Annotated in this window: 56 protein-coding genes and 4 pseudogenes; 35 read left to right on the top strand and 25 right to left on the bottom strand. The window is 47.3% G+C overall.

Translation table 11 applies throughout. The features are described from left to right. A pseudogene (locus tag NDI33_RS23430) lies at positions 1-100 on the top strand (IS982 family transposase); the annotation flags it as partial. A gap of 181 nt (positions 101-281) precedes the next feature. On the opposite strand, the gene NDI33_RS23425 reads toward NDI33_RS23430, so the two are convergent. Further along, the gene (locus tag NDI33_RS23425; RefSeq protein WP_190672106.1) at positions 282-3,035 is read right to left on the bottom strand and encodes a cation-transporting P-type ATPase; all 2,754 of its coding nucleotides are present in this window, start codon (positions 3,033-3,035) and stop codon (positions 282-284) included. Between the two features lie 228 nt (positions 3,036-3,263). Between NDI33_RS23425 and NDI33_RS23420 the strand changes: the two genes are divergently transcribed. The 3 genes from NDI33_RS23420 to NDI33_RS23410 all read left to right on the top strand — a co-directional run bounded on the left by NDI33_RS23420 (position 3,264) and on the right by NDI33_RS23410 (position 5,279). After that, positions 3,264-3,938 (top strand): CAP domain-containing protein, encoded by a 675-nt coding sequence (locus NDI33_RS23420; protein ID WP_348245676.1) that lies wholly within the window; start codon positions 3,264-3,266, stop codon positions 3,936-3,938. Between the two features lie 254 nt (positions 3,939-4,192). Beyond that, on the top strand, positions 4,193-4,381 hold the full coding sequence (locus tag NDI33_RS23415; protein ID WP_190416070.1) for a hypothetical protein: 189 nt from the start codon (positions 4,193-4,195) through the stop codon (positions 4,379-4,381). 184 nt (positions 4,382-4,565) lie between these two features. Continuing rightward, entirely contained in the window at positions 4,566-5,279 is a 714-nt protein-coding gene (locus tag NDI33_RS23410; protein WP_190416069.1) for a pentapeptide repeat-containing protein, read from the top strand. Between the two features lie 146 nt (positions 5,280-5,425). Here NDI33_RS23410 and NDI33_RS23405 read toward each other — a convergent pair whose 3' ends face one another. The 3 genes and pseudogenes from NDI33_RS23405 to NDI33_RS23395 all read right to left on the bottom strand — a co-directional run bounded on the left by NDI33_RS23405 (position 5,426) and on the right by NDI33_RS23395 (position 7,502). Then, positions 5,426-5,884 (bottom strand): GNAT family N-acetyltransferase, encoded by a 459-nt coding sequence (locus tag NDI33_RS23405; RefSeq protein WP_190672103.1) that lies wholly within the window; start codon positions 5,882-5,884, stop codon positions 5,426-5,428. A gap of 689 nt (positions 5,885-6,573) precedes the next feature. Continuing rightward, positions 6,574-7,115 (bottom strand): annotated as a pseudogene (locus NDI33_RS23400) (adenylate kinase). A 198-nt stretch (positions 7,116-7,313) separates the two neighbouring features. Beyond that, a complete protein-coding gene (locus NDI33_RS23395) occupies positions 7,314-7,502 on the bottom strand; it encodes a hypothetical protein (RefSeq protein ID WP_190672113.1) in 189 nt (62 codons plus the stop codon). Here NDI33_RS23395 and NDI33_RS23390 point away from each other — a divergent pair. Together NDI33_RS23390 and NDI33_RS23385 are read left to right on the top strand one after the other, a co-directional pair. Beyond that, positions 7,471-8,031, top strand: coding sequence for a methanogen output domain 1-containing protein (locus NDI33_RS23390; protein ID WP_190672100.1), 561 nt, complete (start codon positions 7,471-7,473; stop codon positions 8,029-8,031). The genes NDI33_RS23395 and NDI33_RS23390 overlap by 32 nt on opposite strands. Next, complete coding sequence (locus NDI33_RS23385) at positions 8,028-9,674, top strand: ATP-binding protein (RefSeq protein WP_190672097.1); 1,647 nt, start codon at positions 8,028-8,030, stop codon at positions 9,672-9,674. The genes NDI33_RS23390 and NDI33_RS23385 overlap by 4 nt, the downstream gene beginning before the upstream one ends. Before the next feature lie 108 nt (positions 9,675-9,782). Here the strand turns inward: NDI33_RS23385 and NDI33_RS23380 are convergent, their stop codons facing one another. Then, positions 9,783-10,016 carry a hypothetical protein gene (locus tag NDI33_RS23380; protein ID WP_190672095.1) on the bottom strand — a complete coding sequence of 78 codons (234 nt, stop codon included), beginning with the start codon at positions 10,014-10,016 and terminating at the stop codon, positions 9,783-9,785. A 283-nt stretch (positions 10,017-10,299) separates the two neighbouring features. Here NDI33_RS23380 and NDI33_RS23375 point away from each other — a divergent pair. Beyond that, positions 10,300-10,661, top strand: a pseudogene (locus NDI33_RS23375) (phage holin family protein). Positions 10,662-10,739: 78 nt separating this feature from the next. On the opposite strand, the gene NDI33_RS23370 reads toward NDI33_RS23375, so the two are convergent. Then, on the bottom strand, positions 10,740-11,138 hold the full coding sequence (locus tag NDI33_RS23370) for a hypothetical protein (protein WP_190434782.1): 399 nt from the start codon (positions 11,136-11,138) through the stop codon (positions 10,740-10,742). Positions 11,139-11,381: 243 nt separating this feature from the next. On the opposite strand from NDI33_RS23370, the gene rppA reads away from it, so the two are divergent. The 5 genes from rppA (at position 11,382) to NDI33_RS23345 (ending at position 16,898) form a co-directional block, all read left to right on the top strand. Then, positions 11,382-12,065 (top strand): two-component system response regulator RppA, encoded by a 684-nt coding sequence (rppA, locus tag NDI33_RS23365; protein WP_190672091.1) that lies wholly within the window; start codon positions 11,382-11,384, stop codon positions 12,063-12,065. 139 nt (positions 12,066-12,204) lie between these two features. Next, entirely contained in the window at positions 12,205-13,464 is a 1,260-nt protein-coding gene (locus tag NDI33_RS23360; protein ID WP_190672088.1) for an ATP-binding protein, read from the top strand. Positions 13,465-14,172: 708 nt separating this feature from the next. After that, on the top strand, positions 14,173-14,751 hold the full coding sequence (locus NDI33_RS23355) for a hypothetical protein (RefSeq protein WP_347275833.1): 579 nt from the start codon (positions 14,173-14,175) through the stop codon (positions 14,749-14,751). Between the two features lie 70 nt (positions 14,752-14,821). After that, on the top strand, positions 14,822-16,186 hold the full coding sequence (locus NDI33_RS23350) for an amino acid permease (RefSeq protein WP_190672085.1): 1,365 nt from the start codon (positions 14,822-14,824) through the stop codon (positions 16,184-16,186). A 34-nt stretch (positions 16,187-16,220) separates the two neighbouring features. Then, complete coding sequence (locus tag NDI33_RS23345) at positions 16,221-16,898, top strand: class I SAM-dependent methyltransferase (RefSeq protein ID WP_190414561.1); 678 nt, start codon at positions 16,221-16,223, stop codon at positions 16,896-16,898. A gap of 253 nt (positions 16,899-17,151) precedes the next feature. Here NDI33_RS23345 and NDI33_RS23340 read toward each other — a convergent pair whose 3' ends face one another. Continuing rightward, positions 17,152-17,448, bottom strand: a complete 297-nt coding sequence (locus tag NDI33_RS23340; RefSeq protein WP_190672082.1) for a hypothetical protein — start codon at positions 17,446-17,448, stop codon at positions 17,152-17,154. A 50-nt stretch (positions 17,449-17,498) separates the two neighbouring features. On the opposite strand from NDI33_RS23340, the gene NDI33_RS23335 reads away from it, so the two are divergent. Then, entirely contained in the window at positions 17,499-18,044 is a 546-nt protein-coding gene (locus tag NDI33_RS23335; RefSeq protein ID WP_190414559.1) for a pentapeptide repeat-containing protein, read from the top strand. A 49-nt stretch (positions 18,045-18,093) separates the two neighbouring features. On the opposite strand, the gene NDI33_RS23330 is transcribed toward NDI33_RS23335, so the two are convergent. Then, positions 18,094-18,456 (bottom strand): metalloregulator ArsR/SmtB family transcription factor, encoded by a 363-nt coding sequence (locus tag NDI33_RS23330; RefSeq protein WP_190434771.1) that lies wholly within the window; start codon positions 18,454-18,456, stop codon positions 18,094-18,096. A 397-nt stretch (positions 18,457-18,853) separates the two neighbouring features. On the opposite strand from NDI33_RS23330, the gene trxA reads away from it, so the two are divergent. Beyond that, positions 18,854-19,225, top strand: coding sequence for a thioredoxin (gene trxA, locus NDI33_RS23325; protein ID WP_190414557.1), 372 nt, complete (start codon positions 18,854-18,856; stop codon positions 19,223-19,225). A gap of 125 nt (positions 19,226-19,350) precedes the next feature. Next, positions 19,351-20,457: an alkene reductase gene (locus NDI33_RS23320; RefSeq protein ID WP_190672079.1), complete on the top strand. Its 1,107-nt coding sequence runs from the start codon at positions 19,351-19,353 to the stop codon at positions 20,455-20,457. Between the two features lie 157 nt (positions 20,458-20,614). Here NDI33_RS23320 and NDI33_RS23315 read toward each other — a convergent pair. The 4 genes and pseudogenes from NDI33_RS23315 to NDI33_RS23300 form a co-directional block, all read right to left on the bottom strand. Next, positions 20,615-20,995 (bottom strand): annotated as a pseudogene (locus NDI33_RS23315) (SDR family oxidoreductase); the annotation flags it as partial. Positions 20,996-21,094: 99 nt separating this feature from the next. Further along, positions 21,095-21,946, bottom strand: a complete 852-nt coding sequence (locus NDI33_RS23310; RefSeq protein ID WP_190414555.1) for a pentapeptide repeat-containing protein — start codon at positions 21,944-21,946, stop codon at positions 21,095-21,097. A gap of 15 nt (positions 21,947-21,961) precedes the next feature. After that, positions 21,962-22,099, bottom strand: a complete 138-nt coding sequence (locus NDI33_RS23305; RefSeq protein ID WP_190672072.1) for a hypothetical protein — start codon at positions 22,097-22,099, stop codon at positions 21,962-21,964. Continuing rightward, positions 22,084-22,725 (bottom strand): hypothetical protein, encoded by a 642-nt coding sequence (locus NDI33_RS23300; RefSeq protein WP_190414554.1) that lies wholly within the window; start codon positions 22,723-22,725, stop codon positions 22,084-22,086. The genes NDI33_RS23305 and NDI33_RS23300 overlap by 16 nt, the downstream gene beginning before the upstream one ends. 276 nt (positions 22,726-23,001) lie before the next feature. On the opposite strand from NDI33_RS23300, the gene NDI33_RS23295 reads away from it, so the two are divergent. The 4 genes from NDI33_RS23295 to NDI33_RS23280 all read left to right on the top strand — a co-directional run bounded on the left by NDI33_RS23295 (position 23,002) and on the right by NDI33_RS23280 (position 25,208). Next, positions 23,002-23,268, top strand: a complete 267-nt coding sequence (locus NDI33_RS23295; protein WP_190414553.1) for a hypothetical protein — start codon at positions 23,002-23,004, stop codon at positions 23,266-23,268. 29 nt (positions 23,269-23,297) lie between these two features. Continuing rightward, positions 23,298-23,420 carry a hypothetical protein gene (locus NDI33_RS23290; RefSeq protein WP_277877640.1) on the top strand — a complete coding sequence of 41 codons (123 nt, stop codon included), beginning with the start codon at positions 23,298-23,300 and terminating at the stop codon, positions 23,418-23,420. Positions 23,421-23,978: 558 nt separating this feature from the next. After that, positions 23,979-24,719 carry a DUF2993 domain-containing protein gene (locus tag NDI33_RS23285; RefSeq protein ID WP_190672069.1) on the top strand — a complete coding sequence of 247 codons (741 nt, stop codon included), beginning with the start codon at positions 23,979-23,981 and terminating at the stop codon, positions 24,717-24,719. Positions 24,720-24,860: 141 nt separating this feature from the next. Continuing rightward, on the top strand, positions 24,861-25,208 hold the full coding sequence (locus NDI33_RS23280) for an antibiotic biosynthesis monooxygenase (RefSeq protein ID WP_190414550.1): 348 nt from the start codon (positions 24,861-24,863) through the stop codon (positions 25,206-25,208). On the opposite strand, the gene NDI33_RS23275 is transcribed toward NDI33_RS23280, so the two are convergent. Both NDI33_RS23275 and NDI33_RS23270 read right to left on the bottom strand, forming a co-directional pair. Continuing rightward, complete coding sequence (locus NDI33_RS23275) at positions 25,169-25,540, bottom strand: hypothetical protein (RefSeq protein ID WP_190672066.1); 372 nt, start codon at positions 25,538-25,540, stop codon at positions 25,169-25,171. The genes NDI33_RS23280 and NDI33_RS23275 overlap by 40 nt on opposite strands. Positions 25,541-25,815: 275 nt before the next feature. Further along, positions 25,816-26,310, bottom strand: a complete 495-nt coding sequence (locus NDI33_RS23270; RefSeq protein WP_190525405.1) for a peptidoglycan-binding protein — start codon at positions 26,308-26,310, stop codon at positions 25,816-25,818. 227 nt (positions 26,311-26,537) lie between these two features. Here NDI33_RS23270 and NDI33_RS23265 point away from each other — a divergent pair, with 227 nt between their 5' ends. Further along, the gene (locus NDI33_RS23265) at positions 26,538-26,711 is read left to right on the top strand and encodes a hypothetical protein (protein WP_190414547.1); all 174 of its coding nucleotides are present in this window, start codon (positions 26,538-26,540) and stop codon (positions 26,709-26,711) included. Further along, entirely contained in the window at positions 26,708-27,154 is a 447-nt protein-coding gene (locus NDI33_RS23260; RefSeq protein ID WP_190672063.1) for a hypothetical protein, read from the top strand. Before NDI33_RS23265 ends, NDI33_RS23260 begins: the two co-directional genes overlap by 4 nt. A gap of 97 nt (positions 27,155-27,251) precedes the next feature. On the opposite strand, the gene NDI33_RS23255 is transcribed toward NDI33_RS23260, so the two are convergent. Further along, positions 27,252-27,476, bottom strand: a complete 225-nt coding sequence (locus NDI33_RS23255) for a hypothetical protein (protein ID WP_190414545.1) — start codon at positions 27,474-27,476, stop codon at positions 27,252-27,254. A 531-nt stretch (positions 27,477-28,007) separates the two neighbouring features. On the opposite strand from NDI33_RS23255, the gene NDI33_RS23250 reads away from it, so the two are divergent. The 5 genes from NDI33_RS23250 to NDI33_RS23230 all read left to right on the top strand — a co-directional run bounded on the left by NDI33_RS23250 (position 28,008) and on the right by NDI33_RS23230 (position 37,292). Beyond that, positions 28,008-28,595: a universal stress protein gene (locus NDI33_RS23250; protein WP_242032979.1), complete on the top strand. Its 588-nt coding sequence runs from the start codon at positions 28,008-28,010 to the stop codon at positions 28,593-28,595. Positions 28,596-29,295: 700 nt separating this feature from the next. Beyond that, positions 29,296-30,861: an adenylate/guanylate cyclase domain-containing protein gene (locus NDI33_RS23245; RefSeq protein ID WP_242032978.1), complete on the top strand. Its 1,566-nt coding sequence runs from the start codon at positions 29,296-29,298 to the stop codon at positions 30,859-30,861. A 306-nt stretch (positions 30,862-31,167) separates the two neighbouring features. Next, positions 31,168-34,302, top strand: a complete 3,135-nt coding sequence (locus tag NDI33_RS23240) for a plasmid replication protein, CyRepA1 family (protein ID WP_190672057.1) — start codon at positions 31,168-31,170, stop codon at positions 34,300-34,302. 401 nt (positions 34,303-34,703) lie between these two features. Then, on the top strand, positions 34,704-35,657 hold the full coding sequence (locus NDI33_RS23235; protein ID WP_190672054.1) for an isoaspartyl peptidase/L-asparaginase family protein: 954 nt from the start codon (positions 34,704-34,706) through the stop codon (positions 35,655-35,657). A 339-nt stretch (positions 35,658-35,996) separates the two neighbouring features. Then, a complete protein-coding gene (locus NDI33_RS23230) occupies positions 35,997-37,292 on the top strand; it encodes an ATP-grasp domain-containing protein (protein ID WP_190525104.1) in 1,296 nt (431 codons plus the stop codon). Between the two features lie 197 nt (positions 37,293-37,489). Here NDI33_RS23230 and NDI33_RS23225 read toward each other — a convergent pair whose 3' ends face one another. Continuing rightward, positions 37,490-38,020 (bottom strand): DUF2243 domain-containing protein, encoded by a 531-nt coding sequence (locus tag NDI33_RS23225; RefSeq protein WP_190672051.1) that lies wholly within the window; start codon positions 38,018-38,020, stop codon positions 37,490-37,492. A gap of 496 nt (positions 38,021-38,516) precedes the next feature. On the opposite strand from NDI33_RS23225, the gene NDI33_RS23220 reads away from it, so the two are divergent. Beyond that, positions 38,517-39,350, top strand: a complete 834-nt coding sequence (locus tag NDI33_RS23220) for an SGNH/GDSL hydrolase family protein (protein ID WP_190429049.1) — start codon at positions 38,517-38,519, stop codon at positions 39,348-39,350. Here the strand turns inward: NDI33_RS23220 and NDI33_RS23215 are convergent. Both NDI33_RS23215 and NDI33_RS23210 read right to left on the bottom strand, forming a co-directional pair. Continuing rightward, the gene (locus NDI33_RS23215; protein WP_190672047.1) at positions 39,322-40,032 is read right to left on the bottom strand and encodes an alpha/beta hydrolase-fold protein; all 711 of its coding nucleotides are present in this window, start codon (positions 40,030-40,032) and stop codon (positions 39,322-39,324) included. The two genes, NDI33_RS23220 and NDI33_RS23215, sit on opposite strands and share 29 nt — an antisense overlap. Positions 40,033-40,057: 25 nt before the next feature. Further along, positions 40,058-40,195 (bottom strand): hypothetical protein, encoded by a 138-nt coding sequence (locus tag NDI33_RS23210; RefSeq protein WP_190433945.1) that lies wholly within the window; start codon positions 40,193-40,195, stop codon positions 40,058-40,060. 194 nt (positions 40,196-40,389) lie between these two features. On the opposite strand from NDI33_RS23210, the gene NDI33_RS23205 reads away from it, so the two are divergent. Then, a complete protein-coding gene (locus NDI33_RS23205) occupies positions 40,390-41,247 on the top strand; it encodes a hypothetical protein (RefSeq protein ID WP_190672044.1) in 858 nt (285 codons plus the stop codon). Between the two features lie 216 nt (positions 41,248-41,463). Here NDI33_RS23205 and NDI33_RS23200 read toward each other — a convergent pair whose 3' ends face one another. Continuing rightward, positions 41,464-42,009 (bottom strand): hypothetical protein, encoded by a 546-nt coding sequence (locus NDI33_RS23200; RefSeq protein WP_190672042.1) that lies wholly within the window; start codon positions 42,007-42,009, stop codon positions 41,464-41,466. 272 nt (positions 42,010-42,281) lie between these two features. Between NDI33_RS23200 and NDI33_RS23195 the strand changes: the two genes are divergently transcribed. The 7 genes from NDI33_RS23195 to NDI33_RS23165 all read left to right on the top strand — a co-directional run bounded on the left by NDI33_RS23195 (position 42,282) and on the right by NDI33_RS23165 (position 49,249). Next, positions 42,282-43,763: a cytochrome P450 gene (locus NDI33_RS23195; RefSeq protein WP_190672039.1), complete on the top strand. Its 1,482-nt coding sequence runs from the start codon at positions 42,282-42,284 to the stop codon at positions 43,761-43,763. 287 nt (positions 43,764-44,050) lie between these two features. Further along, the gene (gene psbP / locus NDI33_RS23190) at positions 44,051-44,596 is read left to right on the top strand and encodes a photosystem II reaction center PsbP (protein ID WP_190525091.1); all 546 of its coding nucleotides are present in this window, start codon (positions 44,051-44,053) and stop codon (positions 44,594-44,596) included. Between the two features lie 137 nt (positions 44,597-44,733). Further along, complete coding sequence (locus NDI33_RS23185) at positions 44,734-45,330, top strand: nucleoside triphosphate pyrophosphatase (protein ID WP_190672037.1); 597 nt, start codon at positions 44,734-44,736, stop codon at positions 45,328-45,330. A 173-nt stretch (positions 45,331-45,503) separates the two neighbouring features. Continuing rightward, positions 45,504-45,950, top strand: coding sequence for a hypothetical protein (locus NDI33_RS23180; protein WP_190430728.1), 447 nt, complete (start codon positions 45,504-45,506; stop codon positions 45,948-45,950). Between the two features lie 184 nt (positions 45,951-46,134). Then, positions 46,135-47,613 (top strand): hypothetical protein, encoded by a 1,479-nt coding sequence (locus NDI33_RS23175; RefSeq protein WP_190672034.1) that lies wholly within the window; start codon positions 46,135-46,137, stop codon positions 47,611-47,613. Positions 47,614-47,643: 30 nt separating this feature from the next. Further along, the gene (locus NDI33_RS23170; protein ID WP_190536737.1) at positions 47,644-48,462 is read left to right on the top strand and encodes a hypothetical protein; all 819 of its coding nucleotides are present in this window, start codon (positions 47,644-47,646) and stop codon (positions 48,460-48,462) included. Between the two features lie 154 nt (positions 48,463-48,616). After that, positions 48,617-49,249, top strand: a complete 633-nt coding sequence (locus NDI33_RS23165; protein ID WP_190672032.1) for a hypothetical protein — start codon at positions 48,617-48,619, stop codon at positions 49,247-49,249. Positions 49,250-49,327: 78 nt separating this feature from the next. On the opposite strand, the gene NDI33_RS23160 is transcribed toward NDI33_RS23165, so the two are convergent. From NDI33_RS23160 to NDI33_RS23135, 6 genes are all read right to left on the bottom strand, one after another. After that, positions 49,328-49,576, bottom strand: coding sequence for a hypothetical protein (locus NDI33_RS23160; protein ID WP_190430724.1), 249 nt, complete (start codon positions 49,574-49,576; stop codon positions 49,328-49,330). A 377-nt stretch (positions 49,577-49,953) separates the two neighbouring features. Then, entirely contained in the window at positions 49,954-51,075 is a 1,122-nt protein-coding gene (locus NDI33_RS23155; protein ID WP_190438344.1) for an AI-2E family transporter, read from the bottom strand. 227 nt (positions 51,076-51,302) lie between these two features. After that, positions 51,303-52,709: a CheR family methyltransferase gene (locus NDI33_RS23150; RefSeq protein ID WP_199302267.1), complete on the bottom strand. Its 1,407-nt coding sequence runs from the start codon at positions 52,707-52,709 to the stop codon at positions 51,303-51,305. A gap of 64 nt (positions 52,710-52,773) precedes the next feature. Further along, positions 52,774-52,905 carry a hypothetical protein gene (locus tag NDI33_RS23145; RefSeq protein WP_277878397.1) on the bottom strand — a complete coding sequence of 44 codons (132 nt, stop codon included), beginning with the start codon at positions 52,903-52,905 and terminating at the stop codon, positions 52,774-52,776. Positions 52,906-53,043: 138 nt separating this feature from the next. Beyond that, a complete protein-coding gene (locus NDI33_RS23140; protein WP_190414825.1) occupies positions 53,044-53,196 on the bottom strand; it encodes a hypothetical protein in 153 nt (50 codons plus the stop codon). Between the two features lie 757 nt (positions 53,197-53,953). Further along, positions 53,954-54,157: helix-turn-helix domain-containing protein (locus NDI33_RS23135; protein ID WP_190672029.1), on the bottom strand; the 204-nt coding region annotated here is incomplete at its 5' end.

Genomic DNA, 54,157 nt, shown 5'->3' with positions numbered 1-54,157 from the left:
TCCTGTCAACTTTGCCGTCAATTTGATAGCCGGCTTAATTGCCTACTGCCACCAGCCCAAGAAGCCCTCCCTGATCAACGATGCTGCCTTGCCTGCTTAACCCGAACTCACGTTAAGTAAGTTTGGATTGTTTGGAATCAGCAACCAGAAGCACAGAATTTGGACGGGTCTACGCGCTTAAACAACAAGCTATGTCTTCAGCCTTGCAGCCAGAATCGGATAGCTACTGACAACAGATGCGATAACCGCAAGTCTTCTACAACTCAAAATCTAAAATGGGATTAGTGTTGTGGATCAAAGCGATTGACGAAGGCGGCTACTGCAATCATTGGCAACCCCACCAACAGGCAAATGAGCCATTGATTTAAGTTCAGTGGTGTTGTGGAGAATAAGCCATTCATTAGGCTCCACTGACTGAAGATTACTTGCAAAAGCACAGTGCAGGCAATCCCAATTGCTAGGGCTGGAGAATTGCGAATGCGTCCGATGCCACGAATTTTGGCGATGACAGCATTTCCAAAGTGGCTAATGCTTAAAAGATAAAAGATTCTCCCGACCACTAAAGCCTGGATTGCCATTGTGCGGGCTAACTCAATATTCCCGGTTGTTTGTTTCATCCATTCAAATACGCCAAAAATTACAATCCAGTTAAAAGCAGAAATTACTAAGATCCGCTTTAACAGACTGCCAGAAAGCAAGGGTTCATTCGGGTTGCGTGGAGGCTGTTGCATCACCTGCTGAGATTTAGGCTCAAAGGCTAAGGGGACGGTCATTGCAATGGAATTAACCATATTTAGCCAGAGAACTTGTAAAGATAAGATGGGCAATTCTCTAGCGAGTAACACGCTAATCAAAATCGTCATCGATTCGCCACCATTAACGGGGAGAATGAAGGCGATCGCTTTCAGGAGATTTCGGTAAACGGTACGACCTTCCTCAACAGCCGCTTCTATTGAGGCAAAGTTATCATCGGTCAAAATCATATCGGCGGCTTCTTTTGCTACCTCAGTACCCGCACCTCCCATTGCAATCCCAATATCTGCTTGCTTGAGTGCAGGCGCATCGTTAACCCCATCCCCCGTCATCGCGACAACTTCGCCTTTAAGTTGTAAAGCTTCGACAAGACGGAGTTTTTGTTCCGGTGCGACACGGGCAAACACGACTCCATCTTCTACCGCTGTTGCCAGTTCTTGTTCATTCATTTGAGCAAGTTCTTGCCCGGTGAATGCCAGAACTTCCCCATGCTTTTTCAATTCCATGCGAGAAGCGATCGCAGCTGCGGTGACAGCATGATCGCCCGTAATCATCTTGACTTGAATCCCCGCTTCCTGACAGGCTTGCACGGCAGCGATCGCTTCTTTTCGCGGCGGATCGATCATGCCCTGCAATCCGATAAAAATCAGATTCTTTGCAATATCACCATGATCTACTGATTGTTGCTCGACTGACACAGGCTTCTTCGCCAACGCCAACACCCGTAGCCCCTGTTCTGCCATTGCATCGACTTCCCGATGCACCGTTTGTCCATCCACAGGGATCAAACTCCCATCAGCATCTAGCATCTGCTGAGAGCGCTGGAGAATTGCCTCCACCGAACCCTTCACGTAAATCGTCGTACCGGGGTTTCCCCGCCCGTCCCCATCGCTTTTACCTTCATGCAACGTTGCCATGTACTGAAATTCAGACTCAAACGGAATAACATCCAACCTAGGCATTTCTCGCTCTAAGTTTGACTGCTTTAATCCCACTTTATTGGCAACAGCAATTAAAGCTCCCTCTGTCGGATCGCCAATCACAACCCATTGCTCGTCCTTGACTTCTAGATGGGAGTCATTGCATAACAATCCGGCTTTTAAACACTCTAGAAGAACGGGGAAATTGTTCAGGTTGATCGGCTTTTCTTCTAACAGGATTTCCCCTGCCGGATTGTAGCCGCTACCGCTGGCTGTATAGTGCTGACCTCCGGCATAAATAACTTGTACCGTCATCTGGTTTTCAGTCAAGGTGCCGGTTTTGTCAGAACAAATGACTGTGGCACCACCCAGAGTTTCAACGGCTGGCAACTTACGGACAATGGCGTGACGACGCGCCATGCGGGAAACGCCAATCGCCAGCGTCACCGTCACAACGGCGGGTAATCCTTCGGGAATCGCACTCACTGCCAAGGCTACAGCAGCTTCAAACATTTTTACCCAGGAATTGCCGTACCCCCATCCCACTGCAAACGTCAGCGCGGCGACTCCTAGAATGACGTACAGCAACTTTCGACTGAATTTGTCAAATTTGCGAGTTAAGGGGGTTGTCAGGCTGCTTCCCCGATCCATTAACTGGGAGATTCGCCCGGTTTCAGTCGCTTCCCCAATTGCGACGACAACGCCCCTGGCAGTACCAAATGTCACGAAGCTGCCAGCATAAGCCATATTGGTTCGCTCCGCCAAGGGTGCGTTTAGGTGCAAAAGCGGGGCTTCTGTTTCCGCCTCTTTTTGTACTGCAACCGACTCGCCGGTGAGTGCAGATTCGTTCACTTGCAAGTTACGCACCTTCACCAGTCGCAAATCGGCGGGTACTTTGTCTCCAGAAGTGAGGAGTACGAGATCGCCCGGTACTAACTCAGTCGAAGGAACTTGTACTTTTTGACCCTCGCGCAGTACATTTGCATCTGTTTGGACAGAAGAAGCTAAGGCAGCGATCGCGCTTTCGGCTTTTGATTCTTGGACAAATCCGATAATGGCGTTAATTAGCGTCACGCCCCAAATTACCCACGCATTCACCCATTCCCCTAGAAATGCCTTGACTGCACCAGCAATTAACAAAATATACAGGAGCGGTTGGTTAAATTGCTGGAGAAATCGCACTAAGGGACTTTTTCCGGCTTTACCCTTGAGTTCGTTCGCTCCAAAACGTTCCTGTCGCTTTGTTACTTCAGCGGATGTCAAACCTGTTTCTATGTTGCTGTCTAAATTCTGAGCAACTTCTCCCACAGGTAGATGATGCCACTGATTTCCCACTGATTTCTCTTTCGCTGTTGCTGTCATTTTGTTGGCTCCTTTAGAGGCAAGAAGTCTATCTTTTGCAGACAAAAAACCAAAGGAGATTAGTTTCTTGCATAGATTCTGTTTTCTTTAGTGTTAGTAACAAATGTGACTAGAAAGTGACAGCGATCGCAAACAAAGTCGAATGTGCCGATTGTCGTCCAGCACAGCCATCTCGGTTCTCGCTAAGCTGAGAATACTAGCTCAACATGATGGCTGATGCCAGCAGCGATGAATCACAAAAGGATTTTTCGATTGATTCAAATTCAACAAACTAAAACAGCAACCAGCAGAAGCATACCCGCGCAAAATTTAAAGGCAACCATCAGGCGTCAGCGACGACCAAGGATAGCTTGGATATTCTGGATACCGATGGCTCTAGGATTGGTAGGGTGCGAACCTGCCGCAGAGTTATTGCGGCAATTGCCTGGACAGGATGTACCCGAAGCGCCGAAATTGCCTAACAGCGCCGCTCAATCCCCCACCAGTGCCCAGATGGAAGCTTCTGTCCGTCAGCGGATCAATGAAGTCCGCCAAAAGAATGGCTTAAATCCACTTCAAAACAACGAAAAATTAGCACGGGTTGCTCGCAATTACAGTCAGAAGATGGCTCGTGAGAACTTCTTCAGCCACGATAGTCCAGATGGCAGCACTTTGACTAAACGGGTTCGTGCGGGGGGAATCTCCTACTGGATGGTTGGGGAGAATTTGTTTAAAAGTGTGAATGCTCCCCAACCCGTACCGTTAGCTGTTGAGGGATGGATGAATAGTCCCGGACATCGTGCAAATATTTTGCAAGCCGAATACGCCGAGACGGGTATCGGAGTTTGGCGGCAAGGAAACACTTGTTACATTACGCAGTTATTCTTGCGATCGCAATTTTCACCCAAAGATTTATTCAAGTAATTGTGATGACAATTGCTTGACGACGATCTGGAACTGCTGTCATTAAAGAAAAAGCCCTCTTGCTGTTGAACGAGAGGGCTGTATTTTATGGTGTGAGGAGTAGAACTTTGCAGTTCTTACTATCAGCCTAGTCAGCGAATGTGACGTTTTGGTGACTATCCGATGACATTTCTTACACCATCAGCATTGGCTGCCATCCATCAATTAGAAGAGGCATCGCTGCCGCTGCATTCCCAGATTTAGAACGACAATGCATGGCTAAGTGTTTAGAAAGCTGCCTGTGTCGGGTTAGCCGAAAAACCTATTGCATCATTCAGGCACTCGCCAAGGCAGCGGATAGAGATATAGAGAACGGCTTAATCTTTTTCGGAGCATACGCCGGACGCGCAGACCGAATTATGTCTGTCGCTGAGGTGATGGCGGAGTTAACCGGAACGTGTTGAGATCGAATCGGGTGCGTACCTGCCTGTGGCGGGATCTCTTTTAGCGATCGCATTTCCTGACAAGTTCCTCAAACTGCGTTTCTATAATGAGACTGGGGAATAATACCTAGCTTGAACGGTGATGGCTGAGCGAACCTCTTTTCAAGAGAACCCCCTACAGTTGCAACACTTAAAGGCAACAGAGATGACTATTGAAGAGATCCTGAATCGGTATGCCGAAGGCAAACGAAGCTTTCAAAGGGTCAACCTGCGAGAGGTTGATTTGCAGAATGCTCACTTTCATGGTGTGAACTTCAATCAGGCAGATTTACGGCAAGCGCGATTGGGTAAAACGGACTTTAGCCGAGCCAGCTTCCGGGAGGCAGACCTCAGCGAAGCGCTCTTGTGCGGAACTGATTTGAGCGAAGCTGATTTGGATCGAGCCATTCTACGAGAGGCAGACTTGAGTGGTGCCGAGCTGAGTTACGCCAATCTGGAGCGAGCGAACTTGAGTAAAGCAACCTTAGGAGGTGCGAATTTAGTCCGCGCCAGATTATTTCGTGCCAATTTGTTTGACGCCAATTTGCGTCCTACGTCCGACCAAGCGACGGATCTGAGTCATGCGATTTTAAGCGATGCAGACCTATGCTACGCCAATTTAAGTGGAGCTGTTTTATATAGGGCAAATCTAAATGGTGCAAAGCTTTGCCGCGCTCATTTAAATCGAACGCCACAACAAGGAATGAAATCAACCGATTTGAGCGCAGCCAACTTGCGAGGAGCTGACTTGAGTTATGCCGATCTCACAGGAGCAATTTTACACAAGGCAAATTTGAGAGATGCTGATTTGACAGGCGCTGTGCTGACGGATGCAGAGTTGCAGGGAGCAATCATGCCCGATGGATCGGTGCATGAGTGAGAGCGATCGCACGCTTGAAGTTAGCAATGAACCGAGTGACGAATTCCGATGGGCGATCGTGCTTTTACTGGATTAGCGATCGCCTTACAATCCAGAGAGATGTCATTGCGAGATTTTCAAGAAATACGCCAATTTCGAGAAGCGAATCAACCGAGCTTTTTCGTCATAAATACGCTGTTCGGGTCATCAATGTAGCCAGCGAAAGGGCCTCGGTACTCAAACCCATACTGCGCGTACAATGCTCGTGCTGGAGCGAACTCAGGCATTGCCCCTGTTTCTAAATTTAGGCAATCATAAGCACGCCGTTCGGCTTCTTTGATGATGTGTTCAAGAAGCTTTGAGGCGACACCCCTACGACGGTGAGCCTTGGCGGTACGCATTGATTTGACTTCACCACTTCTTGAATTTAGTTCTTTGAGTGCCCCACATCCGAGTAATTCATCACCCTCCCAAGCCGTCCAGAAAGTAATTTCGGGCGATCGCAATGCCTCTAAATCAAGAGCATGAACGCTTTCAGGCGGCGTAATTTCATGCATATCTTCGAGATGTTCTCGGAGAAAATCAGCAATCTTTTTACCTGTCAGGTCATCTTTGCGAATCTGCAATCAACTCATCTCCTTAATTTACTAGGAAATTTTACTCTAATGAGGGTCAACAGCCTGGAGAGGTTGTTAACGCAATTGCTGAAAAGCTTCCTGTAAAGCGAATGGAGAAGCTAGAAGAGATTTCTGATGGGGTTTTATTTCTGATGGGTAACGTCTTCATGACAGGAGCTACTCTACTAATTGATGGCGGAAATGCGTTAGTTTAATGCACGCAAGTAAACGCCCTATAACAATCGTGTTGCAGCGGAACATTATCAGCCTTCTTCGTTTTTGAGAGGTGTCTGCATCTGCTGAATACAGCCATTATGATGACGGATATTGTTAGTAATTTACTCCTAACGGACGATCGCTCCCACCCTACAAAGCGATCGCGCTCCTCAATTCCCAAACCGTTCCTCGCAGAGCCTCAGCATCAATTGGTTTGAAAAGTTAATTCGCAGGTGATGACCGCGAGCGCAAGCTGGAACGGTAATTTGTTTGGTGGTTTCAACCACTTGGATTGAGATGTGCAAGAAGCCAACCAAGCGGAGCGAAGCTAGGTTGCGAGGAATTTTCTGCCTATCTCGCTGAACTAGCATCCGATTCGGAATATTTCTACCGATTCATCTGATTTGGTCTGAGATCGGGAATTCGTCAGTCTATCAATCTGATGCGAGGGTATTAGGCAGAAACTTTCAGTCTAATAATACTTAAGCTGTACCATCTTCCAAGTTGGTCTCATTTCCAATTACTTCATAAAATTGCGAAATCTGTTCGGTAGAGCTGATGTGATAAACCCTTTTAGTATTTTGCGCCTGCTCGATATACTCACGATATTTGGGGGTCAAATATTTGTAGCATAACCAAAGTACGCGGTAGCTATTAAGTGAACTCTTTAATATTGGACTTTTTTCAGGCCAGCCTTCAGGGGGTTTAAAAAAACCTGCGATCATTCGTTTAGTTACCCACCAAAAATGCACATAGATTGGTAGATCCACAAAAACCAAAGTATCCGCTTCATCAAGTCGCAGCCAGACGGTTTCCTTGCAACCAAAACCGTCAATAATCCATCGGTCAGTAACTAAAATTTGCTGATGGGCGTGCTTATAGACTTCATGGGGAACTGGCGTGCCCCCGCTTGATATTGAATCTTGTCCAAGACGTGAAGTGGCAAACCCGTGATTTCGGATAGTCTCTTGCTTAGAGTTGATTTACCGCCTCCAGCATTGCCAAATACTGCTACTTTTTTCATCGCCATTCTCCTTTTAGTCCTTTTCTGTCACCTCGTAGACTAGATTGAGTTATGAAAGCGAGCAATTCCCGTCCTTTGAATATCTAACAAAAAACGCTTGCACCGGACGGTCGGTATATACTTGTGCTGAATTATATTTTACTTGCCGCCTGTGAAGCGCAAGCCGTTATGAGGATGAAGATTGGTAGTAGTCCATTACTAGCGGACGAGCGATCGCCCTCTCGCCACAGAGCGCTCGTCTGACCATGTAGTATCAGTATAGACATCTATCTTTAGATGTATTAAAGTGCCACTTCGCCGGGTGGCATTATAGCCTTGAGTAAGGGCTGCCGATCCCCATTCACGAGATATTGCTATGAATAGTTCTCTTAAGTCTGAAACATCCATGAAGCGACTCGAAATTCCTTTAGAGCGGGATATATTTTTACGTACCTTAATTCGAGAGTTGGCAGGTACATTACAGGATGTCGTGGGCTTAGAGGAAGCCTCCGGGTTTATTAGTGTCGTGGGTCAAAACATGGGGAGGCAAATCGACCGGGACTATAAAGCGGCTCTAGAGGTATCCCATCTAACGCGAGAGCAAGTTGCTGATGTTTTGGTAGATTTGAAGAAGCGAATCCAAGGTGACTTTTATATTATTGAACAAACGGATGAAAAGATTGTCTTAGGGAACCGGGCGTGCCCGTTTGCCGAAAAAGTCATCGATCGCCCCGCTATGTGTATGATGACCTCCAATGTTTTTGGCTCCATTGCAGCGGACAATCTGGGGTACGCCAAAGTAGAACTGCAAGAGACGATCGCAATGGGTGCGCCTGGATGCCGTGTGGTTGTTTATTTGAAACCCACCCCAGAGGCAGAAGAAAGTCACGGCAGAGAATACTTCAAAGGAGAGAGTGAGGGAGATAACGAGGGGTGACGCCCGAACAGTTTCTCGAATTCGCTAGACCTTTACCCGAACCCATGCTCCTAATTGCCGGAAATGGTCAGCTTCTGGCTGCCAATCCGCCATTTTCCAAGATGCTGGGGCTACCCCGTCAGCTCCTGCAAGAGAAAATGCTCTTTGAGATGGTCGTCGATCCTGCTGATAAGGTTAAACAGTATCTGCGTGCTTGTTCCAGCAGTCGAGAAATGGTGATTGGCTCATTAACCTTCAATGCCAACAATGGAGAGACTTGCTTGTGTCGCTGTGAAGGAGCTGTCATCCGACCGCGATCGCCTGAATCCCCGGCACTTATTCTCTTACGCTTGAAAAACAAGGAATCTGCCAGTAGCCGATTCACCCTGCTGAACAAGAAGATCGATGAATTAGCCAAAGAGATTCGGCAGCGTCAACGAGCGGAAGAAGAGCGAGCTAAACTTCTGGTGCAGGAACAGAAAGCACGAGTAGAAGCTGAGAAGCTGAATCGATTGAAGGATGAATTTCTATCCACCGTATCCCACGAACTGCGAACCCCTCTCAACGCCATCCTTGGCTGGTCTAATATCCTGAGAACTAGCAAGGTAGACGCAGCCAAGATGCATCGGGCGCTGGAAACGATAGAGCGCAATGCCAGATCCCAGGCACAGTTGGTTGACGATCTCCTGGATATTTCCCGCATCATTACAGGCAAGATTCGCCTCAATGTGCAAACAGTTGACCTATTGCCCGCGATTCAGGCAGCAATCGATACGGTGCGTCCTGCCGCTGATGCCAAGAACATTCGCTTGCAGTCGGTGCTCGATCCAGCAGCAGGCCCTGTTTTAGGAGACTCCGAGCGATTACAACAGATTGTCTGGAATTTGCTCAGCAATTCGATCAAGTTCACACCGAAACAGGGGCGGGTTCAGATTGGCCTGCAACGGATTAATTCTCATATTGAGATTGTGGTGGCAGATACGGGTCAAGGCATCAGTGCAGAATTCCTCCCCTACGTCTTTGAGCGCTTTCGTCAGGCAGATGGTTCCATCACTCGTTCCTTTGGCGGATTGGGGCTGGGTTTAGCGATCGTTCGCCAATTGGTAGAACTGCATGGCGGAACGGTGCATGCTCAAAGCCCCGGAGAAGGACAAGGTGCAACATTTACCGTCAAACTACCCCTGCTTGCCGTTGGGCCAACAGCGATTGAACCAGAACGGGTGCATCCAACCGTGGGAGACAGTGTCCCATTTGACTGCTCCTCTCAACTAGAGGGATTGAAGATACTGATCGTGGATGATGACCCGGATATGCGGGATTTGCTCGCCTACACGCTGGAAGTTTGTGGGGCAGAAGTCATCGCCGCCGCTTCAGCAGACGAAGCAATCTCAGCACTGACCCAATCTTCACCACCGATGGATATATTAATCAGTGATATTGGGATGCCAGATGAAGACGGTTATGCTTTGTTGCGTCGCGTCAGAGCTTTGGAGTCAAACAATAAAGGCAGAATTTCCGCGATCGCCCTGACCGCCTATGCTAGAACTCAAGACCGCACGGCTGCGCTTTTAGCAGGCTTTCAATCCCATATTGCCAAACCCGTTGAACCTGCTGAATTAATTGCAGTAATTGCCAATTTAACTGGACGAATCAGCGGTACCTAGAATATTACCGAACCGTTCCTCGCAATGCCTCAGCATCAATCGGTTTAACAGGTAAATTCGCAGGAGATGACCGCGATCGCAAGCTGGAGCGGTAATTTGCGTAATGCTTCAACCACTTGGGTTGAGATGTGCGCTCGCAAAAATCTTTAAATAGCGATCGCAAGAGCAATGTAAACGGCGGAAAAACTCCGGATGTTCTGTAGAAAAAAGTGGCTCTACAAGCGAGATTTCCAGGTTTACCAGAGTTGAGGATGCGATCGCATCCTCACTGCTCACCCACCGATCTCCTGAATTCCCACCGCCAAACGAATCTTCTCCGGCAAAAAATTCAAATCGTCTCAATTACAAAAATTTACTTAAAACTCTCTCACTTCAAGCGCAAGCGGGGGAAGATAAGGAGGAGTTTTTCTTCGCGACGGTTTGGATTGGGTTCGGGACTCCCGGAATGGAGAACCCAATTAATTCGGTTTTTCCCGGCGAGATTTGCTTGTTTCCAAGGCTGGTTATTCAGCTAATTCTGAATTCCAAGGTTACTGTCACTTTCTGGTCACATTTATTGATGACCCTGAAGATGGAAACTTACCCGACCCTGTAACAAAACGATTGATGATAAGGAGTTTTGGTTATGGTTGGAATCCTCATCACCTGGTTAGTCACTACTATCAGTTTTTTAATTATTTCCCGGCTGCCGATTGGCGTAGAAATCGACACTTTTGGAAAAGCCGCAATTTCCGCAGCAGTTTTTGGAATTTTGAATGCTCTGTTAAAACCCATCTTAGGGTTCTTCACCTTTCCATTCATTCTTTTGTCATTTGGTTTATTCCTGTTTGTCTTAAATGCAGTTATTTTCGGTTTAGCCGCTTGGTTAGTGACAGGATTTCGGGATTTCGGTTACGGTGGGGTTTTTGGAGTGCTTTGCTTGGCTCATTAGCACTGAGTATTGTTAATTCTTTACTTTTCCATCTGCTAGCATCGCTCAGATTGTAAGCGCAGGTTTGTTCTGAGCGGGGAAAGAAAACCGGAAGTAGAGGGTTCAGACAGTTCGGATTGAGTGAGAGTAACTGTCTAGAAGGATCGGTTTTTCAATTGGTAACGCACTAGCGTCCTAACATTTTCAGCAGACAGTCCTAATTCTTGCGCGATCGCAGCTTCCACCTGACTGAATTCTGTTACTGGAAACTCAAATTCTAACTTTTTGAGTGTCGAATCTGTCGTTTTGACCTGTACTTTGGTAAATCCCTGCTCTTTGTCAATTTCTGCTTTGATGACTAGCAAGGTGACTGAAAGTTGCACTTCCAACTGTGTATCAGCTTGAAGCTTATCAACCGTATCGTAGGAGCGACTTAATGCTTGGTCTGTTACCAGTCCACCCCCAACCCAAAAAATAATTCCTAGCAGGGGTAGAGGTAGCCAAAATTCTAGCCCTAAAAAATGTAATCTTTGTAACCAACGGGGAGAGGACATAGGGAGAGGTGAGGAATTTTAGCTTCACAGCTAATTGAGTTTAAGGGAAAAAAACAATCAAATTCGACATCAAAAGTCAAAATTTAAAAGATAAAAAAAGAGAAGATTCACTTTTGACTCTTGATTTTCTTCGGTACTCGATAAAAATCTGACTGGTGGAAGACGTGCGATCGCTTTAGGCTTCTCTACTATGAGCAGCGCGATCGACGATTCTCCGGAAAAGAGGTTTCACTAAAGCGTCTTATGAGAATTTTACTGGTAGAAGACGACCCCGAACAATTAGAGCCACTAAACGCAGCTTTGTTGCAAGCCGGACATATTGTCGATGGCATTGAGGATGGGGAAACTGCCCAATGGCTGATCTCTCAAAAAGACTATGACTTGTTAATTTTAGACTGGATGTTGCCGACAGTCAGCGGGTTGAGCCTTTGTCGCCAGTATCGACAAGCAGGAAAAACCTCGCCGGTGTTGATGCTGACTGCCAAAGACACGACTGTGGATAAAGTTACGAGTTTGGATGCCGGTGCCGATGATTATCTGGTTAAACCGACTGATATTATCGAACTTTTGGCACGGGTGCGGGCATTGGGAAGGCGATCGCCTCTATGGCAGGGAGATATCCTTCGCATAGAAGATTTACAACTGCACTTGAATAGCTTGACTGTTGAACGGGGACAGACAACTGTCCAATTGTCCGCCCGCGAGTTTCAGCTATTAGAATACTTCCTGCGCCACCCTTATCAGGTCTTAACCCGCGATCAAATGGAACAAGCCTTGTGGGAGTGGGGTGCAGAACCAGAGAGCAATGCCGTAACTACGCTTGTCCGGAGGCTGCGGCAGCGTTTGCAGTTAGTCGATGCGGCAGATTGGATTGAAACAGTCTATGGCATGGGATATCGCCTCAATCCTTCGGGAAGTCAAAAGTAAAAAGAGAAGAAATTCAAAATATAAATGAATCAAAATGACAGAATAAATCTTTCTTTTGCTTTTTGCCTGTCTTGCTCCAAGATTCGGGGAAGCAAAGATACACCCGAATTTGGGGCGCTTTTTAACTTTGCTTTTTTCCATGTTTGGTCGTAGCCGTCACAATCTGGCTCGCTGGTTCACCCTATCAATGGGAAGTATTTTGGTGATTTTTGCAGGAGTCGTCTACTACGTAGAAGTTGCAGACGCGCTCTTAGCATTGGATCGATTACTCTACCAACAAACCAAGGTAATGGCAGCGAGCGTAAATTATGAGCGTCGCAATGGTCGATGGCAGGTAGAGCTGGACAATGTGCCACTTTTGGGAAATAACCCACAGCCGTTGGATAGTGGGCTGGCGTATGGGCGTTGGTACGATGCCAAAGGTCAATTGGTGCAATTTTTTGGTACGCTTCCCCCAGAGAAGCTGACGGTGACAGATGGATTTCAAACCATCAAAACTGCTAGCGGCTCTGCACGTTGGCTGCGTCAGGTAACGCTGCCTGTCTACGAGAAGAGTGTATTAATTGGTTATCTCCAGGTTGCGACTTCCCTGACATCCACTCAAGAGGCTTTGTCTGAATTGCGGCTGGTTCTGACGCTCTTGGTGCCAGTCACCTTGGGGGTAATTAGCCTGACTGGGTGGTTTTTGGGGGGGCTAGCGATGCAACCGATTCGTCATGCTTACGAGCAACTGCATCGCTTCACCGCAGATGCTTCCCATGAATTGCGGACACCATTGGCGGCGATTCTTAGCAATGCACAAGTCGGGTTGCTGTCTGACGATCATTCACAGCAACGGCTTCGGCTAGACAAGATTGTGAATGTTGCTAAGTCCATGAATTCGCTGGTGAGTAATCTGCTGTTTTTGGCTCGTAATGATGGGTCATTATCTCCTGAATCTTTGAGAAAGATTAATCTAACTCTTTTGCTACAGGAGCTAGCAGAGAATTATGCAACGCAAGCAGCCACCAAAAATCTAAATTTTGTTAGTAATCTGCCGACTGAGAGCTTGGAGGTGAAGGCCGATCCAGAGTTGCTCCGTCTGGCGGTGATGAACCTGCTGAGTAATGCTTGCAAATATACCCTGGAGGGCGGTGAAGTTCAACTGCGATTGTTTACGCGATCGCATCTGGCTATTATTCAAGTTTCAGACACTGGGATGGGGATTGCGGCGACTGATTTGCCCCATATTTTTGAACGGTTTTATCGGGTGAATCGCGATCGCTCTCGCACTACAGGGGGTTTTGGTTTGGGATTAGCGATCGCTGAGCAAATCGTCAAAGCTCATGGAGGTGGGATCGAAGTCACCAGTGTAGTCGGTCAAGGATCAACTTTTCAAATTGAGCTGCCACTCCAGTAGCAAAAATAACCTGGCGATTGGAAATCGCGGCTACGCCAACCCCCCTTACCCCCCTTCAAGAAGAAGAGGGGACATAATAAGTTGCTTCGCTTCTATTCAACCAAGTCCGCCTGCGCGGAATCAATTCAGCCTGCGGAGGCAGGCTTTGTTTGTGTAGCCCCAGACTTCCAGTCTGTGGGGGATTTGCAAATACGGGATGCTCCCACTGTCACTTTCTAGTCACATTTGTTGCCAACACTGAAGATAGCAGGAGCAGAAGGTTATCACTCCTAAATCATTTTTCTTTAGTTTGTTTTCAACACTTTTTTTCATGGAGTTAGTGTAAATCCGATGTTGTTCAGAGGTACTTCTTCTCTACTCTGCCTTGCCGCTCTGGCTGTTGTTTGTAGTGGTTTATCAGCTCAGGCTGAAACTGACGACTTCACCCCTAAGACAGATGCGTTTGCCAGGGTTCCTAATCATAATTCTGAATCAAATAAGACTCCAATTCAATCTGACCAAGTTACAACTTTCTTTGTACAAGAACAAGTGAATGTAGCGAATTCAGGTTCACCTGATTCTGTTGTAAAGGTACTGACAGAATCAACAATTCAAGAGCAAGATTTTTCAGAAATAAAATTGCCAACTGCCACTGCATCAGCCGAGGCGAATCAATCTCCATCTAACCTTTCTAGCGAGACAAAGCAGGAAATTCATGAGAAAACAGCGATCGCAACCTCAGATGCGGTAAACCCAGAGCAGATTGTAGACAAAAGGGTGAAAACGTCTGCGTCGGCTTTGACTGTTGAACCTTCAACACCTCAACTCCCAGAAGCAGCGACGACTGAAACCACAGCGCCGGAAATCGCTCAAGTGGATGTAATACCTGGTAGAGCCACTCGCTCTGGCCCAAGCTATATCGGGGTTGCAGGCAACATTGGGTTGGGTGGCGATACAACTTTGAGTGAAGGTGCCTTTGCAGTCATTAGCAAAATTGGACTCACTCGGAATTTATCTGTGCGACCCGCTGCTTTATTTGGCGATAATACAGTTTTTCTGGTTCCACTTACTTACGATTTCCCATCTCAAGGAGTGGAACAAATCAGATACCGTGTAGCCCCTTATATTGGAGGCGGAGTGGCGATTTCAACGGGTGACGATAGCACCATTGGCGCACTAATTACGGGCGGGGTCGATGTTCCATTATCATCCCAATTCACCGCAACCGCTGGCGTGAATGTCGGTTTTGTTGATGAAACAGAGGTGGGATTATTAATCGGAGTTGGTTACACTTTCTCCGGATTGTAAACCGACTTTGCTTTAATCTTTTCACATCGCAACTCAAAGAAATTACGATCGCAACGGTGAAGGTGCCAGAATGAGCAGACGGGTAAACGACAGTCTCCCAAATCAAGTCTTCGCGGTAAGCAAAACAGCAGCACCCAAGCCAGCGCTGGCTTTCGTAGACGCGATCGCCCTAATTGTTGGCATCGTGATTGGTGCCGGGATTTTCGAGACGCCCTCTCTAGTCGCCGCTGCTTCTGGGAGTGAAGTGGTTGCACTTTCCCTGTGGATTCTGGGTGGCGGGATGTCCTTAGTCGGCGCATTGTGCTACGCAGAATTGGCAACGGCATATCCTCACGCTGGGGGCAATTACTATTACTTGATGCGTGCCTTCGGCAAAAACATCGCCTTCTTTTTTGCTTGGGCGCGAATGACGGTGATTCAAACAGGTTCGATTGCCCTGTTGGCGTTCGTATTCGGAGACTATGCCTCGCAATTACTGCGCCTTGGGAATTATTCATCCTCACTTTACGCAGGGATTGCGATCGCCCTGTTGACAGGTTTAAATATCATCGGCGTTCAGCAAGGAAAGTGGGCGCAGAATTGGCTAACAGTCGCCAAAGTGGGTGGCTTGCTGTTGGTAGTAATTGGGGGTTTAGCCTTTGCCGTTCCCAGTCTCCCGGAGGTGCCTGCTGCACCGGCAACATCCCAAACAAACTTTGGGATGGCAATGCTTTTCGTGCTGTTGTCCTATGGCGGCTGGAATGAAGCGGCTTATATCTCAGCCGAGTTACGCAACGTCAATCGAAACATGGTGCGATCGCTGCTAGTGAGTATCGGCATCATCACGACAATTTACTTAGCGATAAACTTCGCGTACATCCACGGTTTAGGATTGGCGAACATGGCAGCCTCAGAAGCCGTAGCAGCGGATTTGATGCGTCGTGCAGTTGGCGAACCCGGTGCTTGGTTTATCAGCTTCCTGATTGCCATTTCTACCTTGGGTGCGATCAACGCCACGATTTTCACCGGCGCACGTACCAATTACGCCCTCGGACAAGATTTTTCCTTGTTCAGCTTCCTCGGACGCTGGCACCATCGCGCCAGTACGCCAGCCAATGCCTTGCTAGTGCAGGGTGCGATCGCGTTAGCCCTCGTGTTTCTGGGAACTCTCACCCGCGAAGGCTTTAAAACGATGGTGGACTACACTGCGCCGGTGTTCTGGTTCTTCTTCCTGCTATCGGGTATCTCGCTGTTAGTGTTACGAGTTCGAGAACCGCAAGTAGTGCGACCCTTCCGCGTCCCTCTCTATCCTCTAACGCCCCTACTTTTTTGTGCAATCTGTGCTTATTTACTCTACTCCAGCGTTGCCTATACAGGGATTGGGGCGCTTGTCGGAGTGGCTGTCGCGATCGCTGGCGCACCGCTATTGCTGTTATCTCGTCGTCGGCAAATTTGAACAAAACGTTAACAACTCAAAAGGAGAAGATGCAATGCAATTACAACAAATTAAGCTGTTGCTGGTTGCTAGTTTGAGTGCGGGTAGCTTCTTGTTCGCAGGCTGCACCCAACAACGCCAGTTCGATGCACAAGCTCAATCTGATGCTCAAACCCAAGCGCCCGCCGCACCGAATATTCAAGCCGAAGCACCCGCAACCGACGTTCAAACCCAACAACAGCCAGCGGATGTGCCCTTTGTGCCAACGCCCGAAGTCGTCGTCGCCGAAATGCTTAAACAGGGGCAGGTAAAAGGGAACGATGTACTCTACGACCTCGGTAGTGGCGATGGACGAATCGTGATTACCGCTGCAAAACAATTCGGCACTCGCGGCACTGGTGTAGATATTAATCCGCAGCTGGTTCAGGAAAGTCGAGAAAATGCCCAAAAAGCCGGTGTAAGCGATCGCGTGCGGTTTTTACAACAAGACCTATTTGCCACTGACCTCAGCGATGCCACGGTGGTGACACTTTACTTGCTTCCTGAGGTGAACTTGCGGCTGCGACCGAAGCTACTCAAGGAACTTAAACCAGGCACTCGCATTGTTTCGCACAACTACGACATGGGTGAATGGAAACCTGAGAAAGTAGTGCAGGTAGAAAGTAGCCCCGGTCGCCAGCATACTATTTACTCCTGGGTTGTGCCTGAAACTGTCCCGGATAATTTGAAATAACCGGGATATCCTGTTGCAAGTTCCATCCAGCCGAACTAATCTTGCTGATACTATTTCACCAATAATCTGCAACAGCTCCCCTAACAGCATCTTAAAAGGGAGGCTAACTTCTCCCTTTTAAGATGCTGTTGGCGAATTCCAAAAAATTAATCTTAGGGGCGCTTATTTAGGGGCGCACCGATAAGCGCCCCTAAGCGATTAAACACTTTCTAAAACAGAATAGGAGTGCTGTTATTCTCACCATTTCCAGCGTTCACGAAATTATCCTTAAGCCAGAATAGGTTGGTTTTCCTGCCAGAAAGGCGGCATAGAAAATTTTATGCGATCGCGCCGAAATACTAAAGGTATTGGGGTCAATGCTATGGGGCTGGGTGCCACAGTTACGCGCATCTACATGACTTAGAAGCAAAGGCTGAGGTAGAAAGTTTATATCCCAAGGTTTCGGGCAAGTCCGCCGGAATAAATGGCAGCATCGGTGGCATTTTTGGCATCTGACGAAGCTACTTACATCACAAGCCAAACTCGGTTTTTTGACGGTGGGTTGACGCATTATCCCGCCTTTGGCGAGTCTTGGTTATAAGAAAATAGGAGGTATTCACGATGAATTTCAAAAACATTGTACAGCTATATACAGCCGGAAAAAGGAACTTTAGAAAAGCAGATTTATATAAGGCAAAATTAGCTTTTGTCTGCTTAAATGAAGCAAATTTTAGCAAAGCGAATCTATGTTTGGCGAACTTGAGAGGGTCAGATTTGCGCGGAGTCAATTTCAGCGAAGCAGACTTAACAGGGGCAAACTTACGTCAAGCAGACCTCACTGAAGCTAACTTGGGGGCAGCGAATTTAAGTAAGGTAAATCTTCGGGGAGCAAATCTAACCAGAGCAAATTTGAAAGGGGCAAATTTGGAAGAAGCCGTGTTAGGTGAGGCAAACCTGAACCAAACAAACCTGAGATACGCCAACTTATCTAAAGCCAAGCTAATGGGTGCCATCCTTACTGGGGCAATTTTACTAGGAACAAACCTAAGTAAAGCTATTTTACTCAGGGCAAATTTAACGCAAGCAAGTTTAATTGAAACCAACCTCAGTGAAGCTGTCTTAACTGAAGCCAGAATGCCTGACGGAAAAGTTCACGACTACGCTTAAGTACGCAAGGAAAACCTATATTCCTTGCAAAATCATCAACATACAGCGGTTAGTTGGATCTAAAATTATTTTCAACTGTGGTTGTTTCTAGCTGTTTAGGTGTAAAACTGGCAAAGCAATCAAACAGTAACTCCCGTTTCAGCGAGTTGTACTTGGTTTGACCTTCTTTTCGGATCTGGATTAACCCCGCTTCCGCCAGTGTCTTGGAGTGGTGACAGAAGAGAGCTAAACTAATCCCTAAATAATTGGCTATTTCGCTGCCACTCATTTCCTCGCAAGAAGCTAACATCTCCACAATCCTCAAACGTGTTGGATCGGAGAGAGCTGCAAAGATTTTAGCCCGAAGTTCTATGTCTTGAACGGCAGCTTGAGACGCAGAGGGCAGTTGAACGCTATGGTTGTTATCGATCATGGGAAGTAGGGGTTACTAAAAGAAGCCACGAGAAAGCCCCAACAAGACTCTGCATTACTCCTGATGTCAACGCTAAAAGAAGGTTGAACGACGGTATAGGCGTGTCTGACGTAGATGTATGCCGTTGGCGAAAACTCACCGTCTTACTTCTATTTTACGTCTTGGCGTTCAGTATTGAAATAGTTAAACAACCACTTGACTATTGGGGAAAGATTGTTCTAGTATTTAGTCAAATGGTTGTTTAACTACTAAACCCTTTAGGGGATTGAAACCAGATTGGTAACTTTTAGCAGCGAGTTGAGTGGATGCGATCGCATGAAATGATGCGATGCGCTTTCTGCAACAGCTGCTGATACTCTCCTCACCTTGATCTACAGCCTGAAGGAGGCTGGAAACCATGTCAGACAACGCGAAATATGTCACCTTGACCGAAGACAACTTTGAAACCGAAGTCCTCGCAAGTTCAGTTCCAGTTGTGGTAGATTTCTGGGCGGCTTGGTGTGGTCCTTGCCGGATGCTCAACCCATTAGTTGCAGAATTAGCTGCCAATTTTGAAGGAATTGCTAAGGTTGGCAAGCTGAATATTGACGCCTATGGACACATCGCTACACAATACAACATCCAAGCCGTGCCAACGCTGCTGTTCTTCAAAGATGGTGTGGTGGTGGATCGAACCACTGGCGTAGCTCCTTTGGAAGTGCTGTCTGACAAGCTTCAAGCTTTACTTCCACAGAACAACTTAACCACAAAGCCAGTAGCGATTAACTAACTATCTAGTTTGTTGGCGGTGCGGGTAACTCTTATCCGCACTGCTCATACACTAGCTAGCTAGAGTTCCTGATGTCTGCGTTGTGCAATCAAAACTGTAATGTCATTCCAATGGAGATTAAGTCAATGAGCGAGAATATCAATCTTTTCTCAACTGTTCAGCTGGGTTCTTTAGAACTTCCCAATCGAATCGTGATGGCTCCCTTAACCCGGATGCGTGCGGGAGCGGGAAATGTTCCTAGAGCGATGAATGCGACTTATTATGCACAACGGGCATCAGCGGGGTTAATTATCGCAGAAGCCACTCAAGTATCGCCTCAAGGACAGGGATATGCGAATACCCCAGGCATTCACTCAGCAGAACAGGTAGCAGGATGGCAACTGGTGACAGATGCAGTTCATGCTCGTGGGGGGCGGATTTTCTTACAGTTGTGGCACGTTGGGCGGATTTCTCACCCCTTACTGCAACCAGGAGGAGAACTGCCAGTAGCGCCCAGCGCGATCGCACCAGAAGGTGAAGCAATCACTCTTGAAGGGCCAAAACCCTTCGTCACGCCTCGCGCCTTAGAAACAGAAGAAATTCCAGGAATCGTCGAACAATACCGCAAAGGGGCAGAAAATGCCTTAGCTGCTGGATTTGACGGGGTTGAAATTCATAGTGCCAACGGTTATCTCCTTGACCAGTTTCTTGAGGATGGGACGAACAAACGCACCGACCAATATGGCGGTTCAATTGAGAACCGCGCCCGACTTTTGATGGAAGTGACTGAAGCAGTCGTCAGTGTTTGGGGTGGACAACGGGTAGGAATTCGCCTCTCCCCAAGCGGCACTTTCAACAGTATGTCCGACTCCAATCCATCTGCTTTGTTCAGTTATGTAGCTGATTCACTCAACCGTTTCAACCTCGCTTATCTCCACATTGTAGAACCGAGAACCGATGGCAATACTACCCTCGACAACACTACCGGAGGCTTGTTTACCGAATACTTCCGTCCTATTTTCAAAGGGACTTTAATTGCAGCAGGAGGCTATGACCGTGACTTAGGGAATGCTGTTTTGGCTTCTGGCAATGCAGATTTGGTGGCTTATGGAAGGATGTATATTGCCAATCCAGATTTGCCAGAACGTTTTGCACTCAATGCTTCCCTAAATAAGCCCGATCGCTCCACTTTTTACGGTGGCGATGAGAAGGGATATATCGACTATCCAAGCCTTGAACTACAAGCGGCTTGAGTTAATTTATTTTCTCTGACGTGTTTTGCTCATCAAAGCGCTCCCAGACCTAACAAGAACAGCCGCTTCTCTATGCAGGAATAAGAGCCATACTCAATGCCCCTCTCCGTTCACGGAGAGGGGTTTGGGGTGAGGTTCCTTCGTGTATATTGCAACTGTTCTTTTGAATTATGGCTGGAACAAAGGAACGAATTACATTAGCGACTCCTTTAATATTGACATCAATAAGTCGAGAGAATTCCGCGCTATCAACTTTCCAAAGCGGGGCGGGTTGATTGATTAATGCGGCATTATTAATTAATAAATCAGGGGATGAGTAGTTATTTAAAAGTTGCTCAGCCCAGGTTTTTACTTGATATTCATCCGCAACATCTACGCTGGAAAAATGATGGGGCGTTCCAAATTTTCGCTCAAGTTTCTGTGTTGCTTCTGTGGAACGGGCGCACCCACAAACTGTATGACCTTGCTCAATAATTTTTTCAGTCATAGCAAGACCGAGACCCCGACTTACCCCTGTAATTACAATCAGTTTTTTCATGAGTTAGACTAATTTAGGATTTTAGATTTGGGATTTTTGAAGGGTCTGGCGGGAAGAAGCCATGAATCGCATTTCTACAACCCAAAATTTAATTGCCAGCTAAGGGTGAATTGTGCCATCAGGCATGATTGCTTTTTGGAGTATCGTCCGCGTCAGGTTAACGCCGGTGAGGTTAGCGCCGGTAAGATTCGCCGCAGTGAGGTTAGCGCCGGTGAGATTAGCACCCCTCAAGTTCGCTTTGTTCAAATTAGCGCCGGAGAGGTTCGATTTGCTGAGGTTAGTCCATCTGAAATCAGCCTGAGTCAGGTTCGCTTCGCTCAAGTTAGACCTAAAGAGATAAGCACCATTGAAGTGAGCCTCGATTAAGTTTGCTTTGTGTAGGTCAGCTTTGTAAAGGTAAGCTCCTAGTAGTTCAGCGTCGTAAAGATTAGCATTACTGAGATCGACGGCTATTAGGTTCGCTGCCATCAAGTTAGCTTCGCTGAGGTTCGTTCTAGCCAGCTTTGCTGCACCGAGATCGGCTTTGTGAAGATTAGCGCTTCTGAGATCGGTGCCGATCAGGTTCGCGTTAGTTAGATTCGCTCTTCTTAGGTTAGCTCCTCTGAGGTCAGCCCCGATCAGGTTCGCATCGCCCAGATCGGCATCGCTGAGGTTGGCTTTGCTGAGGTTCGCAATGCTGAGGTTCGCTTCACTCAGGTTTGCCTCCATTAGGGAAGCGGAGTGGAGATTTGCATCGCTGAGGGTAGCATGGCTGAGGTTAGCGGCGATGAGTAAACTATTGCCCAGATCCGCCCTTCTCAGGTTAGCGCCTGTGAGGATTGCGCCTCTGAGGTTGACCCCTCTGAGGTTGGCTTCGCTCAAATCAGGTTCTATTTGTCGGTTTTTTCTTCTCCACTCAATCCATTTCACTGCACCGTTCTGAAGTAGTGCAAGATGCTCTAGATTTGCCATTTAGATTTCCTTTGCTTAACCCACCAGTGCTAACGCATTGACTTTAATCTGAAGTGGCTTTCTTTGAAAGCAAGCGATCGCCCATTTGTAAAGAGCGATCTCATTCCCCTTCTCTCCCTCGTCATCCCCATCCTTCGCTATTCTTGACGCCAACTAGCAGGATTTTCACGACCAGGCACGCCTTCTAGCGCCACCAACGCCGCCGCAGAACCCGCCAGAATATCCTGTTCTGCTCCGCCCAAATAGAGGCGTCCGAAGCTTCCCACAGCTTGCACTTCCAAGATGTTAATTGCCGCCGCTTTCTCCGCCGCATTCGCCGCCAGTGCTGCATAAGCGGCAGGTTGAACTTCTAATACATAAAGCGTTTGTCCTGCCAGAAGTAGCTGTCCTCGTCGCGTGCGATTGATCAGCTGCGTTTGGTGAGCATCAATGTTGCGGATAATCTGGCTAGAAACGACGTGCGGCTTGAGACATTCATTTCGATGCACTCCCAGCGCCTCCAAAATGGCTTTACCAGCCGCCCGCGTCTCCCCTTGGCGGCTGGAATGCACTTCTAGTAGCCCGTATAGTCGTTCGACCACCTGCACCCCTGGACGTACAGAGGCAGCTTTGAGGGCAACATCAGTAATCCGGTTAATTTCAATGCCCGGTGAGATTTCAATCCACAGCGACGTATCTCCTGGCAATGGCAAGAACCCTAGTGCTACCGTCCCCATGTAAGCTGCGTGCTGAGGCTGCAAGCTGTCTAGAAATACGTAACTGCGTAGTTCTATGCCCAAGGTAATTAACTCCGGAAGTTAGAAAAAAGGAATCGGGTGCAACATCTGAGTTTACCGCGATCTCAGATCGCCAGAAGCTGCATCTGGTCAGCCAATAAGAGAAGCGATCGCTTCCCGCCGAAGGACTCTCCCCTTTAGGGATTTGAAGACTCACGCAACCAGGGTTCTACCTATTTATAGACAATCGGGTTCTACCCCTTTATAGACACAACCACCCAGACAGGCGCGTTAGCTTAATTCACATAAGTTAACAATAAAAGAATACACCTTTAAGTTATGATGCCTAACCTGTTTGAAGCAACCAAAGAATATTGGCGCAAATTAGATCAGTTAGAAGCTGCCTATGAAAAGGGCGAAGTCTCGATTGAAGAGGTAGATGCTAAAGTTCAATTGCTGATGGCTGAACTCGGACGAGAACGCCGTGCAGCGTTTACCTATGTTTTTTATGGCTTGCGCCGTCTTTGGGATGAGCAACGGGAAACCATTGTTGGGGTGGCAATTCTCGGAGTTCTCGCGGTTTTCCTTCAAATTGAATACACCTAAAATTCCTAAATCGGGTCTGATACTCAGGGATGGCGTGGGTTGTTCTGGATGAATCCCGATCGGGGATTGTAAAGATGACCGACGCTTCGGAAACCTGGAATGTGTTGGGTGTGTCACGTTACAAAAGAGCGATCGCCCAGAGACCAGCTTAATATTGTAGCCGCCGAGCGATTTTCCTCCGTCTGGGCGCTCATCAACCATAATGTAAAGATTTTTATCTAGCGCGTGTCAGTTGATCAAGTGTCACGTAGTAGAGTATTAGCTCGATTGAACAAGCGATATTCTTTAGTTGTGTGAGGAGCAAGTTTAGAAGAAAAAGCGTCTGGGGTCGAAACACGGCAAGACTCCCAGGCGCTTTTTCATATCTGTCAAAATCCTTCAACAACGAACTACAGCCCAGATTCATAGCTTATCTTGTCTCCAGAAACGACACATTTAGACTGATAAGCAGGTAGGCAATACTTTGAGATCGGGAATGGATGGAGCGTTTTACCTCTTCCCAAACCCTCTCCAATCCCCAGAGGAACTGTGAAAATGGCTCTGGCTCCCGTTCCCTGCATGGGAACGGGTTGGGGGTTAGGTTTGTCAGAGCCAAAAAATATTGGACTAGATGATTTATTACATTTTGTTTATTCCGAGATGCAGATACGCTGCTGAGTGATGAGCGTCTAGAGTAACCAGTATCAGCACACTTCTTGAGATTAAGCACTATGACAGACGAGCCACGCCTAGAGGAGCAGGCCCTCTCCCAGGCTGTCGAAATGGGGTTATCTAGCCAGATGGATAGCGTAGAGAACATCAATGTAGATGTCCGAACCGATTTGCTGAAGATGGCTCAAGGAAAGGCTAATTCAGTTTCGGTTGAAGGTCGGGGTCTGGCGATTCAGAAAGATATTCGCGTGCAGGAAATGGAATTGCACGCCGATAATATTGCGATCAATCTATTTGACGCGATTTTCGGGCAGATTAAGCTGAACCATCCGCTAGACGCGACTGCCCGTGTTGTCCTCACCGAAAAAGATATCAACCGCGCTTTAAACTCAGACTACATCCGTAGCAAGTTTCAAAGCATGGAGTTGAATGCAGATGGTCAACTCGTGACCTTGGAACCGCAAGAACTGGAAATGCATCTGCCGGGTGAGGGCAAGATGGAATTCAGTGGAAAAATGCTACTGCATGACGTGGATAAGGCTCGACAAGTCGGTTTCGCCGCCGTAGTGCGTCCGCGCACTTCTTCAACGCCAATCTTGTTGGAGGGGTTTAGCTGTAATCCTGGACAAGGCATTTCACTGGAACTCACCATCGCCTTGATGGAGAAGTTAGGAGAACTGGCAAACTTGCCCTATTTTGACCTCCAGGGGATGGCAATCCGCATTAAGGAGATGGATGTAAAAGAGGGTAGTTTAACCCTTTATACCGAAGCCTACATCAAGCAAATTCCCGATCAATGATCGAGGATGAAGGGCGCGATAGCGAAGCGCTGCTGCTTTCAGCAGATCGCATCCATCAAGCGGTTCTCCCTTCAACCCATTAGCGTACCGTAGGCTTAGCCCCGACAAAACCGCGATAACCCCAGCTTCTAGGAGGAAACCATGACAGAGTTTCAAGATTTTTTAAAGCACAAATTTGCCTATGTTGCGATTGGAGAATTCAAACCTGGCAAATTTGATGAGGCTGAGCAACTCTATGAAAAAGCTGTCTCAACCTACACGCACGGCTTTAAGGGGTCGTACTTACTGCAAGAACCGGGGACTGACCGAGGAATCGCTATTATTCTTTGGGAGAGTGTCGAAGATATGCAAGCCAATCAAAGCGAGGCATACCAAGCCATCTTAAATCAGATGAATCCTTTGTTTGAGGAAGCGCCGACCACTGCTTTCTATGAAATCGTCAGTGAAATTCAGCCTACAAATGCAAGTGGTGAATCTCCATCCATATAATCAACCCGAAAAAGCGATCGCTCTATCCGGTCGGAGACATTTGAGTCATTTGATGTCAAAGGCTTTCTCGCGGGCACTCCTGACTCCAACTTGATGGCGAGATCGATGAGGAATCGCACATGACCAATGGTTGAAGCAAGGCCAGCTTCGTTTACAGGACACCCAAACCGGGGGAAGGATTCTTGGGGATGTTGCCAACGCAACCATAGCTTTCCATCAATCACTTTTGTGCTAATTGACCAGCCTTTATATTGGCTGGGAACTTCTTTAACGTCAGTATCAAGGACGTTGGATGTTACTGAGGGTTGGGGTTGACTCGGTGGGATCATCATTAGAGCACGGGAACTTAATGCCCTAAATATCGGTGAAAATACTATGGCGAATCGTGATTCAACCCGCAAGCAAAAGTGATTGTTTAAAAAGATTTAGGTGACAGAACTTTGGAACCCCTCGTGATGCACCTCGGATGGTGAGTGTGAGGTGCATCACATTCGCAAGCAGGAGAGCGGTTTGGTAGAATTCAGCGGGTGGCGTCGCCAGGTCAAAATCTACGGCTAGCGATCGCTTGAAACGTGCAAGTATTGAAAAGCGTATCCACGCAACCGGCTCAACACCCCCCGATTTGTTGACGCACCTTACTCAACCCGTACCAGGTTTTTTCGCCCACAATTCCGTCTGCTAATAGACCACTACGCAGTTGAAACGATCTCACAGCAGCTTCAGTGTGGGGTCCGAAGATTCCATTCACTTCTTCATCAAAATCACCAGATAAAGACAGTACACTCTGAAGCGTGATGACTATCTCACCTTTAGCGCCTCGTTTCAGCACTGGCATATTTACGGGAGCGCCGGTGTAGAGAGCCTGCCAGGTCATTTGACCCACGACGCCATCTTCTTTGAGAAACATCCAATTTTGAAAAACAAGAACGGCAAATTCGACTTCTTCATTAAAGTTTCCGTTGATAGCTCCGTTATAAGCAAACCTTTTAGTTAATAGTTGTTGTAATTCTTTTACTGCGGCTCCAGAGTTCCCTATTTGCAGTACGGGCTTATTGAGTTGAGCTGGTTTGACTGATATTTGAGTTGATTCTTTAGCAAGCATGGCTTAAGTCTCTTGGAATTCCTGTGTTTGACTATTCCAAACTAACCAAAGCGTTCTCCCTTCCACCTCGCACGCTCAGTTCATGCAACTGGATATTTCAATATCCCGCTTGTTGATCACCCATTAGCAGGAGGCGATAAAAACTACTGAGTGGCTTCTTGATTCGCTCCCAGGAACCAGAGACAGCTTGGTCGAGAAGGTTTGTCCCAACTTAAGTTGGCAGTCTTATGATGGGTTTATGGCGCGTCAAGACATCGACTTGCGTCGAGTTGGGAAGTGGGATTTTTGCTTTTTATGATTCGTGGCAGCAGTTTTGGTTATTCTTGTCAGGCGTGACCTATGACAGTAGCAAGAGCAAATCTGCTCTTGAGGTGCGATCGCATCCACAGCTAAACCGATGAAGGTAATTCAGCAAACTTTTACATTACTCACCCTGCGAGAACGCCCAGTTGGCATTTGGATACTGAGTAGTTTTACCGCTGTTTTAGGGCTTCTCGTTTTTATCTCTTCCAATTGGCCGATTGATTTTTTTGGATTGTTCTGCATTTTTTGCGCTAACTTGATGATGTTTGGAAGCCCGGTGAAGACTTGCCGGTTTGATAAACATCTCAATCGAGTAATTCTCAAACAAAAAGGTTGGCTGGGAACTCAAGTAACGGGTTATTCAATTGACAAGATTACGGGGGTTCAAGTAGAAGAATCTAACTTAGGAGGAATTCGCTTTTACCGGCTTACTCTGATGCTTTTATCAGGACAGCGATTTTATTTAACTCCGATTCCTAGCACTGACTGGCAATTACAACAAAGTTTGGCTAGCTACATCCAGCAATTTCTCAGCCATTAAAGTGGCGGCAAAAACGCTATGAGCGACTCTTTTGGGTAGACGCGATCGCGTGTCTTCAAAGCGAGGCGTTCGCCTACCCCTGACAAGTCTGTGCTATTTACCAATCCACCTCATCCGCATCAATCCGTTGGAGCTGGGAATGATGAGGAAAATCATACCAGCCATCATCGGTTGTGTAGCCTATGCGATCGCCCGCCTCGTATTTCACCACGACTCCTTCCGTACAAAAGTCCAAGCGCCTGACTCGACACCCAACCGGAAACTGCTCAACCAGTTTGGGTGAGATGCAGGGTTTGAGAGCGACCGCGCTAGTGTTCACCATTTTCAGACCTCGGCGCGAAGAGTGCTGCCACGAGCAATGCTAGTTTGAGTGTAGCCCCTTCACTCCACTACTGCTAGTGTTGCTAATTCTAGTAAAGTGTGTTTAACCCTACCAGTGGGGCTGGGATCAACTAAAGGAAAGGTAGAGGATCGTTGCGGGACGCTGATTTCACAAGCTTTTCCGGGGAAAAACGGTATCAAATTAAACAATCTTCACGGTAGGTAATTGGCGATCGCAGCATTGCTATGTAGTTGTCACCCTGATGTCACATTTGCATGAGTAAACTTTATGTAGGCATAGGGTAATTGCTTCTGACATATCCATCAGTTAAAGAACGATGTCCTCTCAGCAGAAGGAATGAGAGGGCATTTTTTTATGGATAGCGATCGCGACTGGGATTGGCAACGATACCCGGGTTGGGAAAGCTAGTCCTCGGCTACCAGACAAGTAAAGCGCTAGACCAGTTGCTCTTTGGCATTCCTGCCCAGTCTCGACTAATTTGGTCGAAGAGTATCATCTGCACCTCTGATAATGGAGGAACTGGTAGTCATAGCCCAAACCGCAAGGAGAGCTAAACATCCAGGCTTCGCTGGTCAAGCAGTGCTGCATTCTGGCAACAAAAACAGGTTGGGACTGGTGTGTATGTTTTACAAAATTCTCGTGGCAATGGATAGCTCTGAAATCGGCAAGCAAGTCTTTGATGAAGCCGTATCCTTAGCGAAAGCGTTCCATGCCAGTCTGATGCTATTGCACGTCCTATCTGCGAATGAAGAGGGCAGTCCGGGGATTCCAGGGATGCCCGGTCTGGATTACTATCCTTGGCGACGCGATGATGTCCCAAGCGACTATCGACAGCAGTGGGATGCATTTGAAAGTCAATACTTGGCGCTACTGCGATCGCGTGCAGATGAAGCAACGAAGGCAGGAATTAGTACCGAATTCACCCAAAGCCTTGGCAGTCGGGGTGAAAACATCTGTGACTTAGCCCAAACTTGGGGTGCCGATCTCATCGTAATGGGGCGTCGGGGTCGTTCTGCAATTGGTGAGTTAGTTCTCGGTAGCGTCAGCAATTACGTCCTCCATCATGCCCCCTGCTCGGTTCTGGTTGTCCATCGTTGAGTTTGTAAATAACACGGTTTGGTTGTTTTAGAGGAACGAGGGCAAGACGAGCAACAGCGATCGCAGCATTGCTATTTACTTGTCATACCCCTGTCACATTGCCGACTTATGCTTGTTTTTAAGAAGCATGGTGAAAACCCTTCTCACACCCATCAGTTAGACGATGCCCTTTCAGCGGAAGAGATGAGAGGGCATTTTTTTTACTAAGCGATCGCGCAAGTGAATGTCACTCATTTGAGCTACCTCAAATAAGGTTCGCTCAAAAAAGCGACTGGAAACCCACCTTGAACAATCGCTATACATAAATCTATCTACCACTCAAGAACTGCTTACTCATCAGTGAGATTCTGCCTTCTTTATAGAAGGCTTTTTTGTGAAATTGCGATTCATCCCAATGAGCGTAGGGACACGGCATTGCCATTGGGACATGGCAATGCATCTGGATTCATCTTGGCATCTCGTAGCGGCGAGGCATTGGGTAATAATTCCTCCCCGACTAAAAAATTGGCTGAGTTTGTCAGTTCATCTGAAAATGCCCCGGAAACAGCTCAATTTGTAAAGCATAGTGGTAAGAAATCACTGAAATACTTATCTTTTTCGCACAATGATGAGTAAGACACACTGCCGTAGGAATTGGTAAAACCAGAAGCCGGGAAGCGATCGCTTCTGTGTAAAACCATGCCAAATCAAGGAGGCGGACATGGCATCCCGTTATGGATTGGTTGATAGGAGTCAATTAAACTGGCTCATTCTTTATCGTCTAGGGATGATCGCCTGTGCGCCACTCGCTGCCGAGTTGATTGGCAGTGCATTTAATATCTGGTACAACCTGACCCAGATTCAATTGCTGCTGACTCCCGCGCAGAATAGAGTCTTTGTCAATACTCTGTTGATTTACAACGTTGTCGTCTACCCAGTCGCTCTGTTCCTCTGGGTGCAGCTCGTGCTGTCGCTACAGCGACCTTTACAACAGATCCTACACCAGCAAACCTTGAGAGCCGAGCATCTGATTAAAGCCAGACAACGAGCGATTAATCTGCCGTGGTGGGGAATGCTTATAGCTGGAATCGGTTGGCTGTTGTGCATTCCCGCATTTCTACTCCCCCTGCATTATGCTCCGGGAACGCTCGACCGGCGCGTATTCTTGCACCTGTCGATTTCGGTGATTGTTGCAGCGCTGATTGCGGTTCCTCAAGGTTTTTTTATCGTTGAGCTGTTTACCCAGCGACTGTTGTACCCGTTGCTGTTTCAAGAAGCTCACCCGGCGGAAACACCGGGGGCTTTCCCCCTCTCGCTGCGGCAACGAGGACTCGTGTGGGCAATATCGGCTGGGGTATGCCCGATCGCTTCGCTATTACTTTTAAGCTTGACTTATCGTTCATCCGCCACGCCCGACCCCTGGTTTACCATATCCGTCGGGGTGTTGGGTATGGTCTTCGGGTTTAGCAGTGCTTGGATGGTCGGTCAATTAGTCGTTGAACCCGTAGAAATGCTACAGCAAGCGGCTCGCGCTGTGGCAGCCGGGAACCTTAACATTCACATCAAATTGCTGCGAGCTGACGAATTTGGCCCCTTAATTGATGATTTTAACGACATGATTGAGGAGTTGCGAGACAAACAACGCTTGCAAGAAACCTTTGGTCGTCATGTCGGTCAAACAGCCGCTCAACAGATTCTCCAGCGCGATCCCAGCTTAGGCGGGGTCGAGCAGGAATTAACAATTGTGTTTGCTGACATCCGCAACTTTACAGCCCGGAGTGCAGTTTCCTCTCCCCAGCAGGTCGTGGCGATGCTGAACTTGTTCCTGACTGAAATGGTAAAAATTGTTGAGCAGGAACATGGGGGGATGGTAAACAAATTCTTAGGGGATGGATTTATGGCGCTGTTTGGCGTCGGAGATGACCCACACAATCATGCTGCCAAGGCTGTTGCAGCGGCTCAAAAAATGCTCCTCAGCCTGCAATTTATTAATAGCGACTTAGCAAAACAGGGACAAGCTCCTTTAGCAATGGGAATTGGCATTCATACGGGATCTGTGGTGTTAGGCAGTATCGGCTCACCCCAGCGATTGGAGTACACTGCGATCGGAGATCCGGTGAACGTCGCCTCGCGGATCGAATCTTTGACCAAAGAACTTGGAACACCGTTGCTGCTGAGTGCGGCGACTCATAAGCAATTACCCTCGACGATTTCGACTCAAGAATTGCCTCCCCAGCAGGTAAAGGGGCAACCCCACCCGATTATTGTGTATTGCCTAAAGGAATAGTCGGTATTCATGGCGGCAATTCTCATTTGGGTGCAGTACGGTTGAACCCCACCCCTGCCCCTCCCCGTAAACGAGGAGGAATTCAAGATCCCCTCTCCGTCAAGGTCAAGGGGCTGGGGGTGAGGTTCCGAAATTTCTCGCCTTGGTGCGCTTTGTTAGGTAACGGCACCAGAAAAACCTACGATTTTCCAAGGGTTTCAGGAGTTTTGTCCGTGAATTATGCCTCCACACTTTAGCTGTTTAATCGGCTGGTTCGTGGTACGGTTTTAGATCCGTTGATGTCTCAAGAGTTTTATACTCCTCCAAATGCATCCACCCAGCCTAAACCCCAAACACTTTCAGGAATTAGCCTTAGACAGCGGCATTGACCGCGATCTGGCTTTACTCAACTTCATCTCATTGGAAGGAGATGCCTTTTATGAGTATTTGTTGATCTCCAATCGCATTCCCCGGACGAATACTGGGATGGTGAGCAGTTGGTGGCTGCATCGCTATGCTCATGGGGCGAAAGGAGGCTGGTGGTGTTCGGGACTCGATCCCCTTAACGATTGGCGGTTGATGGAGTGGGGGTGTTATAAGCCGAACCATCCCAGACCAGATAAAAAGGGTAAACTCATCAAGTACGAGCATCCGCCCTGCACGCCGACACGGATTTTTTGTCTGAGAGTGCCGCTTCATATCTGGCAGCAGACGGCATCCCGCTACGGTGTCCCCATGCCAGAGAAGATTGCGATCGCTCAAACTGGAGAAGCGCTGGGATTTTGGCAGTGGGTGCTGGAGATGAAAATTCCTACAATCCTTTGCGAGGGAGCCAAAAAAGCAGCGGCTTTGTTAACCCAAGGATATGCTGCGATCGCTTTACCGGGCATTACTAGCGGCTACCGCGTCACCAAAGACTTTCAAGGCAATGTTCTTAGCCGACAATTAATTCCAGACCTTCTCGCCTTCACTCGGCTCAAGCGCCCCTTTTTCATTTGCTTTGACTACGAAACTCAACCCAAAACCATTAAGGCAGTCAATCAAGCGCAAACTCAACTAGGCGAACTGTTAGAAGCACAAAATTGCCCGGTCAAAATTATCCGGCTTCCCGGCTTAGAAAAAGGCGTTGATGATTTTATGGTCGCCCAAGGTGCTGCCGCCTTCCAGGCCGTCTATGAAGCCAGCCTCACCTTAGAAACTGACCTTGCCAAAAGCAAACCCCACACCGAGTTAACCTATTCCCCCGCACTCACCCTCAACCGTCGCTACCTGGAAAAATTGCCTTTTCCCACCTCTGGATTAGTCGGAATCAAGTCTGCTAAAGGAACCGGGAAAACTACCGCATTGGTATCGCTAATCCAAGAAGCGAAAAATAGAGGCGATCGCGTTCTGCTACTCACCCATAGAATCCAACTAGGGCAGTTCTTATGCGAAAAAATCGGAGTGAATTGGATTAATCACCGCACACTCGAAAAACGGGATAAAAACCCGGATAACTTATTACCCATTGCCCCATCTTTAGGACTCTGTATTGATTCCATTTGGAAGCTGAACCCAGAACATTGGCAAGGCGCGATCGTGATTCTGGATGAAGTTGAGCAATCCTTATGGCATCTCCTCAACAGCGACACTTGTAAAGACAAGCGAATCAAGATATTAAGAGTCTTCCAGCAGCTAATCTCCACCGTGCTGAAAACTGGCGGTTTGGTTATTGCCCAAGATGCTGACTTATCAGACCTTTCCTTAGACTACCTGAAAGGACTCGCAGGCATTAAAATTGAGCCGTGGGTTGTATTAAATGAGTGGAAGCCTGATGGCTGGGATGTCACCTTTCACAACACCCCAAACCCAACCCTGCTAATACAACAGTTGGAACTCGATCTGATAGCCGGACGGAAGTGTTATGTCACAACCGATAGTCGTTCCGGTCGTTACAGTTCAGAAACCATCGATCGCTACATCAAACAACGTCTAGAACAGTTCCTTCGACAATACCCCAAGACCTTAGTAGTTAGTTCTCAAACAACCAGCACTCCTGGTCATGAGGCGGTCAATTTTGTTGAAGCTATCAACCAAAAAGCCTTAGACTATGACGCAGTTTTTGTAACTCCTAGCCTTGGTACGGGAGTCAGCATTGACGTGGAACATTTCGACCGGGTTTATGGAATTTTTCAAGGCGTAATTCCCGACTCGGAAGCACGACAAGCATTAGCCAGAGTTCGTCAGAGCGTGCCGCGAATTGTTTGGTGTGCCAAACGAGGCATTGGCATGATTGGCAGTGGTAGTAAGAATTATCGGGTACTGTCTCACTGGTACCAGGAAAATCAGAAAGAAAACCTAGCTTTGATGAGTCCGCTTCATCCAGTTGATGTTGATTTGCCTTTAGTTTATGACTTAATTCACCTCAGAAGTTGGGCAAAATTTGCAGCCAGAGTAAATGCTTCGATTACTATGTACCGTCAATCGATGTTAGAAGGATTAATCGCTGAAGGACATCAGGTAAATGTCATGAGCGATGCTCCCCCTCACGAGCGTCTCAGAGAGCTACGGATGGCGCTTTTAGCAGCAGCTCCTCGCGATTGGGAAACTTCTAAGAAGCTGGTTCGAGAAATTGTTAAAATTCAACAAGAATTTGAAGTGCGCCGCAAAAAGACTAAATCTATCAAGCATCAAATTGTCAAAATTCGGAATCAAATTGAATTACAAGCAGCGAGTGCAGTTGCGAATTCTCTAGACATTGAGCGCAGAGAATATGAGCGTCTGTTAACCAAGCGTTCTTTGACAGATGAGGAGCGAAATCAAGTGCAGAAATACATCTTGAAACAGCGCTATGGGGTAGAAGTGACTCCTCAATTAAAGTTACGGGACGATCGGGGATATTATTCACAGTTGTTGGTTCACTACTATTTGACTCACGAAAGCGAGTATTTTCAACTACAAGATCAACAAGAATGGCATCAGCAGTTGGAAAGAGGCGAGGGTAAAGTTTTCCTGCCAGATTTGAATACTTACACTTTGAAAATAGAGGCACTTAGAGCATTAGGAGTGCTGCAATTTATCCATTCGGAGCGTGAATTTAAAGAAACTGATTTAGACTTAGTTGAACTCAAAGCGACTGCACTCCGGTGTAGCAAACACATTAAACGTGCTATCGGAATCAGCATCCCGATGGAAACCGAAAAAGAGCGCCTAAATTGCATAAAAGTGCTTAGCAAGGTTTTGAATTTACTCGGATTAAAGCTAAGGTCATTTAAAAGAAAAGAAAATGGATATAAAAATCAAATAAAAGTTTATAGAATTGACTCAAAAACTCTTGATGATGGCAGGAACGAAATCTTTGAAGCGTGGCGTTACAGGGAAGGCTTGATAGAGGAGAGTGTTTCCAACCAGAGAGTTTTCACCTTGAAGTCTGAAAGATGTACTACCCCATGCAAACCAGCGCTATTTCATTCCCAGCGATAAACGGATGAACGGGGAGCAACACCGATGCAACAACCAGCAATTTTAAGAGTTTTTGTATTTAAAGTTACAAATTTAGTTCATACAGAATTCAGCCTTAAGTGCAAGTAAGACATTCTATAGGGATGAAGCTGTAAGTTAAAGGCTGCCCTTAAATGTAAAACAGGGAACAAACGACAGGGAATATTACCTGTAGGGAATTCCAACCACTAGACACAGCGATCGCAATCGGGTCAATAGCCAAACCCGGCTTTAGCTGAGCAAGCTCCCTAAGCAGTCTTTCTTTACGCTGCTAGGTGCTTAGGCTTACTTAGGCTAACGCAGGGATGAGTGCGATTGTTTCACAAAGCCGTTTGCGCGATCGCATTTACATACATCTAACCAGAATTTAGAAATAGGCACGTATGACAATAAGCATAATTGTTCATGGTGGAGCAAAAACCATTACAGAGGGCAAGGTTGAAGCCAATCATGCAGGCTGCTTGGCAGCAGTAGAAGCAGGTTGGACAGTGCTTCGCAGTGGAGGCAGTGCTGGAGAAGCCGTTGAGGCAGCCATCCGTGTTCTCGAAACTGACCAGACGTTTAACGCCGGATTTGGTGCAACTCTCAACAGTGAAGGAGAGGTAGAGCTAGACGCGGCGATGATGGAGGGCGATCGATTGGGTTGGGGAGCGGTAGCAGCAGTTCAAGGAGTGCGTCATCCAATCTCGGTGGCACACAAGATTATGGATGAAAAAGCCCGGTTCCTAGTAGCGCGGAGCGGCGAACGCTTCGCTGCTGAACACGAGATGGAGATGTGTGCAAAAGAAGACCTGATCAGTGAGGAGCAGCGACAGGAGTGGGAAGAGGAGCAAGAAGTTATCGATCGCCCCAACACCGTTGGTTGTGTAGCTCTAGATGCTAACGGCACCATAGTTGCCGGAACCTCCACTGGGGGCACTACAGGTCAACCACAAGGTCGCGTTGGCGACACAGCCCTGGTTGGTTGCGGCTTATACGCTGATAACCACTTGGGCGGTTGCTCAACGACGGGTGATGGCGAGTCAATTATCCCAGTGGTTCTTGCCAAGACAGCGATTGATTTTTTGGCTGGAGACACCCATCCAGAGGAAGCAGCACAGAAGGCGATTGACACTCTTGTCTCTAAGGTTGAAGGAGAGGCTGGCTGCATCCTGATAGACCGTCAGGGACGTATTGGGTGGTCGTACAACTCGTCTGACATGGCGGTAGCTTATATGACCGCAGAAATGGACAAACCAGTGGCGTTTATCAAGAAAGAAGAAGAAAACAACTCAAAAGTAGCATCCTTTGAGCTACATACAGAACAGATGCAGACGACTCACTCACCAGCCGCATAATCGAGTTGGCTACCCATTTAAGACGGGATGGAACCCCACCCCAACCTTTGTGAGATGCTAGCAGTTCAGATACCCGACTTCTCCAAGAAGTCGGGTATCTCGTATTCAGTTCAGCTCAGATTGAGGCGGTGATGCAAGTAGCTAGAAAAGCTCAAATTGCTGAATGATAACAATTCATTCTCTAACTAAAAGTTGTGTGGGCATTTTATCAGCTTTGCTTATATTCCCATTTCTCCTGAAGTGAATACTCCCTAGGAAGATGATAGAAAAATTGGTTTATTGAGAGAATACTGATTGTTTGCTGTGCAGCCTGCTTTTGCTTCATAGGGGTAATTTTTTATGAACTCAACATACGACTTTCAATACTTTCAAGGGAATTCTCTTTCCGATCTGTTTGCTCAAGACATCACAGATGGGCGGTATGCATTTATCCTAAATTACCCGGCGACTGCGACTTGGGCTGCTTACCCTAACAATAAAAAATACTATATTCAAGACGGTAGTAGTGAAGCCACCAAAACTTCCTTCGATAAAATTTGCCAGAAGGAACCTTGGAAAAATCTAGCGGTGTTAGGCGATCTCCTTCCAGGAGTTATCATCAGTTCGCCAGAAGACGCGCTGATTAACTATTGGCGGGAACATTTTGGTTTCAGCTACAAAAACATAGAGAGGATAGACTGCTCAACTTATCTGGATGAACTCAGCCAGATAGATACTCCGGAAGAATCTCAAAGCGATCGCTTTGACAAACTCATCACTCTATTTCCCTTCGATCATCTCAAACCAGAAAAACACGCTGTTCATCCGGATACTCACTACCGCTTGCTTAGCAAAGTAGCGCTAGCCGATCTGGGAATACAATGTCCAAAATATAAAACCTACAATCTGCACCAAATTAGCCTGGAAGACATTCAGCTACCACAATTCCCATACTTGATCAAAACCTCCCACGGACTCTCAGGCGAAGGTACTTATATTATCAAAAGCGCCAGCGAGTTAAACTACTGCTTGCACGAATTAAGGAAATACCTAGAGATTAAGTTCGTGGATACGATTATTGTTTCGGAATTTGTCAAGAATGAAGTGCAGAACTACTGCGTGCAGTTCTATGTCAGCAAGACAGGAGAGATTACGCTGATTGGCACTACAACTCAACTTGTCACTCCAGAAGGCAATTATTTAGGAGGACTCATTCACTACCGAGAAACCGACATGAGCAAGTTCTTTGAGATGATTGCTGCGGTTGGTAAGTATGCTCATCAACAAGGGTATTTCGGCGTGATTGGCTTTGATGTATTGGAAGATAAAGACGGACAACTCTATGCAATCGATGCCAATTTTCGAGTGAATGGATCGACTCCACTCTGCTTACAGCGTCATACTTTGCTGGGACTGGGAAAAGAAGTCGCTAAGTATTCTAGCGATTATCGGATGGATGGGACATTAGAGTCCATTCTTGCCACGTTGAAACCAGAATTGGAGCGTAAGGACTTTACGATATTGTCAGCTTTGGAGAAGGTTAAATACGGGAAAATCTACACCGAAATTTACGGAATTGTTGCTGGAGAAACGACCGAAGAAATGCAACAGATCGAGCAGAGTTTACAACATAAAGGATTACACATACTCAGTTAGGGGTTACTGGAGAGCTGGTTTAAATATCGGATATTAACTGTTGAATTTTTGTCAATAGTTATACTCTATCTATTCAGATCCCCGACTTCCCTAAGAAGTCGGGGATCTGACGTTCACGAATCAGTTAGGACTGCTTTATAGAAAGGTCTGTCTAGTAAGCAATAATGACTGTTCTCAATACTGACTCGCTCAAACTTCTACGTTTCAGCTTCATTTTTATTCGATTTTGCTGATTGCAATACTATCCAACCAGCACTAGCGATTAAGGAACTAATCACTAAAAAGCCAATATCATAAGCTAACGTATGCGAACCCGGTCTGACATGATGAATGCCTAAAATCTGATGATCGATAACTCCTTCAATAAGATTGAACGCTCCAAATCCTAGTAATAGTGAACCAATAAAGGTTGGTGCTGACAAAGAATGACTTTGTTTTGCGGCTCGCCAAAACAGAAAAAGCCCAATTAATGTTAATAGCCAATCAAACAGATGAAACAACCCATCGCCAAGAGTATTTAGTTCCAAACCGGCAACGGTAGCATCAGTTTTAACACTGGAAAACATATGATGCCATTGTAATAATTGATGAATGACAATCCCATCAAAAAATCCAGCCTGACTCATTCCTAACACAATACCAGCCACAATTAGAGGGCGGCGATCGCGCTGATGGACGGAAGAATTTTCTTGGCTACTCGCCTGGGATGTAGTTTGGTTTGAAGTCATGGCAATACCTCTGGAACAACCTCAGCGCGTACATCACTCGCAACGAAAACGAATTCTTGAGTGCGGTTCGTTATTGACGATGGGGAGAAGAATCTGACTCCCAGAAAATAAACGGAAGCGGAAACAGACCTATCTTCGGGATTAGGCTGCTTCAATTGTTTCGCTTCCTCTCAGAAATTACATCTAACTCCTAGAGGATTGACGATTGTTTTTTGGTATACAAGCTGGGCTAATTCCCTGGCGTTGAGCAGCGATCGCATTTTAGGCTATTGGCAAAATCCACACTAGAAAGTATTCGGTTGCGTCCTCCGCTGCTGAAGTCAGCTTGTTAGCCTAGAGAAGCGACAAATCGCCAACATCTTTACTGAAAATTAGAACCACCAATAATTGTTGAAGTTGGTTTTAATCAGGTAAAAATAGCACTCTTCGGATCTTTCAAGAAAGAACCAAGAAAGAACAGAATTTTATCAGCAGGACTTGAGACCTGATTTTTGTCATGGCTGTACTCACAACATCTATTCAGAACACTCATCCGATTACAGAACTCTATGTGTTTGGTGACAGTCTCTCGGATGCGGGGACGGTGTTCCGAGCGACAGGAGGAATGTATCCACCCAACCCACCTTACTTTCAGGGGCGTTACTCAAATGGTCGGGTTTGGGTTGAGTATCTGGCTCTGCGCCTGGATCTCGCCTCTAATCAAACCAAAAATTTTGCTTACGGAGGAGCAACTTCTGGAAACGATCGCAACAGTTTTGTCCCTGGTTTGCTAGCCCAAGTGCAATCGTTTATCCAAACACATCAACCGCTGAATTCAGAGGCACTGTATGTGCTATGGGCGGGGGGAAATGATTATTTACAGGGAGTCGAGCTAGCCACAATTCCTGTTGAAAATATCACTAAAGCGATCGCTTCTCTGGCTGATAAGGGTGCTAAAAAGCTCCTGGTGGTAAACTTACCCGATTTGGGACAGTTGCCGACTACCCGAACCAGTGCAAATGCTGCCAGACTCAGTGCATTAACCCAAGCCCATAATCAAGGTTTGAGGCGATCGCTTAAGGTAGCTCAGCAGCATTCTGACCTTCAGATTGCGACTCTAGATGCCAATCGGCTGTATCGAGAAGCGATCGCGAATCCGGCAGCGTTTGGCTTTACTAATGTCCTCAATGCCTGTTTGGCTGGCGCTGGGACTTCTGGCAGTCCAGACCAGTTTTTGTTCTGGGATGGCATTCATCCAACAACAGCGACTCATCGCATTTTAGGGGAAACTGCCTTTGCCGCGATTCAAGAAGCAGGGATGCTCAATTCTCCTTCGGTGCTGTTTGGGTAAACCACTCCATTGAAGCTTGAGCGATCGCGCCTGGAACCGTGTGGGGTCCATTGAACTCGTGATACTGCACGTCATAGCTTGCCCGTTGTAACTGCGGCACAATCCGGCGGCTGCATCGCTCAATCGGCAACACCGTGTCCCCCTTCCCGTGAGAAATAAATACCTGCGGCTTCCCTTCCTGTCCCGCAGGAGCCATGAATCCCGGTGAGAAGGCAATGATGTGGCTAAACAAGTCGCCATTGGTAATGCCCACTGAAAGGGCGTAGGAAGCCCCATCAGAGAAACCCGCGATCGCTACCTGATTTGGCGCGATCGCGTAACGGCTGAAGGTTTGTGCCAGCGCCCGGTCAATAAAAGTAATATCGGCACCGTACCCACTCCGAATCACGTCCCAAGTTTGTCGGCGCGAGTCTATTGCCAACAAAATTGTCTGGAAGGGATCTGCCAGATGGCGGACGATATTCAGCGCCCCCTCTGAATCGCCTCCTGCCCCATGCAACATCAACACCAGTGGCGCGGGTTGGTCTGCCCGATAGGTTTTGGGTACATAGACGAAACCATCCCGCTGTCCGTCCAGTCCTAGGGGATGCAATCCGGGAGTTGCGGTTGCTGTGGGGCGAGTTGGACGGGATAATAATCGTCCTTCTGTGGCGGAAGAATCAGCTTGCTTTGAACTTTCCATTGTCAATAAATTCTGTTGCAAACAACTAGAGAGTTGAGAGACCGCGAACGGTAAGATCGTGCCTGCTACCCCAAGCCGGAGTAGTTGTCGCCGTGTCCAATAAGCAGGAAAGCTTTTGTATTGCCTCATAGCGATCGCGCAGCGTCCCCGGCTCGCTAGTCATCCGTGAGAGCTATCCCTTCACGCTAGGATTTTTAACGGTTTCCTGCCTTACTCTTTGGGAAGATTCAGACTGATTTAGTTACTGGGTTTTATCAGCCTATTAGCTCTTGAAAAGGATAAAACCGTTATTAATTGGAACGTCGATCCCATCAGAGGGATATAGAGCGTTAAATTCTGTAAAACATCAAGATCCAGATGTATTCAGAGAAGCTACGTGCTTTTGGGAGCGATCGTCTGGTGAGCAAAAATATAGTTTCGCTACTGGCTGTGTTGGTGGGGCTTTCCTATGCATGGCTCGGCATCTTCACGTCTCTGAACTCTTATTTTTTCAACTATCGGGCAATGACCATTCCTGGGTGGTTTAGGTTAGGGGCAACTATCGCTCTTGGGCTATATCTTCTTGGTGTCTATACGACGGCTCTAGCATTTCAGCAGATTTTAACCCGAAAATCTGCAATTGAGCCATCGTTTTTGGTGTTGGGTTGCATCATCGGTTTACTGGTTGGCAGTTTACCCTTTTTCCTGAATTTCCTAACCCCAATCCCGTACCTGCTTTATTCTCCATATATTATTTTGCCTATTTTACTTTTGCTATCTTTTTTAGGAATTCGGATTGCTTGTAGATATGAACGAAGTAAATCTAATTCCACGCTAATCGTTTTATTATTTAGAGCCTTAATTCCGTGCGCGATCGCCTTAACCTTAATCTGGCTTCACAACGGCAGTTTCCCCAGTGTCAAAGCTCCTGCTGAAGTTCGGCAGGAATGGGCGTACATACAATTTGGGGATTACAAGGAAGTGGTGAACTCAATCAAAACTTGTCAGCCCATTCTAGAACGAGTAGGCAGCGTGAAACTTGTGGCACCGACCCAAGGCAGAAACTATATTATTTCCGATCCAGGGAGTTCCGGTCATAGGGGGGAATTGACTTTAGAAGTAATCGGAGACAAAGGTGTAGGTGTCGCTAACTTTAACTTCCATATCGTTACTTCGGTTTCACAGGTTCGATTTACCAATCGGGGGAAAACAGAAACAATCGTCTGTCGAAGGTAGGGGGGAATCTGATTTTTTCTGCCCCAACTCGATCGTCCCTGCAAAAGCGATCGCCTCTGCAAAGTTGCTTCACCGACGGCTCCTAAGCGAGCGGCATAACGATTTATTCAACTGTTACTTAGCTGTAGAAACCCGTCTATGCGATAGTTATATCGCACCCAACCCAGCACGCGATAGCGAAGGCGCTGACTTGTCAGTTCGCGCTTGCAAAGAGGATTAAAAATTAGAGCGACGTTTAGACTGATTTAGAAAATCCTTTAAGGTAAACCAGAGAGATAAACTTCCTAACATTATCAAACTAGCTCCGAGCGGATAGACGTACCAACGATTATCCTGCTCAACTTTTAGAGACTTAGCTTTTGAATCTTGGACAAATGTATTGATCTGGGAGGTTTTGTTCTCTGTAAAACTAAAACCGTTATTCATTGGAAAGTAGAGTTTCCCGTTAGATGTTTGCAAGACAAGCTGAGTTGATTTTCCATGTTTCTGAACGTTTGCTTTCTCTAATCGATCGAGTGGGAAGGGAGTCACGGTTTCCCCTCGCAAACTCGACACCACGAGTTTACACATACCTAACGATTGGCGACGTTCGCATTCTAAGGTTGCCAGTTGAGGATTCAGCAAAAACATTCCACCCCGGATAACCATAAAAACGCCTAGAACCGTTATCCAGAAGGTTTCTTTCAGATGTACGGAAACGCCCTGAAGTTCAAATGAGGTATATCGCTGCTCTGCTTTTTTGGAATCTTTGTCAGTTCCCATGCTTGTCCTCTCCTGTAGGGCATTGAACAAGATAAGTGCCACTTAGATGAGATACAAGCCCATGCATCCTGACTCCGGTTAGCTCGATAAAACCGCCTATGCCGTAGTTATCTGGCACCCGACCAAAAACGCGATCGCAATAACTTCTGGTTGATGAAGATAGTTGACCCAACGGAGCGAGTAACCTCAAGAGGGAGTTAAGGTTAAGCGCATACAGTTACAGACTGTTCGCGCATTTGCTTGATTTGATGTCATCACCGAAGGAGACTACGATGACTTCGACCACCCTAAAGCCTAATTTAACCGTTCCCGGCCCCCGTCCAGGACCCATTCTCGGACGTGCTACCCATATTTATCGCTTCGCATCCGACTCGATCGGCTATACCCGCGACCTTTTCCAAACCTATGGCTCAGTTGTCTCCCTGACTTATGGAGGGGGCACAAATCTTTATTCACCGCTCCCCAATTGTCCTGGTACTGTATTTGTCTATGGCCCGGAACTCGTGCGCCAAGTGACGACCCAGCACGAGATTTATTATAAGCATCCCTTATCCGGAAAATTGTACCGCAGGCGGGAAGCCTCGGCGCGGACAGAACCCCTGAAGCACTTTGCTGTGGGACTCTTTGGCATCAATAGCGATCGCCATCGGCAAGCTCGTCAACTTCTCATGCCCGCCTTTCACAAACAGCGCATCGAGTCCTACCGCAACGATATCGTTACCATCACCCAATCGGTACTCGATCAAATCCGGGTTGGGGAAAAAAGTGACATTGACCAGATTATGCGGCTGCTGACAATGCGAGTGGCGACCAAAACGCTGTTTGGTGCTGATGTTGGCGAGATGGGTGGCATTACCGGGAAACTTTTTCAGGATACTGTCGGTTTGCTGGGAACGCCCATGATGGCACTATTCCCTGTGGACTTACCAGGATTGCCCTACCATCGCTTTCTGAATCTAATCGCCCAACTTGACGACGAGATGCGATCGCTGATTGCAACTAAAAGGGCAAAGGGCACTGACGATGGAGATGTGCTGTCGATGCTGATCCAAGCTCGTGACGCCGAAACTGGCCTCTCCCTGAGCGATGATGAATTGCTGGGACATACTGGCGTCTTCTTTTTAGCCGGACACGAAACCAGTTCCAATGCACTTACCTGGACGCTGTTCCTCCTCTCGCAACATCCGCAAATTTTTGCCGATCTCCTCGACGAACTCGAAAGCGTGCTGCATGGTGAAGCGCCGACAGTCGAGCAATTGCAACAATTGCCGTTATTAGAGCGAGTTATCAAAGAGAGTATGCGTGTATTGCCGCCAGTCCCCTGGAATGGGCGCGTCACCGCGCAACCGACTGAACTCGGTGGTTATGCCTTGCCTTCGGGAACGGAGGTATTTGTCAGTATTTACCAGACTCACCAGATGCCCGAACTCTATCCAGAACCGGCGGTTTTTAATCCGCACCGTTGGGAAGGATTTGAACCGACTATTTTTGAATACAATCCCTTCAGCGCTGGGCCTCGGATGTGCATCGGTGCAGCCTTTGCCATGATGGAAATCAAAATCGTGCTGGCAATGCTTTTACAACGCTACCGCCTGCAATGCATTCCCCATCTGAAGGTTGACCGTTTTGGGGTGATTGTCATGGCACCGAAATATGGGATACCAACGATCGTCCATCAGCAAGATCGTCAGTTTAGCCAGGGAGTGGGTGGCGTACGCGGTAACGTGCGAGAGATGGTGAAATTGCCTGAATAATCCGGTGCGAGTAGGGGCGACGCATTCGGACAAAAAATCTTGGGCGATAGACACTCGGAACCCCACCCCTGCCCCTCCCCGTGAACGGGGAGGGGTTCAATATTTCCCCTCTCCGTTCACGGAGAGGGGTTAGGGGTGAGGTTCCGGACTGCATCCAATAAAGAATTGCGGCTATTTGAGATGGCACGGGTCATTTGCTCTCTCGGTGCTGTTTCCACTGAAGTTCCCCGGAAGTGGGAAAATGAGACAAATGGCGCTTAGTGACAAAATTGCAAGGAAAGAGGTAAATGCTAAAACGGATTGCCGCACTACTACTGGTGGTATTAAGCGTAAGCTTGCAAAGTTGCACTGTCGCCAGTGCTACCAGTGGCTTAAAAAGCTATGTAGATAGCACCGACGGTTATCAGTTCCTATATCCCAACGGCTGGCTTCCAGTCGAGGTGAAGGGTGGAGCCGATGTGGTGTTCCACGATATCATTGAGCCTTCTGAAAATGTGTCAGTCGTCATTAACCCGGTTGGGGCAGAGAAAAGCCTCGCTGAGTTGGGGACACCGACGGAAGTGGGATACAAATTATCAAAAAGCGCGATCGCACCCCCAGGATCGGGACGCGAGGCAGAATTAGTGAACGCTGAAAAGCTGGAATCTAACTCTAAGACTTATTACATACTGGAATACACCGTCAAACTCCCCAATCAGCAACGCCATAATCTTGCCTCTATCGCTGTCAGTCGCGGTAAACTTGTCACCTTCAACGCTTCTACCACAGAAAAACGCTGGGAAAAGTTGAAGCCATTGTTACAGCAAGTCGTTAGTTCATTTTCCGTCTATTGATAGCGATTGGCTGATGGCTAATGGCTCATAAAAGTGATGAGAGTGATAAGAGTTGAGGCAAAAAGAGAATTATTTAATTCAAAACTCAACACTTAAAACTTGTTGACAATTAGCAATTCGCCACTGACAACAGAACGATGACCCTTCCCACTTTAGTCTTAGCCTCCGCTTCTCCAGCTCGCCGTCGCCTGTTGCAAAGTGCCGGAATCGAGCCGGTGGTTTGCCCTAGTGATTTTGATGAATCCCAAGTCTCAACTAGCGTTGCATCCGAATTGGTGCAAACTCTGGCGTTGCGGAAAGCGGAAACGGTTGCGAGTCAATTTCCAGATGCTTTGATATTGGGATGCGATTCGGTGTTGCTGGTTAACGGTGAGATTCATGGGAAACCAGCAGATGCAGCACAAGCGATCGCCCGTTGGCAAAAAATGCGCTCCCAAATCGGCGAACTCTATACGGGTCATGCTTTAATTGACCAGCAGCAAGACAAAACTGTGGTACGCTGCGGCATCACAAAAGTTTATTTTGCCGATGCTAGCGATCGCCAGATTGAAGCCTACGTCGCCACTGGCGAACCCCTCAAATGTGCTGGCTGCTTTGCCCTGGAAGGCAGAGGGGGACTATTTGTAGACAAACTGGAAGGTTGCCATACAAATGTCATTGGTCTGAGCTTGTCACTACTTCGCCAGATGTTCGGTGAACTGGGATACGATGTCACCGATTTTTGGCAAAGATGAAGGATGAAAGAAGTTTGTTGTCCATTGCTACTAGCAAATAACAACTGATAATTGATTTGTGCCTTTTTCTTGAATTGCTCCGGAATTTGTTAAGGTTCCTAGATTTTTGATTAAGGCAAAGGATCTGCGTGTCTAATATTGGCTAAGGCAAAGCTTTTGGAGGGCTTTTGTTCATGGGAGTAAGTAACGAGTTTAAAGCACAACTCAAGGCTGGCAAAATTTTTGAGGCGCTCACCTTGGCACTCAGCGAAGCCATCGAGTTAGAAATCACCACCTGGGTTTCATCGGCTGACTCAGATGCCTCGCCTGGGGTGAGGACAGACCAATCTTTATCCGGTCAACCTTTACCCGGTCACTGTATGCGAACCCGCATCAATATTGTGGATGGTGATATAGAAAATGAAGTCGGCAGCGAATTTCTAAATAGCGGCCCCTACAACGAACTGCGGGAATTTCACCTCCAGCAAGTTCACGAAGGTCGGGAAATTATTCAGGAAAACCTGGCAAACTTGCAACAGCTGTTTACAGTTTTAACGAACACGCTGTCTGAGATACCAGGATCGCGATCGCGTTCAAATCCACAGCAAGTTTTACCTCCTATCGATTCAGATAATCCTTAAGAGTCAGAACACTTGAGAGCCAAAATAAATGCAAGTCAAAGGTTAAGCTTCTCTTCAGGACTGAGTTTTGAGTGTTGAGTATACCCCAGACTTAAAAATAGGGGCTTGAAATCAGGACGCTTTATTCTTTGGGGCTACATCAACTTGAAACAAACTGCGCCTCTAATTTCCGTTTTGAAAAGCCTTGTACCCTAGTTACTTTAAACCTCAGTCCTCAAACCTCAGTCCTCAGTCCTCAAACCTCAGTCCTCAAACCTCAGTCCTCAGTCCTCTTTCTATTGACAACTCACAATTGGCTGGAAATTTGGTTATGGCGGCAAGCGATAAATTCAAACAACAACTCAAAGCTGGCAAAATTGTTGAGGCACTTTCTACGGCACTCAGTGAGACGATTGAGTTAGAAATCACCACATGGGTTAGCTCTGCCGACGTAGATGACAGGACAAGCGAAGAACAGCCTCAACCAGGTTCCCGGATGCAGACCCGGATTAATATCGTTGAGGGCGACATCACCAACGAGATTGGCGATCGCTTTCTCAACAGTGGCCCCTATAGCGAACTGCGACAATTCCATCTAGAGCAAGTTCAGCAAAGCCGCGCGATTATCAACGACAACCTCAAGAGTTTGCAAAAGTTATTTGGGATGTTGGTAAGAGTCGGGTACCAGAATCCTAAAGCTGCCCCGATTCCTCCAGACAAGTCTAGAGTTGATCCTCGCCTACCACCAGACGAAACCGCAGCTTCTATCGTGACGATTGAGCCTGAAGTGTCGCTTGTTGAGGGGTCGCCAACAGATGCGATCGCATTTGACCCCCGCGTGGAGATTGACACCGTTCCTGCCATTGCACCTACTCCATCCGTCACACCCGATTTCCTGCCCCCAGCGACCCCCCAAACCCCTGTAGAGCAAGCCGTAAGTGCCCAGGAGCGGGAAGAAGCCGTCATCCAGGAACCACCGTTTCAGCCAGGGTGGACGCCGGAATTCGGCTCGGCGCTTCCCCCGGATTTCCTACCCCCAGCGACCCCCCAAACCTCTGTAGAGCTAGCCGTGAGTGCCCAGGAGCAGGAGGAAGAAGCCGTCATCCAGGAACCACCGTTTCAGCCAGGGTGGACGCCGGAATTCGGCTCGGCGCTTCCCCCGGATTTCCTGCCCCCAGCGACCTCCCAAACCCCTGTAGAGCCAGCCGTGAGTGCCCAAGAGTGGGAAGAAGCCGTCATCCAGGAACCACCGTTTGAGCGAGGGTGGAGGTCGGAATTTGGCTCGGCGGTAAACTGGGGAACCGAGGAGGAGTGGGAAGAAGTGGAAGTCGAGGAGGAACCGACACACCCCTTCTCAGCGAGGTTTGCGCCTGTTGAAGATGAGGTCTGGAATGAGAATGACGATGGCTGGGAAGAAGATGAGGAGCCGTCAACGACGCCCGATATCAGCAATCCTAGCGGCATTTCAGATCCCATAGCGGTTTTGTTTGGAGACACTCCCGTGGAGCCTTCCCAGCCTTCTCCACCGATGTCAGATACGCGATCGCCCGTCAACATTGAAGAGGCGTTATTTTCACAAACACCGCCTTCACAAACACCGCCAAAGCCGTTTGATGAGTTTGATGAATTTGAAGAAGATGAAGACGAATTTGACAATCCATCGCCTCCACCACCCTCCAAATAATCATTAAAACCAAACTGGATTCATACAACGATGGTCAATACACCAGATACCAATAGCAACGAGATTAATCCCAACCTGCGGAAAAATTTTAACAACTTTTTGCAGTCTCTGACCGATGTGCTAATCGACATCACGGCTCTCGAAGTAAATACAATGGTCGTGGATCATATTAGCGGGACTAAGTTTATTCCTTGGGAAGCGTATCGAGATATTTACCCAATTTCCACAACCTATTTGGAAAGGGCAGGAATCCATCCATCTCTAAGGCCTCGGTATCTGAGTCTGCGTAAACAAATCGAGACAGAGTATTGCTTGTATTACCTTGAGGAGAAACTTTTAGAACAGGATGCTTCACAGCTCAGAGAATATGTCCGAGTTCTCAGCGATCCCACAGCAGAACTGGATATTCAAAAAACAAAACTGCCTAACCCGCTGAGTCCTTCTGCGAATCCGGCTGTTGAGATTAACAAGATTCAAAACTTACTCGATGACAGTAGATTTTTACGGAGCTTGCGGAAAGTTGATGAGCTGAAAGCAGCTCTGGATAATCGGAATAAGTCTTTGCAAAAAAGCGAAGCATCGCAAGCATTAGACCCGGTTGAAGAAGTAACAACCGATATGATTTATGCCCAATCAATCATTCAGTTAGATGGAGATATTATCAACCGCTATCATCAGAGACTTTTTGAACACGAGCATAAAGATATCATTTTAGATATCCACAGACAGGGTGTTACTGCGGGTGAAAAACAGTGGCATGGGTTATTAGAATTTATGGTAAATTTAGTGGAATCGTTGGTCAATCAAGGCAGTTCCTCAATGAAAAATTTATTCAAAAACCGCAATTAATCCTGAAAAAACCGAGCCAAAAAAATAGGCAAAAAAAATAGGAAAGATGAGCTGAGAAGGAGTGGGAAATTATATATCAGGTTCCTTTAGGCAACCTCTTAATTTAGATTCATGCATTCAAATCGAGGAAGTCAAAGACGCAAAGGGACAGTTAGTGTCTCATTTCATCAGATTCAACTTAGATAAAAACATCCTCGATCAAATTTTGCAAGCTAAAACCAATGGACAAAACTTATCCATTTCCCGGCGTTTGCTAGCAGAGTTGCGTTCTTATGCGCTAGTAGATGCGGGAAGCTGCTTGCAGTCTGGGCTGATTTTCTGCACTCACTACGAGCAAGCGGAGAGTAGAGAGTCAGTAGCGGAAAACTTTGTCATGCAGAGTACGATCGCTCTCGATGGAGACATCATTCACCAAATTCGCCACGATTGTCTTAAAGATTCTATTTGGTGTTTAGCGATCGCAACTGCTCACCACTGGCTAATCGATCAACTGCTCAATCAGCTACAGCTCAAGATTGCCTTATGGTTAAATGGGCTATCTTGGATGCTCTCTTTGCTAACTACGGCGGCAACAGTTATCTCTAACTTACAGCGCCTGAATTTATGGACGCTGTTAGCATCGGCGGCGATGGCATGGTTCTTGCAAGTAGGCTTTAAGCGTCTGTCGCTGTTATTTTTGCCGTTGCTGAGGCGTTGGGTTTTTCGTCAATTGTTGTTGCGCTTGCTTTCTTCCAATCCGAGGGATAGAAAGATTGCGAAAGGCATTTTAGGGCGGTTCGTGCCTTAACAAGAGGAGTTGGAGGTGATGCGATCGCTTATCGAGTTGCGTTGCATAAAGCGTAGCGATCGCTCTACTCGCATCCTTCTAACGAACTCTAATAAACTGGCTTGTATGCAGCACCGCTTCACCATGATCCGGAATCCATGCTACCCATTCGTCCTCAGACTGCTGGCAAAGTAGCAACGCTTCATCGTGGCTATAAGGGTTGGGAAGTTCTAGCAACTGTACCCAAGTCGAATCCTGATAATCCATCTGAGACTGGGTTCGATTGGTTTGAGGTGCCCAGCTTCTAGTCCGAGACAGCAAAGGAAGTACGCAATAATTCAATGTCATATCTGTTTCCCCTCCAATAGCGATAACAGCACTCAGAGTTGGCTGACTGCTCTCCGTCGCAGTTAAGAGCCTCCACTGATAAGCTATTTTCAAAACATTTCTGTAACAAATGCTACGGAATTTTTGCCGATCAAATCAACTACCTGTCGTAAAACTTTATGTTTGATAAGACGAAACCTAAGAGGGATGCAAGATCCAGCGAATAGCAATTCTCTATTGGAGGCAGTAAAGTTTAACCCCACCCCCGCCCCTCGACCTTCACCCAGAGGGGTTCAATATTCTCCCCTCTCCGTGAACGGAGAGGGGTTGGGGGTGAGGTTCCGAGTTCAGCAAAGAATGCAGAGGTAAGCAAAGTTAAAAAAACGACCCAGAATTGACTACTTCATTGTTGAAGATTTGAGGGGAATAGCGGTGGAATCAGGTGAGGCTTCGACGATAACACCCGCTTTATTTTCGGCTATCAATTTAGGTTTTAAGTAAAGATTTTCCAACAGGACAGCGGCACCCGCCACCCAAGGAGGAACAATCAACGCGCCAAGAATGCCTAAAACCTGCGTTCCTCCTAGCACCCCCAGCAGTTGATACAAAGGATGGACTTTCACAGAAGAACCTACTAGTAGCGGATCGAGGACATAAGTTTCCACATTCTGGATAATCACGAACAACAGCAGCACCCACAGGAACGTCCACCCACCTTGAGAAACTGCCACGATGAGAGCGGGAATGGCTCCCAAAACTGGCCCCACAAAGGGGATCAAATTGGTGAAACCAGCGATCACGCCAAGTCCGAGTGCAAACTCTGATAGCCCTAAAAAACCTAAGCCAAGGGTAATCGCTACCCCTAAAATCCCTGAAACCGCAACTCGACCTTGGATATAATTCCCCATCCGCTGGCTCATCGGTGCCACTTGAGCCTCCAGACGTTCATCCCAAGGCGACGGGAATAGCTGCACCAAACCTTTAACCAGGTTTTGACTACCCGCCACCATATAACCGGAAATCAATAAAGCCAAAATTAAGCTAAAAACGCCGCCAATAATTCCTCTGGTGATGTCGTAAGAGCGCAGCAGGACTTGTTGACTGGAACGAAACACCCACCTGGACAGCGCTTGGGTATCAAGGAGTTGGTTGACTAAATCGGGTCGCTCGTCGTTGTAACTGATTACAATTTTCTGAATGAGTGCCCGAAGATTTTCAATGTATATTGGCAAATTGACGGCAAGCAGTTGAATCTGCGCGGCTACGGTAGGGCCAATAATCAATCCCGCCCCAACGATGCCAGAAATTAGCGTTACATAAACAACAATGACCGCCAACCACCGGGGAAGCTGCAAGCGTTCAGCCTTGTCGATGAGGGGGGAAATCGTCGCTGCGATGACTACGGCAACCATGAGGATGACTAGGAGACTCCGCAGCTGCCATAGCAACACTCCCAACAAACTGGTGACGACAATTAGCAGGATATTCGATAGAGAAATCGCAGTGCGCCGCTCGAACATGATTTAGTAGCGATAGGTTAGGTGTAAACTACCTACACAAAGAATAGCGCTATCGTGTGGGCTTGCAGCGTCACCGAGAAATCCCTCTGTTTAGACTTGCGCCACTTTGTTGCAATACACACTCCTAACCTCACCCCCAACTCGATCTCCACAAGTGGAAAGGGGCAGGGATGGGGTTAAATTGCACTACATCCCAACGAGAAGTGCGATAAGAGGGACACAACGCGCTAGGCGACTCCATGAAATTTAGGTTGAGTCATCTTCTTTAACAAAGCTTTGGCTTGATTGAGTTCTTCGTTGCGCTGGTACAGTTCTTCACTGAGAGACTGCAACTCCTGATTCATCGTCTGTAGTTGTTCGTGGGTGGACTGGAGTTCCTCTTGAGTCCTGTTCAACTGTTTTTTGAGATCCAGACGTTCTTGTTGAACGGTTTTTAGCTCTTCTTGAAGCACCAGGAGTTGTATCTGCTCGGTTGTTAACGCTTGATGGGTAGACGAGGGTTGCTTGGGTTTTACCTGTGGCTGAAACACTTGCTGGAACTCTGGCTGGAACACTTGCTGGAACGCTTGCTGCAACTCTTGCTGCAACTCTTGCTGGAAGTATGAGGGTTGCTTCTCTAGAGGCTTCAGTGCCTTTTCAGGGCTTGTCTGGGTAGGTGATCGCAACTCCTCTCCCTTAGTCTGGACACCTTTAGTCTGGACACCTTGGCTAGTCTGGACACCTTGGCGGATGCGATCGCGTTTGGAGTCCTGCACCTCAGATGCATTCAGATGCACATTCACCTTTGGCGTCTTTGTATAAACACGTCGCTTCAAATCTGCGGTGCTGAAAGTCTGAGGGCTGTTGAGCAGTCCCTCCGCATGACCTAATACGAGAAAGCCACTATCCCGGAGCGCAAAGTGAAAGCGGGACTGGATTTTTCGTTGGGCTTCGGGATTAAAATACATCAGGGCGTTGCGGCACATCAGCAGATCGAGACGGGAGATGGGCGCATCTTCAATCAAGTTGTGGCGACTAAACAGTAGCGCAGAACGCAACTCCTTATGAACAATGTAGCTGTTAGGAGTGCTATCAAAGTATTTCTCTAACAAAGCGGGAGGAATCCCCGCAACTTCCTTAGCCGTATAAGTTCCCTGACGAGCTTGCTTAAGCGCTTCCTCATCGATATCTGTGGCGTAGATTTTGACCCGCGCCTGGAACTGTTCGATTCCCAGTATCTCCGCAAGGATGATTGCTAACGAGTAAGCTTCCTCTCCAGAAGCGCATGCAGCACTCCAAACTCGAATCGGTTCGTCTGGTTCCTTCTTCGCAACGATCTGAGGGATCAGCTCGTGAGACAAATAATCCCAAACTGAGCGATCGCGGAAGAAAGAAGTAACATTGACTAAAAGTGTGTTAAATAGGTGAGTAAATTCTTGGGGATGCGCCTTTAGGTAATCAATATACTTTGTACAGCTGTCGATTTCCACTTTCTGTATCCGGCTCATTACCAGACGCATCAAACTAGGACGCTTGTAGCTGGTGAAATCAAAACCACGACTTCGCTTTATGTAGTCCAGCAAAGCTTCTAACTCATAAGCTGCTTTAGTCCGGGGCGGAGTCGTATAGGCAGTTGATTGTGATATTGGCATCATTTATCGTTATACAAGTAAAAGTGTAGCGACCTGTCAAGTAGAGGTATATTTTTTAGCAATTGTCCTAAATCGATCCCGCCTTGCCCCGCTTGCGGGGCAAGGCGGGATTTTGATGTTTATTTTTTTGATATTTAGCATCATCTAGATAAATTGCGATCGCTGTAATTACTTTAGCGGTGAATGCTTCTAGATTCATCCTCACAAAGTAGAGCGAACAGTAACAGATATTCCAACGGATGAAGAGGTTTTTAGACCCTTGGTATCAAAGCAACCAACCTTGAGGTCAAGGCACTCTGAAAGATAATTATCCACCTATTTTTAACAGGGAGTCGCACTACCAGACTTCTAGGCTTCTTTGTTTTAAATTCCTAAGAATTTCTGAAACCAATTCTTTCTGCTTTGGAGTTAGTTTATTCCAACCATTTCCCCAAAGTTTTTCTTGGTTCGTATCATTATATGTAAAAGGCATTCTTGTTAAATTATTCATTTTACACCTCTTATTTCCTTTGACCCTGACAGATGGAAACTCCCTAATTCAGTCGTCTGTTAAAGGAGACAACAAGGGACACGAGAGGAACTTAATACTCGACTATTTCAAGCATAAACGCGAGTAACAGTAACGTCTGTCCGGTTTCGCACATATTTAGGGAAACATACAAGATTTATCGGCATCTAGTCATGTTTTGTGGTCAAAAACCCCTTTTAGCTCAGCTTTGCTGAGACTCATCACATTTGTCAGTTGCCATCTTCGCCTTCATACTTGGCAACACGAGGGAGCTTCAAAGCTGTCTATCTAATGATGTGTAACTGTCTCTTGTGATGGTGACGGTAGCATCTCACCATGTACTACGATTGTGCGCTTTGTGCTTGGCTCCCCTTAGTAGCGCTTAGGAAACCGCGCAGAATGACAGTTTCAGCTCAAGTTACACTTGGTACTATTTAAACAATAAACGCGCTCGCAAACGCCGTCTGTCCGCTTTCGCACATACGAGAAAACAAACAATTTAAAAAGAATTTATCCGCCATTTACCCAGCGTCGCCCGCTTGAAGAATGAATTTGATAGCTATTCGTGAACCCAGGGTTGAATATTCTCCCCTCTCCGTGAAGGTCGAGGGGTTGGGGGTGAGGTTCCGAATCTATTGCATCCAAAAGAGAAACCCTATATACAACGCTCGCCCAATCATTAATCCTAGCCGCAGTTGTGCAACAGCATCTAGGGCAACACCATCTAGTACAACGCCATCTAACGGTGTTCCGTGCCAAGCAACCGACCGAACTCGGCTTTGATAATTCCATAACACTCGCAGGAGATCGCTTCCAAGTCGCCTTGATTCAGAATGGTGATTTTGCCACGGCTGTAGCGAATCGTTCCCGCTTTGCTGAGGGTGCCAGCCGCCACCGTGACGCCAGAACGGCGCGTGCCCAACATCTGGGCGATAAATTCCTG

This window comes from Trichocoleus sp. DQ-A1 (genome assembly GCF_039961955.1).
Classification (GTDB): Bacteria; Cyanobacteriota; Cyanobacteriia; order Cyanobacteriales; family FACHB-T130; genus FACHB-T130.
The sequence above is the reverse complement of the archived record's forward strand: the minus strand, read 5'-3'. Positions and strand labels throughout refer to the sequence as shown.

Excerpts from the sequence above, each read along its gene's own strand:
- NDI33_RS23425 (WP_190672106.1), bottom strand. The coding sequence starts at position 3,035 with ATGACAGCAACAGCGAAAGAGAAATCAGTGGGAAATCAGTGGCATCAT.
- NDI33_RS23420 (WP_348245676.1), top strand. The coding sequence starts at position 3,264 with ATGAATCACAAAAGGATTTTTCGATTGATTCAAATTCAACAAACTAAA.
- NDI33_RS23415 (WP_190416070.1), top strand. The coding sequence starts at position 4,193 with ATGGCTAAGTGTTTAGAAAGCTGCCTGTGTCGGGTTAGCCGAAAAACC.
- NDI33_RS23410 (WP_190416069.1), top strand. The coding sequence starts at position 4,566 with ATGACTATTGAAGAGATCCTGAATCGGTATGCCGAAGGCAAACGAAGC.
- NDI33_RS23390 (WP_190672100.1), top strand. The coding sequence starts at position 7,471 with ATGAATAGTTCTCTTAAGTCTGAAACATCCATGAAGCGACTCGAAATT.
- NDI33_RS23395 (WP_190672113.1), bottom strand. The coding sequence starts at position 7,502 with ATGGATGTTTCAGACTTAAGAGAACTATTCATAGCAATATCTCGTGAA.
- NDI33_RS23370 (WP_190434782.1), bottom strand. The coding sequence starts at position 11,138 with ATGTCCTCTCCCCGTTGGTTACAAAGATTACATTTTTTAGGGCTAGAA.
- rppA (WP_190672091.1), top strand. The coding sequence starts at position 11,382 with ATGAGAATTTTACTGGTAGAAGACGACCCCGAACAATTAGAGCCACTA.
- NDI33_RS23360 (WP_190672088.1), top strand. The coding sequence starts at position 12,205 with ATGTTTGGTCGTAGCCGTCACAATCTGGCTCGCTGGTTCACCCTATCA.
- NDI33_RS23350 (WP_190672085.1), top strand. The coding sequence starts at position 14,822 with ATGAGCAGACGGGTAAACGACAGTCTCCCAAATCAAGTCTTCGCGGTA.
- NDI33_RS23345 (WP_190414561.1), top strand. The coding sequence starts at position 16,221 with ATGCAATTACAACAAATTAAGCTGTTGCTGGTTGCTAGTTTGAGTGCG.
- NDI33_RS23340 (WP_190672082.1), bottom strand. The coding sequence starts at position 17,448 with ATGCGTCAACCCACCGTCAAAAAACCGAGTTTGGCTTGTGATGTAAGT.
- NDI33_RS23335 (WP_190414559.1), top strand. The coding sequence starts at position 17,499 with ATGAATTTCAAAAACATTGTACAGCTATATACAGCCGGAAAAAGGAAC.
- NDI33_RS23330 (WP_190434771.1), bottom strand. The coding sequence starts at position 18,456 with ATGATCGATAACAACCATAGCGTTCAACTGCCCTCTGCGTCTCAAGCT.
- trxA (WP_190414557.1), top strand. The coding sequence starts at position 18,854 with ATGTCAGACAACGCGAAATATGTCACCTTGACCGAAGACAACTTTGAA.
- NDI33_RS23320 (WP_190672079.1), top strand. The coding sequence starts at position 19,351 with ATGAGCGAGAATATCAATCTTTTCTCAACTGTTCAGCTGGGTTCTTTA.
- NDI33_RS23310 (WP_190414555.1), bottom strand. The coding sequence starts at position 21,946 with ATGGCAAATCTAGAGCATCTTGCACTACTTCAGAACGGTGCAGTGAAA.
- NDI33_RS23295 (WP_190414553.1), top strand. The coding sequence starts at position 23,002 with ATGATGCCTAACCTGTTTGAAGCAACCAAAGAATATTGGCGCAAATTA.
- NDI33_RS23290 (WP_277877640.1), top strand. The coding sequence starts at position 23,298 with ATGGCGTGGGTTGTTCTGGATGAATCCCGATCGGGGATTGTAAAGATG.
- NDI33_RS23285 (WP_190672069.1), top strand. The coding sequence starts at position 23,979 with ATGACAGACGAGCCACGCCTAGAGGAGCAGGCCCTCTCCCAGGCTGTC.
- NDI33_RS23280 (WP_190414550.1), top strand. The coding sequence starts at position 24,861 with ATGACAGAGTTTCAAGATTTTTTAAAGCACAAATTTGCCTATGTTGCG.
- NDI33_RS23275 (WP_190672066.1), bottom strand. The coding sequence starts at position 25,540 with ATGATGATCCCACCGAGTCAACCCCAACCCTCAGTAACATCCAACGTC.
- NDI33_RS23270 (WP_190525405.1), bottom strand. The coding sequence starts at position 26,310 with ATGCTTGCTAAAGAATCAACTCAAATATCAGTCAAACCAGCTCAACTC.
- NDI33_RS23265 (WP_190414547.1), top strand. The coding sequence starts at position 26,538 with ATGATGGGTTTATGGCGCGTCAAGACATCGACTTGCGTCGAGTTGGGA.
- NDI33_RS23260 (WP_190672063.1), top strand. The coding sequence starts at position 26,708 with ATGAAGGTAATTCAGCAAACTTTTACATTACTCACCCTGCGAGAACGC.
- NDI33_RS23255 (WP_190414545.1), bottom strand. The coding sequence starts at position 27,476 with ATGGTGAACACTAGCGCGGTCGCTCTCAAACCCTGCATCTCACCCAAA.
- NDI33_RS23250 (WP_242032979.1), top strand. The coding sequence starts at position 28,008 with ATGGAGGAACTGGTAGTCATAGCCCAAACCGCAAGGAGAGCTAAACAT.
- NDI33_RS23245 (WP_242032978.1), top strand. The coding sequence starts at position 29,296 with ATGGCATCCCGTTATGGATTGGTTGATAGGAGTCAATTAAACTGGCTC.
- NDI33_RS23240 (WP_190672057.1), top strand. The coding sequence starts at position 31,168 with ATGCATCCACCCAGCCTAAACCCCAAACACTTTCAGGAATTAGCCTTA.
- NDI33_RS23235 (WP_190672054.1), top strand. The coding sequence starts at position 34,704 with ATGACAATAAGCATAATTGTTCATGGTGGAGCAAAAACCATTACAGAG.
- NDI33_RS23230 (WP_190525104.1), top strand. The coding sequence starts at position 35,997 with ATGAACTCAACATACGACTTTCAATACTTTCAAGGGAATTCTCTTTCC.
- NDI33_RS23225 (WP_190672051.1), bottom strand. The coding sequence starts at position 38,020 with ATGACTTCAAACCAAACTACATCCCAGGCGAGTAGCCAAGAAAATTCT.
- NDI33_RS23220 (WP_190429049.1), top strand. The coding sequence starts at position 38,517 with ATGGCTGTACTCACAACATCTATTCAGAACACTCATCCGATTACAGAA.
- NDI33_RS23215 (WP_190672047.1), bottom strand. The coding sequence starts at position 40,032 with ATGGAAAGTTCAAAGCAAGCTGATTCTTCCGCCACAGAAGGACGATTA.
- NDI33_RS23210 (WP_190433945.1), bottom strand. The coding sequence starts at position 40,195 with ATGACTAGCGAGCCGGGGACGCTGCGCGATCGCTATGAGGCAATACAA.
- NDI33_RS23205 (WP_190672044.1), top strand. The coding sequence starts at position 40,390 with ATGTATTCAGAGAAGCTACGTGCTTTTGGGAGCGATCGTCTGGTGAGC.
- NDI33_RS23200 (WP_190672042.1), bottom strand. The coding sequence starts at position 42,009 with ATGGGAACTGACAAAGATTCCAAAAAAGCAGAGCAGCGATATACCTCA.
- NDI33_RS23195 (WP_190672039.1), top strand. The coding sequence starts at position 42,282 with ATGACTTCGACCACCCTAAAGCCTAATTTAACCGTTCCCGGCCCCCGT.
- psbP (WP_190525091.1), top strand. The coding sequence starts at position 44,051 with ATGCTAAAACGGATTGCCGCACTACTACTGGTGGTATTAAGCGTAAGC.
- NDI33_RS23185 (WP_190672037.1), top strand. The coding sequence starts at position 44,734 with ATGACCCTTCCCACTTTAGTCTTAGCCTCCGCTTCTCCAGCTCGCCGT.
- NDI33_RS23180 (WP_190430728.1), top strand. The coding sequence starts at position 45,504 with ATGGGAGTAAGTAACGAGTTTAAAGCACAACTCAAGGCTGGCAAAATT.
- NDI33_RS23170 (WP_190536737.1), top strand. The coding sequence starts at position 47,644 with ATGGTCAATACACCAGATACCAATAGCAACGAGATTAATCCCAACCTG.
- NDI33_RS23160 (WP_190430724.1), bottom strand. The coding sequence starts at position 49,576 with ATGACATTGAATTATTGCGTACTTCCTTTGCTGTCTCGGACTAGAAGC.
- NDI33_RS23155 (WP_190438344.1), bottom strand. The coding sequence starts at position 51,075 with ATGTTCGAGCGGCGCACTGCGATTTCTCTATCGAATATCCTGCTAATT.
- NDI33_RS23150 (WP_199302267.1), bottom strand. The coding sequence starts at position 52,709 with ATGATGCCAATATCACAATCAACTGCCTATACGACTCCGCCCCGGACT.
- NDI33_RS23145 (WP_277878397.1), bottom strand. The coding sequence starts at position 52,905 with ATGAATCTAGAAGCATTCACCGCTAAAGTAATTACAGCGATCGCAATT.
- NDI33_RS23140 (WP_190414825.1), bottom strand. The coding sequence starts at position 53,196 with ATGAATAATTTAACAAGAATGCCTTTTACATATAATGATACGAACCAA.